Origin of the sequence: Planktothricoides raciborskii GIHE-MW2 (assembly GCF_040564635.1) — a bacterium.
GTDB lineage: Bacteria > Cyanobacteriota > Cyanobacteriia > Cyanobacteriales > Laspinemataceae > Planktothricoides > Planktothricoides raciborskii.
In genome coordinates, this window is the sequence record NZ_CP159837.1 from 1 (window position 1) to 57671 (window position 57671).

The 57671-nt window shown below is 43.8% G+C and carries 30 protein-coding genes and 1 tRNA gene; 15 read left to right on the plus strand and 16 right to left on the minus strand.

The window, feature by feature from the left end; all coding sequences use genetic code 11:
* From dnaA to dnaN, 3 genes are all read left to right on the plus strand, one after another.
* Positions 1–1407, plus strand: coding sequence for a chromosomal replication initiator protein DnaA (gene dnaA / locus ABWT76_RS00005; RefSeq protein WP_054467085.1), 1407 nt, complete (start codon positions 1–3; stop codon positions 1405–1407).
* Positions 1408–1535: 128 nt separating this feature from the next.
* Positions 1536–1769 carry a hypothetical protein gene (locus tag ABWT76_RS00010; RefSeq protein WP_156331828.1) on the plus strand — a complete coding sequence of 78 codons (234 nt, stop codon included), beginning with the start codon at positions 1536–1538 and terminating at the stop codon, positions 1767–1769.
* 42 nt (positions 1770–1811) lie between these two features.
* Complete coding sequence (dnaN, locus tag ABWT76_RS00015) at positions 1812–2957, plus strand: DNA polymerase III subunit beta (RefSeq protein ID WP_054467086.1); 1146 nt, start codon at positions 1812–1814, stop codon at positions 2955–2957.
* A 413-nt stretch (positions 2958–3370) separates the two neighbouring features.
* Here the strand turns inward: dnaN and ilvN are convergent, their stop codons facing one another.
* The 3 genes from ilvN to ABWT76_RS00030 form a co-directional block, all read right to left on the minus strand.
* Complete coding sequence (gene ilvN / locus ABWT76_RS00020) at positions 3371–3889, minus strand: acetolactate synthase small subunit (RefSeq protein WP_054467087.1); 519 nt, start codon at positions 3887–3889, stop codon at positions 3371–3373.
* A 282-nt stretch (positions 3890–4171) separates the two neighbouring features.
* A complete protein-coding gene (locus tag ABWT76_RS00025) occupies positions 4172–5512 on the minus strand; it encodes a cation:proton antiporter (RefSeq protein WP_369817745.1) in 1341 nt (446 codons plus the stop codon).
* Positions 5513–5753: 241 nt separating this feature from the next.
* A complete protein-coding gene (locus ABWT76_RS00030) occupies positions 5754–6566 on the minus strand; it encodes a carbon-nitrogen hydrolase family protein (RefSeq protein WP_054467089.1) in 813 nt (270 codons plus the stop codon).
* 205 nt (positions 6567–6771) lie between these two features.
* Between ABWT76_RS00030 and ABWT76_RS00035 the strand changes: the two genes are divergently transcribed.
* From ABWT76_RS00035 to devC, 6 genes are all read left to right on the plus strand, one after another.
* Positions 6772–6845 (plus strand) — tRNA-Pro (locus ABWT76_RS00035).
* A gap of 313 nt (positions 6846–7158) precedes the next feature.
* On the plus strand, positions 7159–8211 hold the full coding sequence (locus ABWT76_RS00040; protein WP_082348907.1) for a DUF389 domain-containing protein: 1053 nt from the start codon (positions 7159–7161) through the stop codon (positions 8209–8211).
* 246 nt (positions 8212–8457) lie between these two features.
* A complete protein-coding gene (locus tag ABWT76_RS00045; RefSeq protein ID WP_190878154.1) occupies positions 8458–9885 on the plus strand; it encodes a B12-binding domain-containing radical SAM protein in 1428 nt (475 codons plus the stop codon).
* Positions 9886–9887: 2 nt separating this feature from the next.
* Entirely contained in the window at positions 9888–10478 is a 591-nt protein-coding gene (locus tag ABWT76_RS00050) for a 2'-5' RNA ligase family protein (protein ID WP_313890639.1), read from the plus strand.
* A 79-nt stretch (positions 10479–10557) separates the two neighbouring features.
* Positions 10558–11340 carry a 3-methyl-2-oxobutanoate hydroxymethyltransferase gene (gene panB / locus ABWT76_RS00055; RefSeq protein WP_054467092.1) on the plus strand — a complete coding sequence of 261 codons (783 nt, stop codon included), beginning with the start codon at positions 10558–10560 and terminating at the stop codon, positions 11338–11340.
* A gap of 2 nt (positions 11341–11342) precedes the next feature.
* Complete coding sequence (gene devC / locus ABWT76_RS00060) at positions 11343–12497, plus strand: ABC transporter permease DevC (RefSeq protein ID WP_054467093.1); 1155 nt, start codon at positions 11343–11345, stop codon at positions 12495–12497.
* Positions 12498–13099: 602 nt separating this feature from the next.
* Here devC and murQ read toward each other — a convergent pair.
* On the minus strand, positions 13100–14020 hold the full coding sequence (gene murQ, locus ABWT76_RS00065; protein WP_054467095.1) for an N-acetylmuramic acid 6-phosphate etherase: 921 nt from the start codon (positions 14018–14020) through the stop codon (positions 13100–13102).
* 336 nt (positions 14021–14356) lie between these two features.
* The gene (locus ABWT76_RS00070; RefSeq protein ID WP_054467096.1) at positions 14357–14746 is read right to left on the minus strand and encodes a DUF3110 domain-containing protein; all 390 of its coding nucleotides are present in this window, start codon (positions 14744–14746) and stop codon (positions 14357–14359) included.
* Between the two features lie 289 nt (positions 14747–15035).
* On the opposite strand from ABWT76_RS00070, the gene ABWT76_RS00075 reads away from it, so the two are divergent.
* Positions 15036–21539, plus strand: a complete 6504-nt coding sequence (locus ABWT76_RS00075) for a translocation/assembly module TamB domain-containing protein (protein WP_354635437.1) — start codon at positions 15036–15038, stop codon at positions 21537–21539.
* Positions 21540–21754: 215 nt separating this feature from the next.
* Here the strand turns inward: ABWT76_RS00075 and ABWT76_RS00080 are convergent, their stop codons facing one another.
* The 9 genes from ABWT76_RS00080 to ABWT76_RS00120 form a co-directional block, all read right to left on the minus strand.
* The gene (locus ABWT76_RS00080; RefSeq protein WP_354635438.1) at positions 21755–29878 is read right to left on the minus strand and encodes a CHAT domain-containing protein; all 8124 of its coding nucleotides are present in this window, start codon (positions 29876–29878) and stop codon (positions 21755–21757) included.
* Between the two features lie 669 nt (positions 29879–30547).
* Positions 30548–37477 (minus strand): CHAT domain-containing protein, encoded by a 6930-nt coding sequence (locus ABWT76_RS00085; protein WP_354635439.1) that lies wholly within the window; start codon positions 37475–37477, stop codon positions 30548–30550.
* Positions 37478–37982: 505 nt separating this feature from the next.
* Positions 37983–45320: a CHAT domain-containing protein gene (locus ABWT76_RS00090; protein WP_354635440.1), complete on the minus strand. Its 7338-nt coding sequence runs from the start codon at positions 45318–45320 to the stop codon at positions 37983–37985.
* Positions 45321–45972: 652 nt separating this feature from the next.
* Positions 45973–47700, minus strand: coding sequence for an ABC transporter ATP-binding protein (locus ABWT76_RS00095; protein ID WP_054467102.1), 1728 nt, complete (start codon positions 47698–47700; stop codon positions 45973–45975).
* The gene (locus ABWT76_RS00100) at positions 47684–47830 is read right to left on the minus strand and encodes a hypothetical protein (protein WP_190878165.1); all 147 of its coding nucleotides are present in this window, start codon (positions 47828–47830) and stop codon (positions 47684–47686) included. Before ABWT76_RS00100 ends, ABWT76_RS00095 begins: the two co-directional genes overlap by 17 nt.
* A 115-nt stretch (positions 47831–47945) precedes the next feature.
* Complete coding sequence (locus ABWT76_RS00105; RefSeq protein WP_054467103.1) at positions 47946–48329, minus strand: late competence development ComFB family protein; 384 nt, start codon at positions 48327–48329, stop codon at positions 47946–47948.
* On the minus strand, positions 48307–48570 hold the full coding sequence (locus ABWT76_RS00110; RefSeq protein WP_354635442.1) for a hypothetical protein: 264 nt from the start codon (positions 48568–48570) through the stop codon (positions 48307–48309). The genes ABWT76_RS00105 and ABWT76_RS00110 overlap by 23 nt, the downstream gene beginning before the upstream one ends.
* A gap of 476 nt (positions 48571–49046) precedes the next feature.
* Positions 49047–49529, minus strand: coding sequence for a hypothetical protein (locus ABWT76_RS00115; RefSeq protein WP_054467104.1), 483 nt, complete (start codon positions 49527–49529; stop codon positions 49047–49049).
* A 309-nt stretch (positions 49530–49838) separates the two neighbouring features.
* Positions 49839–50456: a cytochrome b/b6 domain-containing protein gene (locus ABWT76_RS00120; protein ID WP_156331832.1), complete on the minus strand. Its 618-nt coding sequence runs from the start codon at positions 50454–50456 to the stop codon at positions 49839–49841.
* A gap of 472 nt (positions 50457–50928) precedes the next feature.
* Between ABWT76_RS00120 and ABWT76_RS00125 the strand changes: the two genes are divergently transcribed.
* Positions 50929–51531: a DedA family protein gene (locus tag ABWT76_RS00125; RefSeq protein ID WP_054467135.1), complete on the plus strand. Its 603-nt coding sequence runs from the start codon at positions 50929–50931 to the stop codon at positions 51529–51531.
* 313 nt (positions 51532–51844) lie between these two features.
* Here the strand turns inward: ABWT76_RS00125 and ABWT76_RS00130 are convergent, their stop codons facing one another.
* Positions 51845–53158, minus strand: coding sequence for a pitrilysin family protein (locus tag ABWT76_RS00130; protein ID WP_054467105.1), 1314 nt, complete (start codon positions 53156–53158; stop codon positions 51845–51847).
* Positions 53159–53435: 277 nt separating this feature from the next.
* Between ABWT76_RS00130 and ABWT76_RS00135 the strand changes: the two genes are divergently transcribed.
* Positions 53436–54035, plus strand: coding sequence for an HD domain-containing protein (locus ABWT76_RS00135; RefSeq protein WP_054467106.1), 600 nt, complete (start codon positions 53436–53438; stop codon positions 54033–54035).
* Positions 54036–54282: 247 nt separating this feature from the next.
* Here the strand turns inward: ABWT76_RS00135 and ABWT76_RS00140 are convergent, their stop codons facing one another.
* Positions 54283–56277: a pentapeptide repeat-containing protein gene (locus tag ABWT76_RS00140; protein ID WP_354635443.1), complete on the minus strand. Its 1995-nt coding sequence runs from the start codon at positions 56275–56277 to the stop codon at positions 54283–54285.
* 355 nt (positions 56278–56632) lie between these two features.
* Between ABWT76_RS00140 and ABWT76_RS00145 the strand changes: the two genes are divergently transcribed.
* From ABWT76_RS00145 to ABWT76_RS00155, 3 genes are all read left to right on the plus strand, one after another.
* Entirely contained in the window at positions 56633–56860 is a 228-nt protein-coding gene (locus ABWT76_RS00145) for a hypothetical protein (protein WP_354635444.1), read from the plus strand.
* 136 nt (positions 56861–56996) lie between these two features.
* Entirely contained in the window at positions 56997–57281 is a 285-nt protein-coding gene (locus ABWT76_RS00150; protein ID WP_304437844.1) for a type II toxin-antitoxin system RelE/ParE family toxin, read from the plus strand.
* Complete coding sequence (locus tag ABWT76_RS00155; protein WP_054467111.1) at positions 57278–57559, plus strand: hypothetical protein; 282 nt, start codon at positions 57278–57280, stop codon at positions 57557–57559. Before ABWT76_RS00150 ends, ABWT76_RS00155 begins: the two co-directional genes overlap by 4 nt.
* The last annotated feature ends 112 nt before the right edge of the window (positions 57560–57671 follow it).

Consider the following 57671-nt stretch of genomic DNA (forward strand, 5'->3'; position numbering starts at 1 on the left):
GTGGCAACTCCCCTGGAACATCTTTGGAATCAAGTGCTCGAACGCTTACAACTACAATTGAGTCGTCCGACCTTTGAAACCTGGATTAAAACAGCAAAGGCGGAGCAATTAGAAAACTACTGTTTAGTGATTAGAACCCCGAACCCCTTTGCGCGAAATTGGTTGCAGAAATACTATGTCAAAACCATTGCTGAGGTAGTTCAGGAGATTTTGCAACATCCAGTGGAAATTTATATTACAACGGATCAAGCGGAAATTGTTTGTGGCACAGAAGCTGCCGAATATATTTGGCCTTCACCAACTCCCGGAGGAGGGATAGAAACCAGTCTTGGGCCTCGACCCCGCCCATCAGAACTGAATCTTAAATATAATTTTTCTAGTTTTGTGGTCGGTTCTAATAATCGTATGGCTCATGCGGCATCTTTGGCCGTGGCTGAGTCTCCGGGACGGGAGTTTAATCCCCTATTTCTCTGTGGGGGAGTGGGTTTGGGCAAAACTCATTTAATGCAGGCGATCGGGCATTATCGCTTAGAAATTGCTCCCAACACCCGCATATTTTATGTTTCCACAGAACAATTTACCAATGATTTAATTGTGGCTATCCGCAAAGATAGTATGCAAAGTTTCCGCGAACATTATCGGGCAGCGGATGTGTTATTAGTCGATGATATTCAGTTTATTGAAGGAAAAGAATATACCCAAGAAGAATTTTTTCACACCTTTAATACCTTACATGAAGCGGGTAAGCAAGTGGTGTTAGCTGCCGATCGCCCTCCCAATCAAATTCCCCGATTACAAGAACGTTTATGCTCCCGATTTTCTATGGGATTAATTGCGGATATTCAGCCCCCGGATTTAGAAACTCGCATGGCAATTTTGCAAAAAAAAGCCGAATATGAAAATATGCGATTGCCCCGGGATGTGATTGAATATATTGCCAGACAGTTCACTTCCAATATTCGGGAATTAGAAGGAGCATTAATTCGCACCGTGGCTTATATTTCCATTTCTGGATTACCTATGACCGTGCAGAATATTGCTCCGATTTTAAATCCCCAAACCGAAAAGCTAGAAGCGACTCCAGAAGCGGTAATGAATGCGGTGATTTCTATATTTGGGGTTTCTATGGAAGAGTTAAAAGGAAATTCCCGCCGTCGAGAAATTAGTCAAGCTCGTCAAATTGCCATGTATTTGATGCGGCAACATACCGACTTAAGCTTGCCGAAAATTGGCGAAGAATTTGGCGGCAAAGACCATACTACGGTACTGTATAGTTGTGAAAAAATTGCCCAGCGAATCCAGCAAGACCCGGATTTAGCCAATATTTTACGCCAGTTAAACGATCGCATTCATTTAGCCAATCGTCAAGGGAGCGAAAGTGCTCCGCACCGCTATCGCGATCGCTAACCATCCTTTATAGAAATTTTCTGTGGAAAACTTCCGGAAATTCTGTGGAAAACTTGCAAGCCAAACCGATGGGTTTTCCTCAAATCTCCTCCGAGCGTCACCACAGAGAACCATTATTTGTATTATAGATGACAAATTCCCGTCCATTAACCTGGCAAATTTTCCCCAAATTTTCCCCAAAATTTCCCCAGGTTTTCCACAGGTTTTCCACAGGTTTGTCCCCAGCCAACCCAAAAGATAAGGGAATCACCTGGAAAGTTTTCCACAGTTTCCACAGGTTTCTGGCGGCGGCAACAGGCGCGATCGCTCCCTGGTTAAATGGAATTGTGAAAACTTCCAGCCAGAAAAAGCCAAAATTTTGACTCAGGCTATCTTATGATTGATATCTCGACTATTTAACTGCTATGAAATTTACTTGTAACCAAAGCGACCTCCACAGCAACCTATCATTAGTCAGTCGTGCAGTCCCCTCGCGGCCTAGTCATCCAATCCTCGCCAATGTGCTACTCACTGCCGATCAAGAACATCAGCGAGTTCAACTGACTGGTTTTGACCTCAGTCTGGGACTTTGTACCAGTTTTGCCGCTGACATCGAAGTGGGTGGTCAACTCACCCTGCCCGCGAAATTACTCAATGATATTGTTTCCCGTCTACCAAATGGGGAGATTACCATTGACGATCAAACCGCACAGGCAATGGTGACATTAACCAGTCAAACCGGAAAGTATCAAGTCCGGGGTATGGGGGCAGAAGAATTTCCTTCTCTGCCAGAAATTGCCAATCGCGAAGCGGTTTATCTTTCGGCGGAAGCTTTAATCGAAGGGTTGCGGGGGTCTTTGTTTGCCACCAGCAATGATGAAACCAAGCAAGTGCTCACGGGGTTACATATTATTGTGCAACCAGAAACCCTGGAATTTGCCGCTACCGACGGTCATCGCTTGGCGTTGGTCGAAACCGAAAACCCGAATCAATCAGAGGAAGAACCCTTTGAAGTCACCGTTCCTGCTAGAGCCCTGCGGGAATTGGAACGGATGATTACTATGCGTCAGTCACAATCTCAAGACGAAGCTTTATCTCTAGTGGTTTATTTAGATCCCGGTCAAGTGGTGTTTGAGTTGGCGGATCAACGGCTGACCAGCCGGACTTTAGAAGGCAAATATCCCGCTTATCGACAACTGATTCCCACCCAGTTTGAACGTCAGGTTAACGTGGAACGGAAACAGTTACTCGCGGCATTGGAGCGGATTGCAATTTTAGCATCCCAGAAAAATGATATCGTTAAATTTACGATTGATAGTGGCAATCAGCAGCTTTCTTTATCCGTAGAAGCTCAAGATGTGGGCAGTGGCCAAGAGTCGATTGCTGCCCAAGTTTCTGGGGGAAATATGGAGATTGCATTTAATGTGAAATATGCGATGGAGTCATTGAAAAATCTGGGATCGAATGAAATTCAAATTCAGCTTAATTCGGCGACTTCTCCAGTGGTTTTGAATCCTTTAAGTGGGGCGAAAATGACTCATTTACTGATGCCGGTGCAGTTGCGTAATTAAGCCGCGATATTAAGATAAGATAATCATTAATCTCTGGTTGGCTAATTTCTGTTTGGCTATCTTTGGTGGGCTGATTACACACCGAATCAATCAATGATTTAAGTCCCACCAAAATAGCCAAATTGCTGAAATTGCTGAAATTGCTAAAATTGCTAAAATTGCTGAAATTGCTGAAATTGCTAAAATTATGCTATGCCTTGAAAGTCTGACCAATTAGTCCAAAAAAGTAAACAGATTCAAACGGGTTATTATGGGCGATCGCGCTCTATTTTAAACTTATTTAAACTTAGAATAAAGCTAAAATAAAGCTAGAATAAAGCGCGATATCTGGCCGTTTGTGCGTCAGAAAAAGTCACTGATAGCAACCACCTGTGGGCAGATTTATCGATAGCGAGATTTGAACCGGATTCTTATTAAATCTTCGCTTCCAAAGACTTAAGATACTCAGTATTGACCCCTGATTCACGAGTCAAAGCAATCTTGCCGGTTCTAGCAATTTCTCTAATGCCAAACTTATTTAGTACCTGAACGATCGCCACCATTTTGCCTGGGTCGCCCACCACTTCAATGGTGACAGAATCTTCACCGACATCCACAACTCGCGCCCGGAAAATTTGGGTTAATTCAATAATTTCCGATCGCGTACTCGATGTCGCATTAACTTTCATCAGCATCAACTCCCGCTCAACACAAGGCACGTCAGTGATATCGTTCACCTTCAGCACATTGATCAACTTATAGAGTTGTTTGGTCAATTGTTCAATCACTCGGTCATCCCCAGGAACTACCATCGTAATTCGGGAAATCCCCAATTTTTCCGCCGGTCCAACCGCCAGACTTTCAATATTGAAACCGCGCCGCGCAAACAAACCGGCAATACGGGTCAAGACTCCCGCTTCATCTTCGACTAAAACTGATAATGTGTGTTTCATGGTTTAAAACGGTTCATATTTTAAGACAAGGGCTCCAGGCCAAGCATCAAGACATCGGCATTCAGCCTGAACGTTGAGAAAGCGCTGTTGTCAAAGCTTGCCTCAATTGTGCGCCTCCTCCGCTGCCTAAATTTTCGGGCGAACGTCCCTCCCCTCTTCTGGGTGTATTTTAGCTTGATGAGACTGACTGAGTGGAGTTTTTTCAGGATCTTATTAGAAAGTTGCGTTTCAGTGTAACGAGTCCATTGAAGGTTAGCTTTAGCTTCAATTGATCGCCCTAAATCAGCCTTCGACTTTTTCTGGTTCAGAGACAACTTCGCGAAATACCACTCGGAGTAATGGTGGAGAGATAAAGGTGGTTAAAATCACCATCATAATAATCGCCGCTTGCAAAGAGTCTGACAAAGCGCCACTGGCAGCACCCACTCCCGCAAAGACCAGCCCCACTTCCCCTCGCGGAATCATCCCCACACCAATACCCAAGCGATTGGTCTGTTCTTGCAAGACCGTAAATCCCGCCACCACTTTGCCGATAATGGCCACCGTAATCAGAAACGTGGCAATAATCAACCCTTCTCGATTACTCGGCACTGAAGGATTGAGGACTCCCAGGTTAGTTCTCGCCCCAACCACCACAAAGAAAATGGGGACGAAGAAGTCCGCCACGGGAACCACCTGCTCTTCAAGTTCTTTTTGCAGTTCCGTTTCCCCTAGCACCAAGCCTGCGGTAAACGCTCCTAAAATCGCTTCTAGCTGAATCGCTGCGCCCACATAAGAGAGGAAAAAGGCAATAATCAAAGCAGAAATCAACAGCGGCCCGCGAGTTTTCAGGTTTTTTACTAAGTTCACATAATACGGAGCCAAAAAGCGACCTAATAAAATCGCACCGACGAGAAAGACTCCGGAACTGACGATCAAATAGATGATATTGGTCACTTCCACTTCACCAGTTTTGACCAAACTAGCAACCACAGCCAAGACGATAATCCCCAAAATATCGTCAAGTACCGCCGCCCCAATAATAATCTGACCTTCTTTGGCACTTAAAAGTCCGAGTTCTGCCAAAACTTTTGCGGTAATCCCAATACTGGTGGCGGTGAGGGCAGCCCCAGCAAAAATTGCCGGAATTAAGGGAGTATGAAAAATGTAAACCAATCCCAATGTCCCGGCACTAAAAGGTGCGATCACTCCTACAACGGCGACGATCGCTGCTTGCGGCCCGTATTTAATCAGTTCTTTTAATTCTGATTCCAAGCCAATTTCAAACAGCAAAATAATTACACCTAGTTCGGAGAAAATCGTAATCACTTCACTTTGGGCCTGAAAGGTAGCGGCGATCGCTTCAGGCTCCAAACGGGTGGTTTTTTCCAACAGATTCATAATTAAAGAGGTGGCACTCTCATCTCCTGGCTCATAAAATGCCAAGAGTTTTAGCGCCGAGACACCCACAATCACACCGCCAACTAAATCTCCTAACACAGGAGGTAAGTTGATTTTTACGCAAATTTCTCCGCCAATTTTGCTGGCGAGGTAAATCACTATCAGACTCAGAAGTACCCCAGCAACCACAATCGCTTCATCGGCTTCCACTTCAGTTGTTGTTGCCAGTATGGGCATATCCATTAAAAATTTTGAACCGCCTAGGGCTGCTGAGTATAAGTTTGAGGTGAGTCCACTCACCCCTGTCAAGAAGTTAGTCATTGATTGTCCAGGAACTCATTCTGTCTAATTTACCTGGCTTATCGATTTTCTTAACAGCATTTTGCCCCATCACTAACCGATCAATTTCTTATCATTGCGATGATTATTTTTTAACCTAAGTAGATCGGCGCCTACTTAGGTTTACCTTTAAGTCAAACTAGGCTTAGAAAAAAGCCCGGTGTTGTAAGCTGGGCATTTGCTGCCGCACTTGTTTGAGTCGAGCGGGATTAATTTCTGCGATCGCCACTCCGGGCTTATCCAGGGCATCCGCCAACACCATGCCCCAAGGATCGACGATTATGGCATGACCGTGAGTTTGGCGGCGGCCATAATGACAACCCGTTTGCGCTGGGGCAATCACATAACAAGTATTTTCAATCGCTCGCGCTTGTAACAATATTTGCCAGTGGTCTTTGCCGGTATAAGCGGTGAAAGCCGCAGGCACAAACAAGATTTCCGCCCCGTTCTGAGACAGATGACGATAGAGTTCAGGAAATCTCACGTCATAGCAGACCGAAAGACCCAAATTCCCTAAGTCTTCATCCGCATATACTGGCGGCAACTGCTCACCCCGTTCAATGGTGGCGGACTCCCGATAAGTATTGCCGTCTGGGACATTCACATCAAATAAATGAACTTTCTGATAACGTGCAACTTCATTCCCCGTCGGATCCACCAATAAAGCGGTGTTATAAACTTTGCCGTTATTCACTGGCACCGGGAAGCCTCCCCCAAGCAGGGTGATTTGAAATCGCTGGGCCATTGTTTTCAGGAATTTTTCGCTTTCGGCAGCGATTTGTTCCGCTTTGGCCAATTTTTCCTCTTCTTCCCCTAGGAATGAGAAGTTCTCTGGCAAGCCGACCAACTCGGCGCCCTGACGCACGGCCAAGTCAATCAGTTCTTCCGCTTCTTTTAAGTTTTTTTCCAGGTCAGGGACACTGGTCATTTGCACTGCGGCAGCTAAATAGGATTTCATCAATGTGGCTAAATCGGATAAACTTTCAAAACATGCATTCTATTTTTCCCTGGAATGCCGCCAGAGTGCTAAACTTTCTCTTTGGATGTGGCGATCGCCTATATGTTGTATAATTCCTTGCCCAGATCGTTGTCTGGATCTAAAAAAAATTTGGCGATCGCTTGCCAATTCTCGAACACCTATGATAATATAGATAAGTTGACTACGGGATGTAGCGCAGCTTGGTAGCGCGCCTGCTTTGGGAGCAGGATGTCGCAGGTTCAAATCCTGTCATCCCGATTTGATTTAAATCCTCATAATCTGTAGGTCATAGAAGCTTATAGGCTTCTACTTAACCTATTTCTGATATCCCGTGACTCAGTTTTGACTCATTTGCACTCTACCATCTGCATAAACTGAGTCCCTATCCCTGGTTTTGCTACCACCATACCTTTCTCGTCAACGGCTGAAATATAGACTTGCCTAATTAAATCCTTTAAATATATAATCTAAAATTATAAATATATTATATATACTATATATATTTATTTATGGGCGACTCGTTGATCCGGGGAGCAACCTGAACTGGTGATTTGAAGCGAAAGAGATTTTTATGCAGGTAATCGTTAACCAAATTACTATTTTAATCAGAAGGTTTAAAATATCCTTTAAACGTTTTCTTAAAAACAAGCCAGATCCAATCAAACTCGAAGCCATCAGAAGCGAGTTAATTGAAGAATCGGCACTCGACTCAACCTATATTATTTTAATTATTAGCTCCTGTATTATTGCCACATTAGGGTTACTGGCAAACAGTACCGCTGTGATTATTGGGGCGATGATTGTAGCCCCTTTAATGTTGCCCATTAGAAGTTTAGCTTTTGGGGCTTTGGAAGGGGATTTAGTGCTTTTTCGTCGAGGCTTAATTGCCGTAACGGTGGGAACTTGTTTAGCCGTAGCCCTGGCTTGGTTTTTGGGTTCTGTGGTGGGACTTTCTACCTTTGGCAGCGAAATTTTAGCTCGTTCTAAACCAAATTTATTAGATTTGGGAATTGCGATCGCTGCTGGCAGTATCAGTGGCTATGGGAAAGTACAACCAAAAATATCAAGTAGTTTAGCCGGAACCGCGATCGCTGTTGCTTTAATGCCTCCAGTCTGCGTGATTGGTTTGGGATTAGCTAATGGAAATTTGGTGCTGAGTTTCGGGGCTTTATTACTGTATTTGACTAACTTGTTGGGGATTACCTTATCTTGTATGATGGCTTTTTTCATCTCTGGTTATACTCCATTTAATCAAGCCCATCGTGCCTTAACTTTAGCCACTATTTTTACCAGTATTCTGCTCATTCCTTTAAGTATAAGTTTTATTGATTTAGTCCGGCAAAATCGCTTAGAAAGTAATTTAAAGCAAGCTTTGGTGAATCGAACAATCACCTTTCAACGAGTAGATTTAGTCAATGCCGAAACTAATTGGTTTGTCGATCCCCCAGAAGTTCGCTTAACCGTGCGGAGTCGGGACAAAATTACTCCCTACCAGGTAGAACTGATTGAAGATTTTTTATTTGAGGCAATGGGTCAGCGGTTTACTTTAGTTTTTGATATTAGTCAAGTTTCAGAAGTCCGCCGAGAGGGAATGAAACCCGCGATCCAAAACCAAGATAAATAACTAGGTTTTGCTCATAGATTCCTAGATAATATCTCTATAGCACAATCTCTATAGCACAACATTAAAAAAAAGTAAAAAATACCAAAATTATAAGTTTTTAGGTTATGATAAAAATAGATCGCTATTTTCAGGATGCTATCTGGGATTGCCAATGGTTGCCAATTTTTAACCCGTCTTTGCTATGGTTTTTAGTAGTAAAATAAACCGATAATTATAGCGATCGCCCTCTTACCTAGGACAAAGAATATGAAAGTCAAAATGATTTTGCCTGCCTTGACTGAAGCCTTGAGTCCATTTTGGCGATCGATTAAATATCACCTATTTCCGCCCTTGGGATTAGCCACAATTGCCGCTTTTTTTGATGACAATGACGAGATTGATTTACAAGATGAGCACGTGGAAGTCTTGAAATTGGATGACGAACCGGATTTAGTGGTAATTCAGGTCTATATTACCTCCGCTTATCGGGCGTATGAATTAGCAGATCATTATAGAAAAAAAGGATGTTATGTGGTCTTGGGAGGGCTTCATGTCACCTCATTACCCCAAGAAGCTACCCCACACGCTGACACGATTTTTATCGGGCCAGGAGAAGATACTTGGCCGCATTTTTTGCACGATTTTCGGGCAGGTCATCCAGAGAAAATTTATCAATCAAAAATTCGTAGCTTAGTCGGAGTTCCCCCAGTTCGTCGGGATTTAATTAAGCGATATCATTATCTAATTCCTAACTCCATTGTGGTGTCTCGCGGTTGTCCCCATCATTGCGATTTTTGTTATAAAGAAAATTTCTATCAGGGCGGAAAATCTTTTTATACTCAACCTGTGGATGATGCTTTGGCGGAAATTGACCGATTACCCGGAAAACATCTCTATTTTTTAGACGATCATCTGTTTGCTAATCAAGCATTTGCTGCTGAGTTGTTTACCGGAATGCAGGGCATGGGACGGGTTTGGCAAGGGGCAGCAACGGTGGAATCAATTTTAAAACCGGGATTGTTAGAAAAAGCGGTAGATGCCGGTTTAAAAAGTGTGTTTATTGGCTTTGAAACGATTAATGTTGCTAATTTGCGATCGCAGCATAAATATCATAATTTAAATCGAGATTATCATCGGGCAATTCAACGGCTGCGGGATTATGGGGTGATGGTGAATGCCAGTTTTGTTTATGGCATGGATAACGACGATGCTACGGTATTTTCCCGCACGGTTGAATGGGCAATTCAAGAAGGAGTAGAAACCGCCACTTTTCATATTCTCACTCCCTATCCGGGAACGGCTCTTTATGCCAGAATGGTGGCAGAAAATCGCCTAACTGTTGACAATTGGGATTTGTATGATACCCGTCATGTGGTCTACCGTCCAGCCCTGATGAACCCAGAAATTTTAGCCCAAGGTTATTGGCAATCTTACCGAGATTTTTATCGTTGGGATGCTATTTGGCAAGGGGCACAGAGTAAGGATAATTGGCGCGATCGCTTCCGGCATCTTTTATACAGTGGGGCTTGGAAAAAAGCCGAACCGATTTGGGATATTCTAATTAGACTTAAACAAGTAAATCGTTTACTGCCAATGTTAGAAAATGTCCTCAACGGTTTTAACTCAAATCATAATTCGCCACCAGGGAAGGCTAATTTACCCTGGAAACCAGATTTTAAAGGGGAAAACTACTGATCGTGTCTAACAATTCTAACAATTTTGCTAAAAAGCCATCGGATCCGAGGAAACTTTTCTTTGTTGCCCTGTTGCCTCCCACGGATCTGCAAGCAGAAATCACGGAAATTAAACAATATTTTGCTAGAGAATATCAAAGTTCTCATGCCCTAAAATCACCACCCCATATTACCCTATATCCCCCGTTTAAATGGTTGCCGGAAAATTTACCCCAGTTAAACCAATGTCTCTGTGAATTTGCCGCTAACTATGCACCAATTACGGTGACGTTAGATGGGTTTGGGGCGTTTGCCCCCAGGGTGATTTTTATCCATCCTTTGAAAACTCCAGAATTAATGACATTGCAAGGGGATTTGATGGGCTATTTAGCAAGTAATTTGGGGCTGGTAGATGAACGGTCAAAAAACCAGTCGTTTGCTCCCCATATTACCGTGGCTTTTAAAGATTTAACGCCGTCAGCTTTTAAAGCCGCATGGCCAAAATTTAGAGATCGCCCATTTTCGACTCAGTTTACCGCCCATAATTTGACTTTATTAATTCACGATCGCCAACGGTGGAATATTTGCAGTCAGTTTCCGTTTTTGCAATCTTAACTGGAATTATCGGTGACAAGCGCTATTATAGAAACCGGGTTTCTGAAAAGTTACCCGGTTTCTATCAAATCGTAAAACTATGCCAATCACCATCCAACAATTAACTCAATGGAAAGAACAAGGGCGTCCTATTGTGGCATTGACCGCCACGGACTATGCGATCGCCCAACTCCTCGATCAAGGAGGAGTCGATTTAATCTTAGTCGGTGATTCTTTGGGAATGGTAGTTTTGGGCTATGACACCACCCTTCCGGTCACTTTAGAGGAAATGATTCACCATGCCAAAGCCGTCCGCCGAGGGGTGAAAAATGCCCTGATGGTGGTGGATTTACCCTTTCTCACCTATCAAGAAAGTCCCACTCAAGCCCTGAAATCCGCCGGTAAAATAATTAAAGAAACTGGGGCGCAAGCGGTAAAAATCGAAGGCGGTTATCCCATCATGGCGGAAACCGTTGCCCGTCTCGTGACTGCCGGAATTCCCGTGCTCGGTCATGTGGGACTCACGCCGCAATCCGTACATCAATTAGGATTCAAAAAACAAGGCAAGACCCCAGAAGCTGCCGAACGGATTTTATCGGAAGCAATGGCTTTAGAACACGCTGGGGCTTTTGGAGTTGTTTTAGAACATATTCCCCCAGAGTTAGCCCAAAATATCACCCAAACTTTGAGCATTCCTACAATTGGGATTGGGGCTGGGCTGCACTGTGATGGACAGATTCTAGTCACCCATGATTTATTAGGAATTTCTGATAAACAACCTCCCTTTGTCAAGGTCTATGCAAATTTACGCCAGCAGATCGTTTCTGCCGTTGAAAAATATGGCACTGATGTCAGAGAAAGGGATTTCCCCGAAGAGGCATAAAAATGTTCCGTAAAATTCCCTTAGCTTGGTTACAACTTACCAGAGAAAAAAGCAGATTAGGCGCCGCTTTAGCGGGGATTGTTTTTGCGGATATTTTAATGTTTATGCAGTTAGGATTCCGCGAAGCTTTGTTTAATTCTAACACCCGGATGCATCGAAATTTAAACGCCGATTTAGTGATGATTAGTCGGAAGTCAGAATCTTTGATTTCTATCCAAAAATTTTCTCATCGGCGTTTATACCAAACTCTGGGTTTTTCCGAAGTGGAATCAGTAGCCCCTTTATATGTGGGTCAACTCAAATGGAAAAATCCCTTTAATCGCAAAGATCGGATAATTTTAATTTTTGGCACGAAACCGAGTAAACCGGCTTTTTTAATGCCAGAAGTGGCCGATAACTCTCATTTAATTCAACTCCCATATGTGGTGTTGTTTGACCGGATGTCTCGGCGGGAATTTGGGGAAGTAGCCCAAGCAATTGACCAGGGAAAATCTGTCACTACCGAAGTAGGAGTTAGGCGAATTGAAGTTAAAGGTTTATTTAGTTTGGGGGCATCTTTTGCCGCTGATGGTAATTTAATCACCAGTGATTTAAATTTTATTCGCTTATTTCCTAACCGTCGCTTAGGAGAAATTGACATCGGTTTAATTAGACTAAAACCGAATAGTAACCCCACCGTATCCTTGGAGAAAATTCGCCAATATTTACCCAGTGATGTGCAAGTTTTTACCAAACAAGGCTATCTCGATTATGAAAAATCTTATTGGGAAAAACGCACCGCCATTGGCTTTGTGTTTCGTTTTGGGGTGATTATGGGTTTTATTGTGGGCTTGGTGATTGTTTATCAAATTATTTATACTGATGTGGCGGATCATTTGGCGGAGTATGCCACCCTCAAAGCAATGGGATATCAAGAGATTTATTTTTATAGTTTAGTGATTCAAGAAGCTTTGTTATTGGCAATTTTAGGCTATATTCCCGGAATTGTTTGTAGTTTATTTTTGTATAAAATGGCAAGGTCAGCCACTATGTTACCGATTTTAATGACCCTGCCTAGGGTGGTGACTGTTCTGGGATTAACGATTTTTATGTGTGCGGTTTCCGGCGCGATCGCCATGCGGAAATTACAAGAAGCTGACCCAGCGGATATTTTTTAGTTATTGGTTGTTTGTTGGTTGTTATTGGTTGGGGAACGGGGAAAGTGAAAAGTGAAAAGTGAAAAGTGAAAAGTGAAAGGGGAAAGGGGAAAAGTGAAAGGGGAAAGAGGAAAAGTGAAAGGGGAAAGGGGGAAAAGTGAAAGGGGGAAAGAGGAAAAGTGAAAGGGGAAAGGGGAAAAGTGAAAGGGGAAAGGTGAAAAGTGACAGGGGAAAGGGGAAAAGTGACAGGGGAAAGGTGAAAAGTGAAAGGGGAAAGGGGAAAAGTGAAAAGGTGAAAGGGGAAAAGTGAAAGGGGAAAGGGGAAAAGTGACAGGGGAAAGAGGAAAAGTGAAAGGTGAAAGGGGAAAAGTGACAGGGGAAAGGTGAAAACTTAAACGAAATATCACTATTCACTATTCACTATTCACTCTCTCCCCTGCACCCCTGCACGATTGGCGGCTCCCCTGCACCCCTGCACCACTGTTCCCTGTTCCCTGTTCCCTGTTGCCTGTTGGTTGTTCTTTGTTGGTGGCGTAAATCCAACAATCAACCACCAACCAACAACAACCAACAATCAACCACCAACCAACAACAACCAACAACCAACCACCAACAAATAACAATTATTTTTGACTGTTAAAAGCGTCTACGGCATTTCTAAGATGTCCTTGATGTTTGGCTAGAAATTGTTTGCCAGTTTCGGCATCTAGTCCAGTCCAATGCATTAATAAGGCCAATTTCACCGATCGCCCGCTTTTTTCCAGGAGATAGCCGCATTCCGTCCGGTTGAGATGGGTCAAATCTTCGAGAATGCGTAATGAGCGATCGTGCAGTTTGCGATTAGTTACGGCCACATCAATCATCCGGTTGCCATAAACTTTGCCCAACTTGACCATCACCCCAGTAGAAATAATATTTAAGGCCATTTTGGTGACAGTGCCCGCTTTCAGACGAGTGGAACCAGCGAGAATTTCTGGCCCCACCACGAGACGTAGTTCAATATCCGCGTTGCTGCTGACTTGATCCGTGGGCACGCAACTCATAAAGGCAGTGGTGGCGCCCCTACTCCGAGCCGCGTCTAGGGCTCCCAACACATAAGGGGTCGTCCCTCCGGCACTAATGCCGATCACGACATCCAATTCGGTGACTCGACGATGAGCGATCGCCTCTTCCCCGTCCTCATATTTATCCTCTAAGTTTTCCGAAGACCGCACCAAAGCCCCCGCCCCCCCAGCAATAATTCCTTGGATTAATTCTGGGGGAGTGCAAAAAGTGGGGGGACATTCCGCCGCATCTAAGACCCCCAGACGCCCGCTGGTTCCTGCCCCCACATAAAATAGTCTGCCTCCTTTCCTTAAAGCCGTGGCAGTGCGATCGATGACTTCTGCCAAAGGTTCTTGGGCATTCGCGATCGCCTCCAGGGTCTTGGCATCTTCCTGATTAAATAACTGCACCAACTCCAGAGAAGTCAGTTGATCTAAATTTTGACTTTTTGGATTAATTTGTTCTGTGAGCAAAAATCCTCGGTCTTCCAAGCGATTCATAGAAAATTTCCTTGATAGTTATTCGTTATTCGTGATTGGTTTATGGGGAAGGGGTGGGGTGTGTGGGAGGTGTGGGGAGTGTGGGGAGCGGGGGTGCAGGGGAGAAAAGAGGAAAGAGAAAAGAGAAAAGAGGAAAGAGGAAAGAGAAAAGAGAAAAGAGAAAAGAGGAAAGAGGAAAGAGATGAATTATGAGAATTCTCTCCTCTGCTCCAGAAGCCCCCCTGCTCCAGAAGCCCCCCTGCTCCAGAAGCCCCCCTGCTCCTCTGCTCCAGAAGCCCCCCTGCTCCAGAAGCCCCCCTGCCCCTCCGCCCCTACACCCCACATACCGCCGCCAACCTACAGAAGTCCTTCCAACTGACGGCGAATGCGATCGAGTTCGCTTTCGGACATAGTGCGTTCCTCCGACTCCGCACTCCCCGCACTGCCTGGGGTGCGATCGGGACTCCAGTCTGGGCTGTCCACATTGGTTTGCGGGGGGAGTTCCAACTGACCTTCAGAAATCAGTTTCGACTCATAACCCGCACTAAGACAGAATTCTTCAATTTCTTCCGAGTCAAACGCTTCGGCGGTAGGCGCACCAAAATCTTGCGCTTCCAGCATTAACGCATAGCGGGTCGCATCATCTTCTGATTCAAACATTAATACGACATTGCGATCGCCCACCTGAAGTGTATGGATCCCTTCATTATCAGTTCGGGCATTAAACAGCAAAACATAGATTCGCATGGATCGAGCACGATTTTCCTTACCTGAATTATTGCCTTTATCTTACAAGGGTGTGGGGTGTAGGGTGTAGGGTGTAGGGTGTAGGGTGTAGGGTGTAGGGTGTAGGGTGTAGGGTGTAGGGGAAGAGGATGCATAGGATGCATAGGATGCATAGGATGCATAGGATGCATAGGAAAATTCTCTATTCTCTTTTCTCTATTCTCTTTTCTCTCTTCCCCCCACACCCCACACCCCACACCCCACACCCCACACCCTTTCTTTCCCCCACACCTCCCACACCCCATCCCCTATGACTGATTCGCCAAAATCTGAAAATTCATCCTTAGATCCATTATCCAGCGCCCAAGTAAGCCCTCTTTTATCCCCTAAATTGTGGCGCCGTGGGGCCATTGGTTTGGGCTTCGTCCTAGTGGTTGGAACTGCGGGCGCAATATCATGGTTATGGTTTTTTGTCAACAATGACTTAGGGCCATTAGTGGAAAAAGAACTGGGTAAACTCATCGATCGCCCGGTAAAAATTGGCCCAATTGAAGAGTTTTATCTCACGGGTTTACGGGTGGGGGCTTCAGCAATTCCCACCACGGAAACTGACCCGGATTTTGTAGAAATTCCGACGGTAAAAGTGGGATTTGACCCTTTAATGTTGCTGTTTAGACGCACTCTGAATTTAAAAATTTCTTTACTACAACCCACGATTTATATAGAACAAGATATCAAAAATACTTGGTTAGATTTAAACCTGAAAAAATCATCGGCTTCTCAAAAGACGGTTAATATTAATATCAAGACCGTTGAAATCACCAATGGTCAGGTGATTTTAGCCCCAAATGGCACCCGTCGCGCCCAGTTATTTGACCTGGAAGAACCAATGGTGTTGCCTCCTGTGCTGTTGGAAAATGTCCAAGCCAAAGCCCGCTTTTTTAATCAGCAAAAAGAAACCCGCTATCATGTCACAGCCCAACCCAAAAGCGGCGGGAATTTAACCATTAATGGTCATTCTAATTTATCCAGTTTAGCTACCAAACTCGATGTTGAAGGCAAAAATTTAGACGGTGCTAATATTATCCCATTAATTGCTAATTTACCCGTCAGAGTTGACCAAGGTAAATTAAATTGTGATTTGAAATTAAACTTAGCGGAAACCACTGTCACTGCTTGGCGGGGTAATGCTAATTTTGAAAAGGTCAACGGTCAATTAGGAACCTTAGATCAGCCCATTTCCCAGGCATCCGGTCAGGTAAAATTTTCAGATTTACGGATAGCTTTACAAAAAACTGAGGCAATTTATGGGGAATTACCCCTAAAAGTGACTGGGACAATTGACACCAAATCTGATTATGATTTAGCAATTAGTATCCCCTCTTTAAGTTTAGCTAATTATATTAATACTCTGGAGTTAAATCTGCCGGTTCCGGTGACTGGGGCAGCGAGTACGGAGTTACAAGTTACTGGCCCTTTGTTGAATCCTATTTTATCGGGAATGGTGGTAGCAACGGAACCGGGAAAAGTGGATTTAATTGAGGTCGGGGCAGCTAGTGCTAGATTTAGAATGGAGGGAGAAGAGTTAGCTATTACGGATATTCAACTTAAACCAATTCTGGGCGGTTTTATTTATGGTCGAGGCAATATTCAGTTAACCGAAATTCCCCAGTTAGGCTTTTATTTGCTAGGGGAAAATTTACCCGGTGATGCTATCGCCCAACTGTATCGGGGGGAAAAACCACCGTTTGCTATTGGTCGAATTCATGGCAATACTAGAATATTAGGACAAGCGGATCAACCTACGGCACTGGTGAAGTGGCGATCGCCGGAAATGAAATATCCGGGCAGTGGAGAATTGACTATTACTCAAGACACAATTTTATTGAATAATAGCGTCTTTCAAGTAGGGGGAGGAACCGTAAACGCGATCGGCGCTATCATGCCAACCAAAGACCGCTGGCAAGCATTCTTAAGAGCGCAAAATATCGAACTAAATCAACTCACATCTTCTACTACAAATCCCGGAGAAAATAATAGCCCAGAAAATAATAGCCCAGAAAATCCTAACCCAGAAAATAATAGCCCAGAAAATCCTAACCCAGAAAATAATATTCCAGAAAATCCTAACCCAGAAAATCCTAACCCAGAAAATCCTAACCCAGAGAATACCGCCCCAGCATATCCGGCAATTTTAGCCGGTGGGCTAAGACTTTCTGGTAAATTAACATCCTTAACTCCGGCAAATATTCAAGGGTCAGGAGAAGTAGAACTGACCACCCTTGATGCGAAAGTCACGGGTAGAGGCACCTTGGATAAAGGAAAATGGCTGGCATCATTGGGAGTGCAAACTTTACCCGGAAAAGCCCTGCGATTGAATCAATTAATTCCCGACTTACCCATACCAATGGAATTAGGTAGTGGCACTTTGGAATTATCGGGAACCGTAGACTCATTTGATTCAAAAAAGATTGACCCAAAAAAGATTGATGCCAAGGGTACTTTAAAGGTGAATTTACCAGAAACTGGCATAGTGACAGCTTCCGCTAATTTACAACAAGGTCAAGTCACGGCAAGGGCAACTCTGACTAATGCAGAGGGGCGATCGCTTTCTTTAAACCCTCGGACATCGTTTTGGACACCATTACGCAGTGCTTCTGTTAGTTTAACTGAGGGAAATTTAGAACTTTCTGGGGCGATCGATCCGTTATTTGACCATTTTTTTTCTGCAAAAGTCAGCCCTGCAAAGTTATCCGATAGAATCTTGAATACTTGGTCATTTCATAGCACTATTCAGCTATTAATTGCTGGGGCAGCAGTCACAGGAAAGGGACGATTAGAACAAGGTGAAATAGAACTTAGCGCTATTTTAAATTCTGATAACCTTTTATCGTTAAACCCCTGGAAACCGGATTTGCCTGTTCCCCTGGAATTAACAGCGGGTAGTCTGGAACTTTCCGGGTCAATTGCGCCAATTTTATCTGGGGATAAACCCGTCTCTGACATATTGAATAGTTGGTCTGGTCATAGCACTATTCAGCTATTAATTGCTGGGGCAGCAGTGACCGGAAAGGGACGGTTAAAACAAGGGCAACTAGAACTCAGCGCTATTTTAAATTATGATAACTTTTTATCGTTAAATGCCTGGAAACCGGATTTGCCTGTTCCCCTGGGTGTCACCGCAGGGAATGTGGAACTTTCCGGTAAAATAGATAGTTTATTAGCTCAATTTTATGCCGGAAATGGTGACATTAATTTTAGGGGTTTAAATACTTGGTCTGGTCGGGGCAATGTCCAATTAAATCTGGCCGGAAATGCGATCGCCAGTCAAGGGAGTTTTATGGGCGATCGCTGGCAAGTTTCTCTGAATGCAGAAAACTTAAATCTTAATTCATTAGCCCCAAAAACCCGGAGTTTGCCCGAACCTGTAACGGCCACAGGTTCAGTAAATTTATCGGGGTTTCTCACTTCTTTTTCTCCCCAGGATATTCAAGCAGAGGGCGAATTTACTCTGGTTAATCAACTTAGTTTAAATTATAGCCAAAGTTCGGGGTTATCTCAACTCTTTCCTTTATATAGTGAGTGGGGTTGGAATGGAGAAGTTTTACAAATTAAACAAGCAAAAGCCCCTGGTTTAAGTCTAGATGGAGAATTATTTGTCCAGTGGCAAAACCAACGCCCCACGGTGAGTAAATTTGACCTGAATCTTCAGGTAAACCAATTTAATTTAGCGGCTTTACCCTTGCCCCTAAATGTGGGCAAAACACCGGAACATTTAACCCTGGAAAGTTCAGGCAATCTAGAAAATAAAATATCCCCGATTTTGCCATTCATGCCATTGGCGATCGCGGGTTTATTAGACTTTAACGGTCGGTTGCGAGGTCAGATCAACCCCAGTTTTTTTAACCATGAAAGCCAAACTATTCCCGAACTGCTGTTAAATTCTCAGATTTGGATCGCTGGGGATTTACAGGTGCAAAATTTAGCGGTTAATGATTGGCAATTTGCCTCCTCTTTATCGGGAAAAGTTAATCTGGATACTCATCAGAGTTTGCAGGTTAACCTAGAAGGAGATAACACTCAAATTGCTTTAGCAATTAATAATCCAATATATCAAAATATCTCCACCTGGTCAGCCAACGGATTGGTCAATAATGCGGAAACGATTCTATCCGCAAATTTAGCCCAGCAACAACTATCGATTGCTGTGGAAAATTTCCCGTTAAGTCGGTTAAATATTGCCCCTGCCCCTGCCTATTATTATAATTCCGTTGGGGGCATATTGAACGGTAATTTTAATTTAAACTTAGCCACGTTTTTGGGCAATGGCAAAATTGCGATCGCCCATCCAGCAGTTGGCAATTTTTTCATGGATCAAATTACAGCGGAAATTTATAGCGATCGCGGCAAAATAGCGATTTCCAACGCTATTTTAAAAATGAACCAGAGTGAGTATCGCCTCGATGCCCAATTTAGCGCCAATCCGAAATCGGAAATTCACGGTCAACTGACCATAAACCAAGGAAATATCTCAGATGCTTTGGCGGCAATGCGCTGGTTTACCACTGATGACCTCAAAAGAGGTTTACTACCTCCCAATTATGGGAATCAAGACAGTCTAAAAACGGCATCTGCTGGCTTGCCTGAAGCGACATTATATCAGCAATTAAGCCGATTCGCAGAAATAAAAGCCAAACTCTTGCAAATTGCGATGGAACGGCAACAGGCAGCCTTCCCTAAATTGGTAGATATTCGCGGATTGGTGAATGGTGAAATTAGATTTAAAGGGTCTTTAGCTGCGGGAATTAATGCCAGCTTAAATCTCGTCGCCAATAATTTAGAATGGCGATCGCAACCCAGTTATGCCATGCCTACCCCAGAGGGGTTAGAACGGTTAGATAATCGGGTGATTAATATTGACCGGGTAATTTTTCAAGGCAGTTTTCAGGATGGCCATTTAATTGCCCAACCTTTGCGGGTAGAACAAGAAGCAACCTTGATTTCTTATGTGGGGACAATTTTTGGTGAAAACCAGTCAGGACAGTTACAAATCAGAAATTTATCCGGTGAGGATATTCGCAATTTTATTGATGTCCCTGGATACCGGGTTGATGGTCTATTAGATTTAACCGCTAACCTGGCGGGAAATTGGCAAAATCTCCAAGCCAGAGGAGAAATCAGTTTTTCTGATGTGCGATTAAATGGGGAAAAATTGGCGAATATTAAAGGAGGATTTAACTATGGTAATTCTCGGTTAGCAATTAGCACCATTGAACCCAATAATTTGCAAATTTTTACCAACTTGCCGGTCCCTCCTTTTCCCGGAAATGAGCAATTTAGCCTGAATGTAAATATTAAAAATGAAGGGCTGACTTTGGCGAATATTTTAACCGGGCAACAAGTGACCTGGGTTGATGGCAATGGAGAACTAAAACTTCAGGTAGAAGGAAAGTTAAATTCCGACCAAGGAACCCTGACAGATATCACTGCCAATGGTAGCGCGATCGCCTCTAATGCCACCATTAATGCCCAAGCCTTACCGGAACCTTTAACCAATCTGAATGGACGAGTATTTTTTAACGAAAATCTGATTTTTGTGGAAGGAATTGACGGACAATTTAGTCAAGGAAACATTTTAGCCCAAGGGTTTTTGCCGATTTTTCGCCCCTTATCGAGAAACGAGATTAATTTATTTAGGACGGGTAAATTTGCCGCCATGTTGCGTCAAGCACAAGGGGAAAATAGCGATGAAACATTAAGGGCTAACCAGCCAGAAATACTTGATTATTTAAGACTTGAATTAGAGGGAGTTGAAATTAACTTCAAAGATTTATATCGAGGGGGAGTGGTGGGTCAATTACAAATTACAGGCACGGGATTTTCTCCGCAAATTGGGGGTAAAATTACTTTGTCTGATGGCATAGTATTACTACCGGATTCCTCAGAAATTGCCCCGAATCGTCCGTTATTAGAAGAAATCCAAGTCTTTACCCCACAATATAAAAATTTACAACTCACTTTAGGGGAAAATATTCGCATTGCTAATCCCCCATTATTAGAATTTATCGGCAGCGGAGATTTGTTGGTGAATGGATTTTTTGAAGATTTAAAACCTGCCGGAATTATTCGCTTAAAAGAAGGAGAAGTGAATTTATTTGCTACTCAATTTAGATTAATCGATGGCTATGAGCATTTTGCGGAATTTACCGGAGATTTAGACCCAAATATTGAAGTGCGATTAGTGACTTCTGTCCCCGAAGTGACTCGGCGAGAATTTTCCGCAACTTCGGCTTCAGAAATTCGGGAAGCGGTGAATACTGGCATCGGAGAATTGCGGACAGTTCGGGTAGAAGCGGTGGTTAGTGGACGGTCTTCTCAAATTTATAATACGGCAGTGGAATTAAAAAGTAATCCCGCGAGAGATGAAGCGGAAATTGTGGCGTTAATTGGCGGCGGTTTTGCGAATACTTTGGGCCGGGGGGATAGTCCATTGGCGATCGCCAATTTAGCCGGTTCTACGGTGCTAAAAAATGTCCAAACTGAAATTGGTGATGCCTTTGGTTTAAGTGAATTTAGGTTATTGCCGGTGATGGTGCAGTCCGGGGGAAATACTCGTCTGGCTTTAGAAGTTGAAGCGGGAGTTGATTTAGGTCGTCAATTTTCTTTTTCCGTGCTCTGGCCGAAGCTTTTTCTAGATAATGAAAATACGCGATATAATATTCGTTATCGATTTAACGATCGCCTTCTATTGCGAGGCTCTACGGATTTTCAAGGAGATACTCGCGCTAGAATTGACTATGAATTTAGGTTTTGATTTTTTGATCAGAAACCGGGTTTCTTAATTTAATCTCTGCTTGAGGGCAAAAAGTTAACCAGAAACCCGGTTTCTTGTCCCTGGGGGGTGAGAAACCGGGAGAGGTTAGAAACCGGGTTTCTTGAGACAACCTTTGCCACCAACCAACAACTCTCATAGAAACCCGGTTTCTGGGAAAGCCCGGTTTCTTGTCCCTGGGGTTTCTTGTTCCTGGTCTACCAAGGGCTACCAATTAGGGTAAATGCTGACCAATAATAAGGATGAGTTAACTTTTGGTTTTCTGCATTTTGCAAAGCCTCTGGTAACGGATAAGTGTCGCGAGAACCGCGTAATTGACCATCTACTACTTCGACGTTACCGTTAATCATTGATAACTGGGCTTGTCGCATGGCTTCCGCTTTAATTGGGGCTGAACTTAGCTGGTTATAAAATTCAGTCATTAGGCCAAAAGTTCCCTCATCACTCACATACCAAAGAGACGCGATCGCAGTTTTCACTCCTGCTTGTAGGGCTAAACCAGCAAATCCTAATTCTGCTTCTGGGGAACCGACTGCGGTGCGGCAAGCGGACAGCACTAATAACTCCACTGGAGGATTAGTAAATCCTAACTGACGAATATCATCCAGATGCAACTTTTGATCCCATAGCTGAATATATGAATTGCTAATCTCTCCCGGTTCAAATTCTCCATGAGTCGCCATGTGAACAATCGGATATTGTTTATCCGCATATTGTGCTTGAATATTATTTAAGGTAAATTCCTGATTCATAAAAGAATCTCCATGACGAATTTGTTGGGTAATAGTTTGCAATTCTGCGGGAACTGCCGGTAAGGAATTTAAATCAGAAAATTCACTAGAACCCATGCCTAAAACCGAGGCATTTTGAATATTTTGATACCGGGTATCTGTGAGGCTAAGAGATGGCATCAGACCCAGGCTATATTTTTCTACCAGGAAATGTTCCCCGTCATGGATCGCTGCCACTGGCAAAGCCCGCAAACCCTGATCCATAATAAATGCGATGTTTTCAATTTGTTGAAGGTCTAATTCTTCTTTTAAGGGAGCAATTAACCATTGATAAAGCTGTTGGCCTGCTGGCAAATATTTTTTCTGGCGGCGATATCTCGGCGACGTGATATAATCGATAAAATTATTCGCCGTTGCGATCACTTCACCGCGAGTCGCTGACAGAGATTTTTTAATCGGATGTCCATTTGCGGTGACTAAGATTAACTCCAGAGGATCATTGTCAGAAATACCCGATCGAGAAGTGAAACCAAAACAGACATAAACTAAAGCCGGTTTTACCCCTGTTTCTGACTCAATTTGTTGAATAATATTTTGGGCTTCTGCTAAAGTCGTGGTTGCCGGAGAATTCACTTCACCAATATAGTCATTAAATCTTTGACTAAAAGCTTGTTCGATCGCCCCCATACCCGGATCCAAAATCGCCACTTTATCTGGTTGAGATATTTTTTCTGGGTCTAGGAGATCCTCCTCTTCTTCTGAATTGTTTGGTATATCAATAGCGATCGCCGCTTCCTCTGGGTCAACGATTTTCGGATCCAAAATCGCCACCTTTGGTGGTGGAGGTGGTGTAGTGACCACCGTTGCTGGTGGAGTGACCACCGTTGCTGGTGGAGTGACCACCGTTGCTGGTGGAGTGACCACCGTTGCTGGTGGAGTGACCACCGTTGCTGGTGGAGTGACCACCGTTGCTGGAGTGACCACAGATGATGATGAATTCACCGGAGGTGCTGGTGGACTGGGCGGAGGTTCCGAGTCTAGCTGGGGCGATACTGGAGTATCATCCACTGGGGCTGGTGCCACTGGAATCGGTTTTGCCTGCGGTTCTGGCTCTAGCTGGGGCGATACTGGAGTATCATCCACTGGGGCTGGTGCCACTGGAACCGTTGGGGTTTGTATATGAATATCGCCCTGTTCCACTGGACCAGGCAAAATAGACCCCAAGGGAATGGTATTATCGGCACTCGTGGTAATCACCCCTGCGGTGCCATTGGTGCTGGGATCTCCCACCACAAACGGGATATTTTGACTACCACCATCGTGACGGATAGTGATACTACCACCGCCATTTCCTCCCGCAGTAGAAATACTGGCAATTTGGCCATTTTGGTCAGTAAAACTATTTGTTGATCGGAAAAAGCGCCCAGTGGAAATATCAACATTGCCACCACTACCACTTGATCCACCTTGGGCATTAATAAATCCTACTTGAATATCGTTTTCTGGGTCGAGCAAAACATTCCCCGCATTGCCTACAATACCACTGCTATTTATATCCCCAGTCGTGATAGTGGTTTTGGCGATCGCGGTAATATCTCCCCCGGTTGTGCCAGTAGAAATTAAATTTCCGGTGGTGACAATTCCCGTGGGACTATTAACTGTAATTGCCCCGCCTACAGCTTCCGGGTTAGAACTATCAAGATTTCCGGCGGTAATATCACCCTGACGATTGCTTAAACTAATTTTACCGCCATTAGTTGTAATGTTATTTGTGGTTAGCTGATTCTGGGCATTCAAGATTACATTTGCACCCGTTGTGGTGATATCACGATTAAGCTGAATAGTGTTGGCGGTTGCCTGCAATCCACTGTTAATGATACTATTAGTAATCAGGCTATTTAAAGTCGTGTTATTCCCAATGGCACCTGTAAAAGCAATCGTGCCATTGCCTGCATTTAAAGTTAGTTTTTGGTTGCCATCAATTGTTCCGGTGAATAAGATATTTCCCAGCCCCGTACCACTGTCTAAAGTAATATCGTTACCGAGAATGGTATTGCCATTAATAAGGATGTTTTGGTTATTGGTAATAATCCCAGAATTGAGAGTTATATGATTACTGCTCAAATTCACTGAGGCATTATCGGTGCCAGTAATGATGCCATTGACGGCGATCGCACCATTCGGCGATCGTATTGTCACCGGATCGCTAAAGCTAATATTCCCTAAATTTACCATCCCAGTGCCATCACTTCGTCCAATGGTAATACTACTAAATCCATCAGATAAATTAGCGATTTCTGCGGCAGAAAGGTTAAAGGTTCCTGTTTCTCCTCCAATGTCAATGGTGGTGTTTGGATTAAATGGTTGTAAGATGAGATTACCTGGGCTAGTGAGGGAATTTTTCAGAGAAATTGTATCCCCGGTCAAAGTAATATCATTCCCAGCATTAATTTCTCCACTATTAGAAATTTCGCCATTATTAGCAGTAGCATTTAAACTGCCGCCACTGGTCATAGAATTATTGAGGGTAATATTATTTCCGCTTAAGTTAATATCTGACTCAGCATTAATTTCTCCACTATTAGAAATATTCCCACTAGCAGTAGCAGTTAAATTGCCGCCACTGGTGATAGAATTATTTAGCGCGATCGCCTGACCTGTTAAATTAATATCAGACTCAGCATTAATATTTCCACTGGTAATAATATTACCACTATTAGCAGTAGCAGTTAAATTGCCGCCACTGGTGATAGAATTATCGAGGGTAATATTATTTCCGATTAAGTTAATATCCGAATCCGCATTAATTACTCCATCAGCAGAAATATCGCCACTAGCAGTAGCAGTTAAATTGCCGCCACTGGTGACATCATTATCGAGAGTAATATTATTTCCGCTTAAGTTAATATCCGAGTCCGCATTAATAATGCCACTATTAGAAATATCACCATTATTAGCAGTAGCAGTTAAATTGCCGCCACTGGTGACATCATTATCGAGAGTAATATTATTTCCGCTTAAGTTAATATCCGAATCGGCATTAATAATGCCAGTAGTAGAAATATCGCCATTATTTGCGGTAGCAGTTAAACTACCGCCACTGGTGACATCATTATCAAGGTTAATATTATTTCCGGTTAAGTTAATATCCGAATCCGCATTAATAATGCCAGTATTAGAAATATCGCCATTATTTGCGGTAGCAGTTAAACTACCGCCACTGGTGATAGAATTATTTAGCGCGATCGCCTGACCTGTTAAATTAATATCTGACTCAGCATTAATATTTCCAATGGTAACAATATCACTATTATTTGCCGTAGCATTTAGACTGCCGCCTATATTAGAATTTCCTAAATTTACGGCGGTATCATTCGTGATTATGACATCAGCACCAACCCCATTGGTATTAACAGTTATGGCTCCGGTTGCTGCTAATTGATCTAAATTAATTCCCGCACCATTTTCTAATGTAGTAAAATTGCTATTACCATTAACTATGACCGTGCCACTATCCGTAATATTCCCGGTTGTTGTGGCAATATTTAAATTTCCACCCACCTGAGAATCCGCCAAATTTAACCCGGTGGCATTGGTGATATTTACATGAGCATTGCTGCCAGTTGTATTCAGGCTTACTGGGCCAGTTATCGATAATTGATCTAAAGTAATTGTGGCATCATTGCCCGTAGTGGTAAAACTGCTATTACCGCTAATATTAATCGCGCCAATATCGATAATATTCCCATCATTAGTAATCGCAAAATCACCAGTAATGTTAGTTGTTCCTAAATTAAAATTTTGATCTGTAATATTATTCAGAAATACGTTGCCAGTTACATTGTCAATATCTAATTGACTAACTTTTGTCACCAAAGGATTAAGCAGTTCTCCCACATTACCAGATACATTTAAAACTAAGGTGCCATTTCCCCCAATCGCGATATCTGTCCCATCAAACGGACTCGTAATACTGCCAGTATTCAAGGTTAAAATGCCATTATTACGAATCGTGATGCGATTATTAAAACTTAACGAACCACCGCTGATAGTCAGATCAAAATTATCGTTACTGAAATTAACCAATCCAGCAATATTAATTATGCCGGTGTCACCAGTGCGACCAATGGTTAGGGAATCAAATCCGTCAATTAACTGTAGTTCAGTCGTGCTTAAATCTAAACTGGGTGACTCATTATTTCCCCCAATTTCAATGGATTGGGTATTTGTGGCGGGTTGAAGTAATAAAATGCCACCATTAGAAGTAAAAATTGCCTCTGTCCAATCGATTTCATCAGCAGTTAGAGCAATTGAACCGCCAATACCGTTTAAGGAAGCAGAAGTTAATGAACCTAAAATATCAATCAGTCCACTCGTGCTGGTTAGCTTGATATTTCCGGCGGTTCCGCTGCCATTAGAATAAGAATCAATATTATTTGTGCGAATATCTCCTTTAGCTGTAAGCTCGATGTTACCCCCATCACCTTCATTAGAAGATGATTCGATATTTCCCTCGATTATATTAATGGCACCGTTGCCACTGGTTAGGCTAATGTCACCCCCAGTTCCGCTGCCTGCGGAATCAGAATAAATGTTACTGGTAATCAGAATATCGTCATCAGCATTCAGGGTAATTGAATTCCCATTGCCCTGATTTGAAGAAGAATTTAGCTCCCCAGTTTCAATGGCAGCATTGTTACTGGTCACGTTGATAGTTCCTGCGGTTGCTTCTTGGGAATAAGAAGAAATATATCCTGTGTTAATATTTCCCTCAGCAGTAAGCGTAATATCGCCTCCATTTCCTTGGTTAGAAGAAGCATCAATCGATCCGAGATTTATCACACCACTATTACTGCGAAGACTTATGTCACCCCCAGTTCCGCTGCCTGCGGAATCAGAAGAAATGTTACCGTTACCAGGGATAAGATTTTCATTCTGATCTAATCCAGCTAAAACAATATTCCCTTCAGCATTTAGTGCGATCGCACCCCCATCAAACAAGCCAGAAGAATTTAGCTCCCCAGTTTCAATGGCACCGTTATTACTGGTTAGATGAATATTTCCTCCTCTGCCTTCTGCCCCAAAAGAATAGATAAAATTGGTCAGAATATTCCCTTCAGCATTCAGGGTAATTGAATTCCCATTACCTTGATTTGAAGCAGAATCTATATCCCCAGTTTCAATGGCAGCATTGTTACTGGTCAATTTGATAGTTCCTGCTGTTGCTTCTTGGGAATAAGACGAGATATATCCTGTGTTAATATTTCCCTGAGCAGTAAGCGTAATATCGCCCCCATTTTCTTGATTAGCAATCGAATTCAGATAACCGTCATTGGTATTAATAAAACCGCTGGCACTGTGTAGGTTGATGCTACCCCCAGTTCCGCTGTCGTAGGAACCAGAATAAATATTACCGGGGATAGGAATTCCATAGCTATCCACTCCACCGGCAACAATATTCCCTTCAGCATTTAGCGCGATCGCACCCCCATCAAACAAGCCAGAAGAATTTAGATCCCCAGTTTCAATAGCACCGTTATTACTGGTGAAATTAATATTTCCCCCTCTGCCTTCTTGTCCAAAAGAATTGATATTATTGGTCAGAATATTTTCTTCAGCATTTAGCGCGATCGCACCCCCATCAGACAAGCCAGAAGCATCTAGATCACCAGTTTCAATGGCACGGTTATTACTGATTAGATTAATATTTCCCCCTCTGCCTTCTTGCCCAACAGAATTGATATTATTAGTCAGAATATTCCCATCAGCAATTAAATTAATTAAACCACCGTTAGATCCAGAAGAAGAACTCATAGGCTCAGAAATCTCAATATCACCGCCGTAACCATTGTTGGTATTAGTAATATTGATATGCTTACCCTGCTGTGTACTTACAGTGGCAAGTGTGATATTTCCACTTTCCCCCAGAGTGCCTAAAGTAATATCAATGTTGCCACCATTTAAACCGGCAATAGCGCTAATATTTGCCGGACCAGGATCGCGGTTATTCACATCAGCGCGATTATCATTTCCGCTTAAAATAATATTGGCACCAGTAGTATATGTAGTGATATGTGCATTAATATTAATACTACCACCGGCTCTTAATTCTAAGTTCTCGATAAATGAAAATGAATTAAGAATAATCGGTTCATTAACCGTAATATCGTTGTTTGCTTCTAAAATTACATCACCACTCAACCCTGTGATATTATCCGCATCAAAAGTGACATCAGCGGTAGGATTTTCTTTAAAAGCATTATTTAAATCTACGTTATCTGTACCACCATTGTCAATGATAATATTTTTTGGGTCAAAAAGAATTGTCCCAGGAGTTCCCTGATTCGCCGTAACATCAACAAAACCTCGGAAAATTAAATTTTGTTTTCCTGATACTTCTACAAAGCCACCATTGCCACCAAAATTACCACCTGTGGCGCTAATGTTCCCATGAAAACGAGTGGTTTTATCGGCCCAAACGATCGCACTCCCGGCATTTCCATTTTCTAAGGCATTCACCGAAATAGAGGAATTATTATTCACAAAAGTATGAGCGGCATTAGGCAAAGTGCCTTGTCCCTGAAAATTGCCCCCAATAAATACATTTCCTCCGGTATTGTTGCCACTGGCGTTAATATTGGCATCAACTAAAGCCACCCTTTCTCCTAATACCGCCACGGTTCCTGCTGCATTATTTGAAACATCAATATTGCCGGAAACAATTGTTACTCCCGTATCAGTGGGGACAGAAACTCCCGAACCTGTTAACTTAATGGTGCCATCATCATGGACAACCACTTGAGTCGCATCATGGACTTGTCCTCCTGTGAGTAATTCTGGCAAATTAGAAGGAGTAATGGTGTCTAAAGAATTCGGGCTAATTTCTAAACTCAGCAAATGTCCCGGTTGCGACAACTTCACCAAACTTTCTCCCGGAACGGCAGTAATAATAATATTTCCTCCCGGTGCCGAAAGACTGCCAAGATTTAAAACGCTGCTGCCCAATAATCCAAGCTGATGGCTGTGGGAAATACTCAAGTTGCCAAAATTTACTATAGCCCCATTGCCATCAAAGCGAAATACCGAAGGACTGCCGATTAACTCAGCCCAGTTATTGTTGCCAAAAGCATCAAACCAACCCTGATTAAATCCTATCCCGCTGGCAGTGGTAGCGATAAAATCAGCGGGAATATTCAGGGTAGCATTTGGCCCAAATACAATCCCCGCAGGGTTCATTAAAAATAAGTTAGCATTTCCCCCCGTGACTTGAATTAAGCCATTAATCATCGAAGCGTTGCCACCTGTGACTCGACTTAAAATATTAATAATCTCTGGATTAGATTGAAAAGTGGCGATTTGCCCAGAATTTAGGCCAAATTCCTGGAAAGAGTGGAATAAATTAGCCGGATCGCCACTAACTTGTCCCCCAGTAATGTTAAATTCATTGCCGTTAATTTCTACTTGGGTGCCGGTGCCGTCCGTTGCGGGGACAATGGGTTCTGCTAGGGTGATTGTCTGAGAAACAATGAAGGACAAAGACCCCAGGAGAAGGCTTTTCATGTAGAGATGATTTCCTGTTAGTCGCTTCATCACAGGTTGCTCCTGGCGAATTATGCTACTATTATGCGTAATTTCCCTGAATTTGTCCGCTAGAAAATTGCCTTTTTTGACAACCTTAATTATTTTTTCAGTTTCTTGAAAAAACTTTTTAAATTTTCTGCCAAAATGGCAACATGAACTGATAAAAATTACATAAAATGAGGGGGGGGTTTTTGTCAAATTGGGCGAAGCATTCGCGTAGATAACTTTTTGGTTTGTAGTAGAGATCGATCCGCGAATGCTTCGCCCTTGCAGGAATATTTTTGCCTGGGGTTCAGAAACCGGGTTTCTTAACTAAATCTCTGCTAACAGCAAAAAGTTTACGCAGAAACCCGGTTTCTTGTGGGTCGAAGTCGGGGGCGCAGAGATTTAGTTAAGAAACCGGGTTTCTTAACTAAATCTTGGCTAACAGCAAAAAGTTTATGCAGAAACCCGGTTTCTTCTGGGTCGAAGTTGAGGGCTAAGAAACCGGGCGCAGAAACCGGGTTTCTTAACTAAATCTCTGCTAAAAGTAAAAAGTTTACGCAGAAACCCGGTTTTTCCTGGGCCGAAGTTGAGGGTTAAGAAACCGGGCGCAGAAACCGGGTTTCTTAACTAAATCTCTGCTAACAGCAAAAAGTTTACGCAGAAACCAGGCTTTTTCTGGGCAGAATTGGGACACTACCAAGGGCTACCAATTAAGGTAAATGCTGACCAATAATAAGGATGAGTTAACTTTTGGTTTTCTACATTTTGCAAAGCTTCTGGCAACGGATAAGACCCACGAGAACCGCGTAATTGACCATCTACCACTTCGACATTACCGTTAATCATTGATAACTGGGCTTGTCGGATTGCTTCGGCTTTAATTGGGGCTGTTTCTAACGCTTTATAAAATTCAGTCATTAGGCCAAAAGTACCCTCATCACTGACATACCAAAGAGAGGCTAATGCCGTTTTTACTCCTGCTTTTACGGCCATCCCCGCAAACCCTAATTCCGCTTGTTCGTTGCCCACCGCTGTTTGACAAGCGGAAAGTACCAACAATTCCACCGCTGGATCTTGAAATCCTAACTGACGAATATCATTTAGGCGCAACTTTTGATCCCATAGCTGAATATATGAATGGCTAATATCGCCTGGTTCAAATTCTCCATGAGTGGCTAAATGAACAATGGGAGGTTGTTTTTCGGCATATTGTTGTTGAATATTATTGAGGGTAAACTCTTCATTCAAAAAGAATGATCCTTGGCGAAGTTGAGTAATGGTTTGCACTTCTGCGGGCACCGCAGGCAAGGGATTCAGATCGGAAAATTGGCTGGCTCCCATTGCTAACACTGAAGTATTTTGAATACTGCGATAACGCGGATCGGTTAAGCTCAACGAAGGCATCATTCCCAGGCTATATTTTTCCACCAGAAAATGTTCCCCATCGTGCAGCGCTGCCACGGGCAAACTGCGTAAACCCGAATCCATAATCAAGACAAGATTTTGGATTGCGTGATTGTCTAATTCTTTTTGGACTGGGGCAATTAACCACTGATGAAGCTGTTGGGCTGGTTCTAAATAGCTGGTACGGCGGCGATATCTTGGCGCGGTAATATAGGTGTTAAGATTCTCGGCGGTTGCTATCACTTCACCGCGAGTCACCGATAGAACTTTTCGACTGGGACGACCATCAGGGGCGACAAAGAGTAATTCTAAGGGGTCATTGTCCGTAGTTCCCTCTATAGAAGTGGGGGAAAAGCGGACATATAACAAAGCTGGTTTGACTCCAGTTTCGGCGTCAATGCGACGGATAATTGTCTGGGCTTCCCGGATCCCAAGGCTGCGAATGACTTCCGAAAGTTCAAGATGGATTTGGAATGCTTGGGTAAAGATCGCTTCAATTTCTGCTACCCCGAAATCAAACATGGCTGAGTCTTCGGTTTGATCGCCCAGTATTGCTTCTAGTTGTCGATCGCGAATATTTTCTGGTTTCAGTTCTGTTGCTGAGGCTGTTTCTAAGTTGGTGGCGATCGCCGTTGTTTCCTGGGGCAGCAAAACCTGCGACGTGCTAGACAACACGCGATCGCCTCCGTTCTCAGCCACCGATCCGGGGACTGCTACAGAGATACTGGAAGCCACTGGCACCTCTGGTGGAGGCGCTGGTGGGGTTGATGGCGTTGAAATTTCTGTCGATACAGGTGTCACCGATGAACTTTCAGAAATTACCGGGCTGGAAACTGCTGTTCCTGCTTGCGTTGCCGGTGTTGCGGATGCCGGTGTTGCGGATGGAACTGCGGCGGGTTCTGGTGCGATCGCCCCTGGTGCGACAGGAGTTTCTGGTGCGATCGCGGGTACTTGGATCGCCAACGGCCCAGTAACAGCCGGATTAGCAGGCGCCACCGGGATTCTTGCGTTGGTCGGTGTCGGTTCCGAGTCCAACTGCGGCGACACCATAGCATTGTCCGTTGGTGCGGCTGCCACTGGGAGCCCCGGTTGACCCGTTGATGTACCAGGGGTTGTTGGTGATGTACCAGGGGTTGTTGGTGATGTACCAGGGGTTGTTGGTGATGTACCAGGGGTTGTTGGCGTAGTTCCTGGTTCTGGTGTCACTGGTGGTTCAGCGGTAATCAACTGAATATTACCTTGTTGGGTTGGGCCAGGGAACGATGACCCCGAAGGCATGGTACTCGCGCCGGTATTAATCACCCCAGCAGTGCCATTAATGCTGGCATTTCCCACCACAAAAGGAGTATTTTGGTTGCCACCATCGTGAGTCAGAGTGATATTGCCACCACCTGTACCCCCGGCTGTGGAAATACTAGCAACTTGGCCATTTTGGTCAGTAAAAGTCTTGATTGCACGGAAAAATTTCCCGGTAATAATATTCACATTGCCACCAATGCCACTCGCCCCACCTTGGGCATTAATAAATCCTACTTGAATATCGTTTTCTGGGTCGAGCAAAACATTACCACCATTTCCCACCGTACCACTACTATTAATATCGCCGGTAGTGATACTGGTTAATGCTTGAACGGTAATATTTCCCCCGGTTGTGCCCGTAGAAGTTAAATTACCCGTTGTGGCAACTCCCGTCGAACTATTCACCGTAATCCCACCCCCAGCACCACTGGGATTAGAACTATTTAGATTTGCAGAAGTGACATCACCATTATTATTGGTTAAATTAATTGCTCCGCCACTGGTTGTTATATTATTTGTGGTTAACTGATTTTCAGCAGTTAAGGTGACATCAGCACCATTAGAAAGTACATCGCCTGCGATCGCAATATTATTAGCAGTTGCGGTAATTCCACTGCTAATTCCACTATTAACTGTGAGAGTATTTAAAGCCGTTGTCGCCCCAACAGCACCGGCAAAAGAAACGCTGCCAGTTCCCGCATTTAAAGTTAGGTCTTGGTTGCCATCAACTGTTCCGTTAAATGCGATATTTCCGGTTCCGGTTCCTGTATCTAAGGTGATATTGCTACCGATAATCGTATTCCCACCAATGGTAATATTTTGGCTATTAGTATTAATTCCAGCATTCAGGGCAATATTGCTGCTATTAAGCGTCACCGAGGCGTTATCGGTGCCAGTAATGTCGCCATTCACCGTTAATTCACCTGTTCCCGATTGGATTTTCACCGGATCGCTAAAGCTAATACTGCCGACATTTGCCGTCCCAGTCCCATCACTCCGACCAATAGTAATACTGCTAAATCCATCAGATAAATTAGCAATTTCGGCGGCAGAAAGGTTAAACGTTCCTGTTTCCCCACCTAAAGCAATTGTGGTGTTATTATTTAATGGTTTTAGAATGATATTACCGGGACTGCTTAAGGAATTGTTCAGGGCGATCGCATCCCCAGTCAAAGTAATATCAGTTGCCGCATTAATCACTCCACTGTTAGAAATTTCCCCATTATTTGCGGTGGCATTTAAACTGCCACCACTGGTGACTGAATTATTCAGGGCGATCTCCTTCCCAGTCAAAGTAATATCTGACCCAGCCGTAATATTTCCACTGGTAGAAATACCGCCAGTCGTTGCCGTCACATTTAACCCACCACCGACACTAGAAGCGGCTAAATTAACTGCGCTAGAATTGGCGATCGCTGCATCAGCCCCACTGCCATTCGTATTAACAGTAATTGTTCCCGGATTAGCCAGTTTGTCTAAAGTAATATCAGCCCCAATTGCTGAAGTAGTAAAACTGCTATTTCCCCCAACTGTAACCGTGCCACTACTCGTAATATTGCCCGTAGTTGCGGTGACATTTAAATTACCGCCTACGGTAGAAGTTGCTAAGTTTACCGCTGTAGGATTGGCGAGATTTGCATCACCACCTGCCCCCGTAGTATTCATACTAATGCTTCCGGTTCCTGACAACTGGTCAAGGGTAATATCCGCATCAGTTTGGGAAGTGGTAAAAGTTCGATTTCCGCCCACGGTTACAGTGCCACTATCGGTAATATTGCCAGTAGTTGCCGTCACATTTAACCCACCACCGACGCTAGAAGCGGCTAAATTAACTGCGGTAGAATTGGCGATCGTTGCATCAGCCCCACTGCCATTCGTATTAACAGTAATTGTTCCCGGATTAGCCAGTTTGTCTAAAGTAATATCAGCCCCACTTGCTGAAGTAGTAAAACTGCTATTTCCCCCAACTGTCACAGTGCCACTACTCGTAATATTGCCCGTAGTTGCGGTGACATTTAAATTACCGCCTACCTGAGAAGCGGCTAAATTAACTGCGGTAGAATTCGTGACAGTGGCATTGCCATTACTGCCCGTTGTATTGACACTAATTGAACCTGTTGAGGACAACTGATCTAAAGTAATAGTGGCATCAGGTTCCGTGGTAGTAAACGTGCTATTTCCTGCCACTGATACCACCCCACTATCCGTAATATTCCCACTGGCTGTAATGCCTAAGTTTCCGGGGATATTCACGGCACCTAAGTCAAGGGCTTGACCATTGTTAATAAACAGATTGCCTGAAATATTACTAATGGTGACATTGGGAACATTTGTCATTAAAGGATTTAGTGATTCACCTACATTCCCGGATATATTTAAAATTAAATTTCCCGTACCGCCAATTGTGACATCTGTCCCAGTTCCAGGACTGGTAATGCTACCATTATTCAGAGTTAAAATGCCATTGTTACGCAGAATCATGGGGTTATTAAAGGTTAACTGGCCGCCGTTTAAAGTCACGTCAAAAGTTTTGGGACTAAAATCCACTAGACCGGCAGTATTAATCGTTCCAGTACCATTACTGCGTCCAATAGTGAGACTGCTAAAACCATTAATTAACTCGAAATCTGTGCTGGTTAAATCTAAAGATCCAGCCCCAGCATCTGCCGTTCCTCCCAGGGCAATATTTTGACTGACGGTACTCGGTTGCAGAGTTAGAGAACCCGTGCCAGAAATGGTACTATTGACATCAATTTCATCGGCAATTAAAGTTAGAGGATTGCCTTGTGCATTTAATTGATCTGTAACCGTAATCGTGCCAGTTCCCGCTTGAATTGTTGTGGGACTGCCTATGGTGGCAACTGCCGAATGTCCCCCCATATTAATTTTGCCTGTGCCGTCAGAACGGCCAATTTTAATGGAGTTGAACCCAGCAGCTTGGATGGCGTTAAATGGGTCGAGTCCGAGACACAATGTAGTACCGGAACACATATAATCATCGGTAATTTCAATGGTGCGATCGCTCGTACCGGGTTCGACGATCAGACTATCGGTTCCTGGTTGACTGGCAGATATTGTTCCATCAATACTGAGTTGATCGGCGGTAAAAGTAACAGACCCTATAGTGATTCCACCAGAATAAAATAGGAACTCAATTGAGCCAGATCCGGCATTGATATTGCCCTTGACGGTGGCATTTGTCCCAGCCGCAAAGAAATCTCCCCCATTGGTAGAGATATTGCCGTTAAAGATAGCATTTGTCCCATCAACAGTAATATCTCCACCATTCGTAATAATATTTCCCAGAGTGACTTGATTTCTTGAAATATTGACTGCCCCACCCTGAGTCTGGATGGTATCAGAGGGATTCATGGAAAAATCACCAGTCCCGCTGTAATCAGAGTCGGAGCTAAAGGTGACTGACCCTCCTGTAGCAGTTTTTAGACTAAGAAGATTATCCGATAAATCATCAATTGTGATGTTATTGGTTGCCTCTAAAGAAATATCAGTATTGGTCAGTCCTTCTAAGGCCGTTTCCGAGATAGTGAAATCTCCAGTACCATCACTACCAAAAATTGATCCATCCCCTGTTACTTCGGCGTCATCAGCGCCACCACTGCCATTAGCGATCGTAATGTTGTCCGGATCTAATAATAAGCTGCCGGTGCTACCTTCTGGGGCGCTGGTGTCAACATCTCCTCGAAAGATTAAATTCTTTTTCCCGGAAACTTCGACCAAGCCACCATCGCCATTTTGATTGCCACCTTGGGCGCTAATTTCTCCATGAAACCGGGTAGTTTCATCAGCCCAAATAATCACTTGTCCGCCGTCTCCATTTTCTGTGGCATTGGCAGAAATTAGGCTATTTTTATTCACGAAAGTATTTGAAGCGTTGGGTACTTCCCCTTGACCTTGATATTCGCCTCCTACGAGAACTGTCCCACCGCCATTAGTCCCATTGGCATTTATATTAGTATCCACCAGGGCGACTTTATCCCCTAATACCGCGACAGTTCCCCCAGTAGCAGGGCTATTTGTACTGGTGTTCGAGACATCAATATTGCCAGAAGCTACGGCTACCCCTGGATCTGTAGGTATTCTTGACGTTGAACCCGTCAAACTAATGGTGCCGTCATTGTTAACAGTGACATGAGAAGCATGGGTAATTTGACCGCCTGTGAGTAAGCTGGGCAAGTCCAATGGTTGAAAGTTTTGGGGCGGTTGATTGCCGGAATTGTTGCAATTAGCGGTGGCACATAAGGGTAGTTCTAAACTTAATAAATGATTTTCTTGGTTGATGCGAACGAGGTTTTCTCCGGGCACTGCGGCAATAGTAATGTTGCCACCGGGAGAAGTGAGACTGCCTAGGTTGACGACTGTACCACCTAAGAGGGTTAAATTTTGCTCTGGGTTGAGGATTAAATTCCCGCTCTGGAGGATAGATCCTGGTTGAGAAATGGAAAAAGCAAAGGCTGAAGGTTCGCCGATTAAAGCGCTGTAGTTGTTGTTGCCAAAGGCATTAAACCAACCAGCATTAAAGCCAATACCCGTAGCGGTGGTGGCGGTGAAATCACCGGGAATATTTAGGGTGGCATTTGGGCCAAAAATTAATCCCGCAGGGTTGATTAAAAATAAATTAGAATTGCCGCCAGTTATTTGAATTAATCCATTAATAATCGAAGCGTTGCCCCCGGTGACTCTGCCGAGAATGTTGTTAATTTCTGGAGCGGAAATAAAATTAGCCGTTTGTCCGGCATTCAGCCCAAATTCTTGGAAGGAATGAAAGAGGTTCGCCCCATCCCCAGACCGTTGTCCCCCGGTAATGTTGTAGCTGTTGCCGGTTTGGTTGACTGCGGTGCCAGTGCCGTCAGTTGCAGGTGCGATCGCTTGTCCTAGGGTGATTGTCTGACAAAAAACCAAGGAAAAAGACCCCAATAAAATGCTTTTTATTATGTAGAGATGGTTTACTGTTGACAGCATCATCACCGATCGCTCCTCGCTAATTTTCTTAATATTATAGCTTACTTATACAAGACAGAGAAACCGGATTTCTTAATTAAATTTTTGCTAAAAGAAAAAAGTTAACGCAGAAACCCGGTTTCCTCTGGGTCTTGGGGGTTCAGAAACCGGGTTTCTTAACTAAATCTTGGCTAAAAGCAAAAAGTTGACGCCGAAACCCGGTTTCTTGTCCCTGGGGGTGAGAAACCTCTTTGCTCTGCCCAGAAACCGGGTTTCTTGAGACAACCTTTGCCACCAACCAACAACTTTCATAGAAACCCGGTTTCTTGTCCCTGGGGTTTCTTGTCCCTGGGGGGTGAGAAACAGGGAGAGGTGAGAAACCGGGTTTCTTTAAACAACCTTTGCCACCAACCAACAACTTTCATAGAAACCCGGTTTCTTGTCCCTGGGGTTTCTTGTCCCTGGTCTACCAAGGGCTACCAATTAGGGTAAATGCTGCCCAATAATAAGGATGAGTTAACTTTTGGTTTTCTGCACTTTGCAAGGATTCAGGTAAGGTATAAGTGCCGCGAGAACCGCGTAATTGACCCCCTTCAATTTCCACATTACCGTTAATCATTGATAACTGTGCTTGTCGCATGGCTTCCGCTTTAATTGGGGCAATTCCTAACTGTTTATAAAATTCAGTCATTAGGCCAAATGTACCCTCATCACTGACATACCAAAGAGAGGCGATCGCAGTTTTCACTCCTGCTTGTACGGCTAACCCAGCAAAGCCTAATTCTGCTTCTTCATTGCCCACCGCAGTCTGGCAAGCGGACAACACTAACAAATCCACTGCTGGATCGTGTAAGCCTAACTGACGAATATCATTTAGACCCAACTTTTGATCCCAAAGTTGAATATATGAATTGCTCAAATCTCCGGGGTTAAATTCTCCGTGAGTGGCCAAATGAACAATAGGATATTGTTTCTCGGCGTGTTGTTTTTGAATATTTTGCAGGGTAAAGTCCTGATTCAAGAAAGATGCTCCCTGGCGAATTTCTTGGGTAATAATTTTCATTTCGGCGGGCACCGCAGGCAAGGGATTGAGATTGGTAAATTCACTGGCTCCCATTGCTAAAACTGATGCATTTTGAATATTTTGATAGCGGGTATCCGTCAAGCTGAGAGAAGGCATCATGCCCACACTATATTTTTGCACCAAAAAACTCTCGCCATCATGGAGGGCGGCGATCGGTAAGGTTCGCAAACCCACATCCATAATAAAGGCAATATTTTGGATTTCTTTGGCGTCTAATTCCTCGGTTAATGGGGCAATTAACCATTGATAAAGATTTTGGGCTGGTTCTAAATATTTGGTTTGGCGGCGATATCTTGGCGCGGTGATATAAGTAATCAAATTATCGGCATTGTCCATGACTTCGCGACGAGTCACCGGCAAGACTTTTCTCACCGGACGACCATCAGCCGTCACTAAGATTAATTCCAAGGGGTCATTGTCTGTATTTCCGGCCAAAGAAGTGGGGGCAAAATAAACATATAACAAAGCAGGTTTGACCCCAGTTTCTCCTTCAATATTACGGATAATATTTTGCGCTTGTGGCAGGCTAACATTGACCTGCTTCGACTCGCCAATGTGGTCGCTAAATGCTTGAGTAAAGCTATTTTCAATTTCCGCTACCCCTGGATCGACAATGGCGACTTCTTGAGGACTCGCCAGATTTTCCGGTGTGATTTGCCGGACGTTTTCTTCTTCCTCTTCTTCGGTTTCTGAAGGTGAGTCTAATTCAGTGGCGATCGCCCCTACTTTTTCTGGTGGCAAAATCGATCGCGGTTCTGGTTGTACTCTTTCTGAAATTGGCACAGAAATCGGCGAATTTTTTTCCGGTTCCAGTTCTACGGATATGGGTTCTAAAGTGATTGGTGCCACTTCTGGAGTAGCCGCGATCGGCTCTGGTGCCACTTCTGGAGTAGCCGCGATCGGCTCTGGTGCCACTTCTGGAGTAGCCGCGATCGGCTCTGGTGCCACTTCTGGAGTAGCCGCGATCGCCTCTGGTGCCACTTCTGGAGTAGCCGCGATCGCCTCTGGTGCCACTTCTGGAGTAGCCGCGATCTCTTCTGCTCCCCCGCTCCCCGGCTCCTCTGCTCCCCCGTCCGGTTCTGGGTCTAACTCCAACGATAAGGGCATATCATCCCCTGACGCTGGTGCCACTGGGGTTTCATCCACGGCTGGTTCTTCCACCACAGGCGGTTCTTCCGCAGGCGGTTCTTCCACGGGCGGTTCTTCCACGGGGGTTTCTGGTTCAGCGGTAATCACCCGAATATTCCCTTGTTCCAGCGGGCCGGGGAACGAGGAACCTAGCGGGATCGTATTATTTGCCCCAGTGGTAATCACCCCAGCAGTGCCGTTGGTCGTGGGATCGCCCACCACAAAGGGAGTATTTTGACTGCCCCCGTTGTGACTGAGACTCACATTGCCACTTCCCCCAGCCCCGGCAGTAGAAATACTGGCAACTTGGCCATTTTGGTCGGTAAAAGTATTATTAGCGCGGAAAACGCCCCCAGTGACAATTTCAACATTGCCACCGCTGCCTCGTAAACCCCCTTGAGCATTAATAAAGCCAACATCAATAAAATCCTCTGGGTCGAGTAAGACATTCCCGCCATTTCCTACCGTACCGCTGCTATCAATATCCTCAGTGGTAATACTTGTTAATGCCTGAACGGTAATATCGCCCCCGGTTATCCCCGTAGAGGTTAAATTTCCGGTGGTGACAACTCCGTTGGGACTATTTACAGCGATCGCACCGCCAGTCCCATTAGGATTAGAACTATCCAAGTTGCCCACCGTCACATCACCAACCGGGTTGGTTAAACTGATTAAACCCCCACTGGTTGTAATGTTGACGTTATTAGTAATTAGCTGATTATTGCCGGTTAAAATTACACTAGCACCGGCAGAATTGATATCGCCATTTAATTCAATGGTATCCGCAGTGGCTTGTAATCCACTATTAATCAAGCCGGTAACAGTTAAACGATTTAAAGGGGTGAGATTACCCAGAATTCCCCCAAAAGAAACGCGACCAGTTCCGGCATTTAACGTCAGCGTCCGGTTGCCATTAATCGTTCCGGTAAATATGATATCCCCAGCCCCCGCGCCAGTATCCAAAGTAAGATCGTTGTTGAGAATCATATCTCCAGCGATCGCGATCGTTTGGTTGTTGGTACTAATCCCGGCATTTAAGAACAGATTACTGGTGTTAAAATTCACCGTAGCATTATCGATCGCAGTAATCGTTCCGTTGACCGTTACTTGCCCTGTTCCTGATTGAATTGTCACCGGATCGCTAAAGCTAATCGCCCCTAAATTTACCATCCCAGTTCCATCACTGCGACCAATAGTAATACTGCTAAATCCATTAGATAAATTCGCGATTTCTGCCAGAGAAATGTTAAAGGTTCCGGTTTCACCTCCAATTTCAATGGGAGTATTTTGATTAAATGGTTGTAAGATTAAATTGCCTGGACTGGTGAGAGTATTATTTAAGGCAATAGTATCGCCAGTAAAAGTGATATTACTGGCGGCATTAATCGCCCCGGTGGTAGAAATGCCGCCATTATTTGCCGTGACATTTAAAAGACCGCCACTGGTTAGGTTATTGTTGAGAGAGATAGAATTTCCCGTCAGGGTAATATCTGTCCCCGCTTCAACAATTTCCGTAGAAATATCGCCATTATTTGCCGTGACATTTAAAAGACCGCCACTGGTTAGGTTATTGTTGAGAGAGATAGAATTTCCCGTGAGGGTAATATCTGTCCCCGCTTCAACAATTTCCGTAGAAATATCGCCATTATTTGCCGTGACATTTAAAAGACCGCCACTGGTTAGGTTATTGTTGAGAGAGATAGAATTTCCCGTGAGGGTAATATCTGTCCCCGCTTCAACAATTTCCGTAGAAATATCGCCATTATTTGCCGTGACATTTAAAAGACCGCCACTGGTTAGGTTATTGTTGAGAGAGATAGAATTTCCCGTGAGGGTAATATCTGTCCCCGCTTCAACAATTTCCGTAGAAATATCGCCATTATTTGCCGTGACATTTAAACTACCGCCCACCGTAGAACTGCCTAAATTTACTGCATTAGCACTGGTAATATTAGCATCAGCCCCAGCGCCATTAGTATTGACCGTAATTATTCCCGGTGTTGCTAGTTGACTTAAAGTAATATCTGCCCCAATTGCAGTAGTCGTAAAAGTGCTATTTCCCCCAATGGCGATCGGGCTATTCCCAGTAATATTGCCATTTGCTGTAATTTCTAAATTACCGGAAATGTTAGCCGTTCCTAAACTAAGAGTTTGGCCGTTATTCACAAACAAATTTCCTGTAACATTATTAATATTTATTTGGCTAACATTTGTCTCCAAAGAATTCAACGAATCGCCCACACTTCCCGATGTATTTAAGACTACAGTACCATTAGCGGCGATCCTGATATCTGTCCCGGTAAAAGGGCTGGTAATGCTACCAGTATTTAAAGTTAAAGTCCGATTATTACCCAAGGTAATGCCGTCATTAAACGACACCGCCCCACCCTGTAAGGTCAGGTCAAAAGTCTGGTTACTTAAATTAACGGGACTGGCAATATTAAGCGCTCCCGTGCCACCCGTGCTACCAATTGTCACCCCATTAAATCCACTGATTGACTGAAGTTCTGCTTCGGTTAAATTCAAACCCGGTGACTGGTTAATCCCACCGATTTCAATTGGTGAGTTATCGATTATTGGTTGCACAAGTAAGCTGCCATTACCGGATATTGTCCCATTGATATTTAATTCCCCAGCAGTGATTTGTGGGTTGGAATTAACAAAGGTGACGTTACCGTTATATTCTTGAGTGCCAAGAGTGGTGACATTGCCATTAATACTTGTGTTTTGTCCTAATATGTTAAGACTATTCAGACGGGTATTATTACCAACGGCGCCACCAATATTAACATTGCCAGTCCCCGCATTTAGGGTTAAATTGTAACTCCCGTCTATAGTTCCCTGAAAATCAATAGTACCAGATCCACTATTCAAAGTAGCATCAGCCCCTAAAGTGGTGTTGCCGATAATGCCGATGTTTTGATTGTTAGTAGTAATATCGGCATTTAATGTTGTTGGGCCGATGAGAGTCACAGAAGCGTTATCATTTCCCAAAATTTGAAAATTGTTTGTAATCGAACCACCGGGAGACTGAATCGTCACTGGGTCTGAAAATCCTAGACCGGAAGTTGGCCCATCGATAGTAATGGCACCCGTACCGTCAGCCCGTCCAATAGTAATAGAATTAAAACCGTTTTGAATATTAGCTAATTCTGACTCGGTTAAATATAAAATCCCTACTCCAGTACCTCCAGACCCTCCCAGGGAAATATTTTGCCCCACGGTGGTAGGTTGCAGAGTTAGACTGCCCGTACCAGAGATACTACCTACATTGTTAATATTAATTTCGTCTGCTGTGAGAGTGAGGGCATTATTTCCAACAATTAAAGGAGCATTTATTTCAATTGACCCCGTTCCACCCTGAATAATTGTAGTTGTGCTTAAAGTGAGAGAAGGAGCGTTGCCGCTAATTTCAATAAAGTTTGTGGCATCAGTACGACCAATAGTAATCGAGTTAAATCCCGCATTTTGCAGTAAATTGAACTCGCTATTACCGCTAGAGTTGCTGTCCAGACATAAGAAGCCTGGACTACATCCGGTAGAATTGTTAATATAAATACCCTGATTGCTGTCCCCTTGCTGAATGACTAAATCTAGTCCGGTTTGAGTGGTGGATATAGTATTGGTATCTAAGTTAATATCATTGGCCGTAAGGGTGACATAATTGCCAAATTGAACTGTCGGCGGACTATTAGCCCTTCCTGCTCTGCGTAAGTCAATAAAACCAATTCCCGCATCAATATTTCCATTGACGGTAATGGTGCTGTTGCTGCCAGTTTCCGCGATGAAATTTCCCCCATTGGTGGTGATATTTCCCAGATTAATTTGATTTCCTGTGCGGGAAGAATTACCCGCTGAAATTGTGATATCTCCTCCCTGTGTCACGATCGCATCCGCAGGATTCATAGTAAAATCACCGACTCCATTAAAATCAGCATCGGCGATCAAACTCACTGATCCAGCAGCACCCATTTGCAGACTCAGGGTATTGTCTGATAAGTCTTCAATAGTGATATTGTCGGCGGCTTCTAAAATAATACTACTATTAGCCCCGATCGCTTCTAATGCCGTTTCAGAAATAGTGTAATTTGCGCCTGCGGTGAGCGTATCATCGAAAATGACTCCTTCGGGATCGCCAAAAGGTTCACCCGCATTCAATTGGTTATCATTAGGCGCACCACTGCCATCAACAATGGTAATATTATCTGGGTCTAATAATAAAGTGCCGGTGCTACCTTGGGGGGCGCTGGTGTCTACCTGACCTCGGAAAATTAAATCTTGTTTGCCGGAAACTTCAACAAAGCCACCATTGCCATTTTGACTGCCACCTTTGGCGCTAATTTCTCCATGAAACCGGGTAGTTTCATCAGCCCAAATAATGACTTGTCCCCCGTCGCCATTTTCTAAAGAATCCACAGAAATCAGCGTATCTTTACTGACGAAAGTTTCTGAAGCGTTGGGGACTTCTCCTTCGCCGCGATATTCTCCTCCGACTAAGACCACACCGCCATCATCAATCCCACTGGCGTTAATAAGGGCATCGACTAAGGCAACTTTGTCCCCTAATACAGCGATCGCGCCCCCAGTCCCATTGCCATTCGTGCTGGTATTTGAGACATCAATATTACCGGAAGCCACGGTGACACCGGGATCTGTGGGTATTCTTAGGGTTGAACCTGTGAGGCTGATGGTGCCGTCATTGTTAACCGTCACGTTGGAAGCATGGGTGATGTGACCCCCAGTGAGTAAGCTGGGCAAGTCTAAGGGCTGAAAGTTTTGCGGCGGTTGGTTAGGGGAATTGTTGCCCGTGGGTGAGGTGGGAATTTCTAAGCTGAGGAGATGGTTTTCCTGGTTGATGCGAACCAGGTTTTCTCCCGGTACGGCAGCAATGGTGATATTACCACCGGGAGAGGAAAGGGTGCCTAAGTTGACGACTGTTCCCCCCAAGAGGGTTAGCTTTTGTTCGGGGTTGAGGCTGAGGTTGCCTTCATTGAGAATAGCCCCCGGTTGGGAGAGGGAAAAGGCAAAGGTGGAGGGTTCGCCCACTAAGGCGCTGTAGTTGTTGCTGCCAAAGGCGTTGAAGGCTTCTGAGTTAAAGCCAATGTTGGTGGAGGTGGTGGCGGTGAAGTCCCCTAAAACGTTGAGACTGGCGTTGGGGCCAAAAATAATGCCCGCAGGGTTCATTAAGAATAGGTTGGAGTTGCCCCCGGTGACTTGAATTAAGCCGTTAATAATAGAGGCGTTGCCCCCGGTGACTCTGCCAAGGATGTTGTTGATTTCTGGAGAGGAGAGAAAGTTGGCGGTCTGTCCCGCGTTGAGGCCAAATTCTTGGAAGGAGTGGAAGAGGTTCGCCCCGTCCCCAGACCGTTGTCCCCCGGTAATGTTGTAGGTGTTGCCGGTTTGGTTGACTACGGTTCCAGTGTTGTCAGCAGCAGGAATAGGTGCGGTTTGCGCGATCGCATTTTCGCCCATAATGCCACAAATTACATTGATTGCCCCCAGGATTCCATAAAATATGACCAAATTTTTAGTCTTCCGAGTTATTAGTTGGGCTTCAGCCTTCCCAGTTTGTCGCTGTTGATGGTAGTTCATTGGTTACCCTCTTGTCATTATGAGTAATGCCATAAGCGATCGCCTACTTGTGTTCTGAAGAAATCATCATGGTATTGCTTTAAAACCTTTGTCCTTATGACCAATGAGTTTCATTAGCCATTTCCACAAAGATTTTATTAATTTTCCGTAAGAGATTTTACTTATGAATCTTAAAAATCCTGATTACATTCCATTATAGATCACGATTTTAAAAAATTATTAAAATAGACAAGAGTGCAAAATTATCAAAAGCCCCCGTTAAAAAGGGGGGTTGGGGGGATCGCTTCGGTATGAAAGCCAGAATTGTCTAATATGTCTATTAAGTGCCGATAAGGGCGAAGCATTCAGGTAATTATCTTTCTGGTTAAAACCGATAATTAACTGCCGATAAGGGCGAAGCATTCGGGTAATTATCTTTCTGGTTAAAACCGATAATTAACTGCCGGTAAAGGCGAAGCATTCAGGTAACAACTACTGTTAAAACAAGCAAGTTAACTGCCCGAATGCTTCGCCCCTACAGTTATACCAAGCCTGAAAAATTGTTGCTACAATTACGAAATTCATTTGGGCATTAGTAGGGGATTTTCCGTGGCGGTGGTTGCCCCGATACCCTACGGTTGCATGAATTTTTGTAAATGGTATTATACAGATTTTAGCTAAATTGTTGGGCATAAAATCGCGCATAACGCCGTCCTTTTTCCAGCAGTTCTTGATGGGTTCCAGATTCAATGATGCGCCCCTGTTCTATGACTAAAATGCGATCGCATCGTCGGACTGTGGCGAGACGGTGGGCAATAATAAATACGGTGCGCTCATGCATCAATCTTTCGATTGCTTCTTGTACCAAGGCTTCTGATTCTGAATCTAAGGCCGAAGTTGCTTCATCTAAAAGTAAAATTTGCGGATTTAATAAAACAGCGCGGGCGATCGCAATTCTTTGGCGCTGACCCCCGGATAAATTAACGCCTCTTTCCCCTACCTGAGTATAATATCCATCGGGTAATTGACAAATAAATTGATGAGCATTCGCTGTATGTGCCGCTGCTTCTACGGCATTTAGATCATAATTGTGTTGACCAAAAGCAATATTTTCGGCAATAGTGCCAGAAAAGAGCATAGTTTCCTGGGGAACAATGCCAATTTGACGGCGTAAACTAGGAATTTTTACATCGCGAATATCAATCCCATCAATTAAAATTTGTCCCCCTTGCACATCATAAAATCGGGGTAATAAATTCACCAAAGTAGATTTACCAGCCCCCGAAGCCCCCACCAGAGCGATCGCCTCTCCTGGTAATACCAATAAATTCAGATTTTCCAGCACTGGGTAACCGGGATGATAGGCAAAAGTCACATTTTTATATTCCACCTGACCCTTAACTGGAGGTAAAGCGATCGCAGTAAGGGATTTTTCCTTTACTACTGGTTGAATAGCTAACAGTTCAAACACGCGATCGACGGAAGCTTCTCCTTGTTTAAACTCATTATAATTACTGGTAGTAATAGAAATCGGATCAATTAATAACGCCACCGCTGTGGCATAACTAACAAATTCACTCCCGGTCAAATTGCCTTGAGAAATTTGCCAACCCCCCAACAAAAATAGCAACAAAACGCTGAGGGCTTCTAAAAAACCAATCACGGGAAATTGAATCGCTTTAAGACGTTCAGCGGCATATTTGGCTTGGCGGTTGCGAATAGCCACTTCCCGAAATTTACTTAAGCTATATTCTTCAGCGGCAAAAGCTTGGACAACCCGAATACCGCTAAAAACCTCTGTCACCAAAGCGGATAAGTCAGAAATCCGATTTTGACTGTGGTGCGAAAATACCCGCAGGCGATCGCCAAACCAACCAATCAACACCGCCATCACTGGGGCAATAATTAATGTGGCAATCGTTAGCTGCCAATTGAGATAAATCATATATCCCAACAACACCACCAACTGCAACACACAAGGAACAAACTGATGAAAAACTTTATTTACTACTTCGCCAGTGCGATCGATGTCCTCCGTGAGGCGATAGGACAAGTCGCCAGTTTTGGCCCTAGCAAAATAACCTGGACTTAAATTCAATAAATGAGCATAAACTCGTTGGCGCAGATCCAAGGTCAAATCGAGGGCAGCTTTGGCCATCAACGCATCTTGACCATATTGTGCAGCACCGCGCAGCAGAAAAATCACCGCCGCCAGTCCCGCAACTTGGGCGATCGCGCTGACTTTTCCCTGACCAATCAATCCGGCAATTTGCCCTGCTAATTGGGCTAAAATCGGCCAAAAACAAGTAAATGCCAGAGTACAAATCAATGCTTGAGTAATGGTTTGCCAATGGCGGCGTAAATAGGGCAACAATTGCCAGTAGCTAGATCGCAATTTCACAGGAATTATCAGTCATCATCATATCGGCATCTATGATTATCAATGATAATCGATCGATTCGATCCGGCAATTCATATTTCACCGGATATTTCACCGGATATTTCACCGGATATTTAATCGGATATTTCACCGAATATTCCACCGGATGCTAGAAAAATGCTAGAGAATTTTGACCACTGGCAATTTGTACCCTGTTGAGTGAGTCGGATTACTGTTGAATCAACACCAAATATTAACACTCTGACTTAGAGGCTCACGGGACGGTTCTCTGGAGCTTCAGGCAAAGAAATTACACAAGCATTCTCCGGGGCAAACATATTCCAAACCGGGATTAAGGGATCCAATTGAATGGCCGCCAATCCTTGACGAACCACTTCCATAATTTTTCGTCCATATTTTTCCTGGGCTTTATGCTGTTGAAACTCCCATCCCCGTTCGCTAGTGGCATACATCGCCGGTAAGCGATTCAAGGCGTAGGCGATCGCTTGAGCTTTAATTTTTTCAATTTCCACAAATTTCAGCAGCTTGGCTGGCAACCGATCCACTTGGCGATTAACTTCCTGAATGACCAATGGCTCTAAAGCGTTCCGGTACAAAGGAACGGGATTATAAAAAAATGACGTATTCATATTCACAAGTTCTCCAAATACTCACTCTGTAGGCTCCTAACAGGGCATCCCGGATGTCTTTCCGGTGATTTTCCTCACCACTCGACTCACTCCCACATCTGACTCCCACATCTGGCTCCCACATCTGGCTCCCACATCTGACTCCCACATCTGGCTCCCACATCTGGCTCCCACATCTGGCTCCCACATCTGGCTCCCACATCTGACTCCCACATCTGGCTCCCACATCTGGCTCCCACATCTGGCTCCCACATCTTAGAACTTTCCCCTAACTTCAGCGATCGCCATCACTTTTCCTTAAATTTTTCCTGAAATAATAGCGATCGAAAACCCTGATGGGGAATGGATCTGCGCCAATCCCATCTCAGGAATATGACTTCCTGGGACAGCAAATCATCAACGATCCCCTTGACACTTGAAAATTAATGTGGTAATCAGTTTAATTTTTCTGGCAGTAGCCAGTCAATATCGCCAGTCAATATCAAAGTCGATTAGTGGAGATCCACTGACTCAAAGCAATCAGACGATTTAATCTTAAATAATAATATTATGAACCTTTTTCTGGTAAATGCCTAGGGAAATGGTTAAATGTTAGAAATTTTAACGATTCCCTTGTAATTGGTTTGCTGATTGGTTTGCTGATTGGGCGATCGTCAGAAACCGGGTTGCGGTAATTTCTACCCAAGATAAGAAACCCGGTTTCTGTCACCCGCAGAATTACTCTAAAGAGCTTAATGCCCGATCTAAGATTTTTCGAGCTTCTTCAGCTTGGCTTCTGGCCAATAAATAACGCTGATTGGCTTGAGCAAAATTTTTCAGCACCTTAAATCCGTCTTTCAACTGGTTAATTTGTTCTTCCGTCACCGGATCATCATTAAATAAGATATCGATTTGTTGACGAATTTGCAGAGCTTCTTCCTTAGTCTGAGTCATTTTTAACTTTAAAGAAGCCAAACTATTGAGAATTTGCACCGCTTCGGTGACTGGATCGTCAATTTCTTCACCATCTAAATTGGTATTGGTATCTTTCACTTCCACAAACTGATCAGGGCCAAACCCATCAGCTAATTTCGTTTTCAACTTGCCCTCATCCATCAATTCCATTAGTTGATCCATCGCTTTATCGCGATTTTTCGGAGAATCTTTCCCGCGAACATCAATAACGATTTCTGGAGATTGGGGAATTGTGTACTTAACCATTGCTTTTTCCTGAACGTAAAACTATTAGTTAATTGAAATTATCGGCTGTATTACTTTGCTGGACGAGCGTGGTCAATCAAGCAATGAATGAGATAAATTAATTATAGAGGCTTTTCTGCTGGCAACCAAATACATCGGTAATTATCGGTGATTCTAGGTGATTCTCGGTAATTCTAGGTGATTCTCGGTAAATGATTGGCAGTTGCGATCGCTGGATTTACAGAAAAAGTGGAATAATCAATGCCATAAACCAGCCTAAAAATACCAGAATTTCAATTTTATTTAACAAAGTCTTGGTAAATTTGAACATTATTTTTGAGTCAACTTTGATTTTTGCTGTTTCAACCAATTGAGGGTATTTGCTTTCCAATCACGGGGACTGTCTTGGGGACGTACCTGCCAATTAAACATGGATAAAATCAGGGGTATTCCTCCTACTTTTGCCACCATGAGTAAATGTAATACTAAACATAGCACCATGACCAGCCAAGCGAATAAATGCAGATAATACCAAGGATGATTTAATTCGCCATTGGGCAGCCATTCTTCTTTCATGGTTCGTCCGGAAAAAGCGGCTAAGATGGCAGCTAAAAGCATTAAAGTATTGACTAAGCGATGCCAACTATACCAGCCAATCTTCTGATTGAGGTTGGTAAGATTTTTTAAAGAATCCGGTTGTAATAGGCGTTTTTCTCCTGGATGAAAACTATAAAGAGCAAATGCGGGGATAATCAGAAAAAAAGAGACAGCGATGGTGCCGTGAATGTCTTGAATGGATGATAGGTTAGGCAGGGGCAGTTTGCCCCAACGACCATCAAATGTATTGTAAACCCAAAATCCCGTGATGATTGACCCGATGATTAAGCATCCATTGATCCCGTGTAAAAGCCGGAGTAACAAAGGTTGATAAGGAAGATTTCTAAACATTAGCGGTTGATCGGTAAGCTGAGACAGTTATATTGTTTCGCTATTATAGCATTATCATAGCATGATCATAGCATTTTTTTACTTTTTTTACTTAAAGCTTCATGGAACAGGATTTTTTCGGCTGGTCAGCCAATAAGTATTGATCAAGCCTTTGCCTTTGAGAACCATTTTCCCCCGACCATGCAAAAATATACTAAGTTCTCCAGGGATAATCTAAGCAGCTTCACTCCTATTCAGGGGATTTTTTATCAATAAGATAAAATTTTTTCGTTGCTGTTTTCCTTGAAGAAATATAAAACAAGTCAATATTTGTTTATTTTTGTGCTTGAATATTTGCCAAAAATCAGCGGCTATGCTAAACTTCGCTACAGGGATAATCATTATCCCATATCGCTTTTAGATAAATCTTTTTACTAAAATAAAAATGTAAAGGTTTTTTATCTAACAATCACGCCAAATAAATGAGAAAAAAATGCATTTTAACTTAGAAGAAATTATCATCAAAATCGGATATTTAGGGATTTGGGCGGTCGTCTTTGCCGAATCGGGATTATTCATCGGATTTTGCTTGCCTGGAGATAGTTTACTGTTTACTGCTGGACTGCTCTCTTCTCAAGGGATTTTCAATATTTTTACGTTGGGTTTTGGCTGTTTTGTCTGTGCCGTATTAGGTGATAATGTTGGTTATGCAACCGGATATCGTTTTGGACGTAAACTCTTTGATAAAGAAGATGGTTGGTTTTTCAAGAAAAAACATTTGGTGAAAACCGAAAAATTTTATGGCAAACATGGGTCTAAAGCGATTATTCTCGCCCGCTTTGTCCCCATTGTCAGAACCTTTGCGCCGATTATTGCCGGGATCGCCGCGATGCGTTATCGCACTTTTATCAAATATAATTTGGTGGGGGGTTTTATTTGGGCGATCGGGATGACGATTTCAGGTTATTATTTAGGCACGAAAATCCCCGACCCTGATAAGTATATCCTGCCGATTGTTCTGGTAATTATTCTGGTTTCTTTTTTGCCGATTATCGTTCATTTTGTGCAAGCTAAACTAGAAGATGATTTAGAATAATTGCGATCGCACTGACCCCGTAGAGTCAGAGCGAATCTTGGGTATCTAATGCCCTCTCTAGCTGATGGCAATTTTTAGGCAGCAGAGGGGGCGATCGCCCCTAAAAATTTTGAGTTTAAACATTACCAAATGGTAGGGGTTGAATCGGTAATCGCTGCTGAGAAAAAAACCGCCAATAACTTGGCTTAACTTGGCTTAAATTGGCTTAAATTGGCTTAACTTGGCCGTCACCCAAGCAGATATTTTTTATCTATGAGAGACTGATGGAATTTTCCTCAAACAACTCACAACCAACCAGCCACTATCAATTTGATTAATTGGCTTTAGGGCGAACGACCAAAACCCCATAAGCATCAGGAGAAAGATATTTTTGGGTCGCTTCTAGGATATCCACTGGTTGCACCGATTGAATGTGTTGAGGATAATTTAATGCCGGGGCTAATTCGGCAATCATTGATTGATAATAGCCATATAAGTTGGCTCGATCGCTGGGGGTTTCATTGCCAAAAATAAACCGATTCGCCACTTGAGTCCGAATGCGAGTAATTTCCGCTTCGGTGACAAATTCCTGATGTAAGGTGCGAATATGTTGGGCGATCGCAGCTTCGACGATTGCTATATTTTCTGTGGGTAAATCCACGGAAATATAAAAAAGTCCTTGAACTCGGTGGTTGATATTGCTCACAGAAATACTAGAGATTAATCCCCGGTCTTCTCGTAAATCTTGAACCATGCGGGATGTCCGACCTGAGCCTAAAATAGAGGCTAGTATATCCAAGGGATAAGTTTGCTCCAAGTCCAGCAAACCGGGGACTCGCCACATCATTACCAGTCGCGCTTGTTGCAGGGCTTCATCGACAATTTCTTCCCGAATAATTTGCTCAAAATTTGCTTCTGGGGTGAGCATTTCCAGGTGGTGATACCTAGGGGAGCGATCGCTTTTTTCGCTCCACTGAGGCTTAATCTGTGTTAATCCTTCCGCAATAATTTCTATCATCTCCTCCACGGGCAAATTCCCCACCGCCACTGCGGTCAAGGACTCCGGTTGATACCATTGGGCGTGAAAATCCCGCATTTGCTGTGGGGTGAGGCTAGAAATCACCTCTACAGGACCGAGTACGGGACGGCGGTATGGTAAGTGGTTAAATGCCAGTTTCATTGCCCGGTAATAGGTGCGACGACGAGGATTATCTTGCGATCGACGAATTTCTTCAAGCACCACCAAACGCTCTTTTTCAAAAGCTTCATCGGGAATAGTCGGGTTGAGTACCACATCCATTTGTAACGGCGCGAGTTCCGCAAAATCTTTCGGCGCAGTGGTAATGTAGTAGTGAGTGTAATCTTGACTGGTGGCGGCATTGGTGACAGCACCGCGCTCTTCGATTTTACGCTCAAACTCTCCACTAACCAGTTGTTCCGTGCCTTTAAAAATCATGTGTTCCAGAAAATGCGCCATGCCATTGATTTCATTGGCTTCTATGGCTGAACCAATGGGGTTCCAGAGGTTAAGATTGACCGCTTCTACGGGCATTTGTTCGACCACAATTGTCAAACCATTGGGTAATCGATGAATGGTCGGTGAGTTAAGGCGATTGACGATAGGAGATTTGAGCAGCGTTGATATCATGGATTAAATAATCGGCGGATTGTACGTTCCTGGATCTATCTTAATCATCTTGGCCAAAAAAATCTGGCAAAAATAGAGAAAAGGAGACAATAACCCAGGTTAAGACAAAATTAATCCAGGCTTGCCTCTGGTGAGAACTACTGAGAACTGTCCCCAGGGTAAACTCCGAGCAAAAAACTTACCTGGATCGAAAATAAGGCTTTTTCGCTGTTTTCATTATGATTAGATGCTCGATTAATTTTATTTAGGTGATTTTCCAAGGATTTATTAAGTTATTATGGCTGAATTTTCCCCAGTTCCCCAATATTCTGAACGGTACGATCTCGCCGTGCAATTTGCCCTAGCCGCCCATCGCTATCAACAGCGCAAATATAGCGGCAAACCCTATATTCTCCACTTACAAGCGGTGTCTAGTTATGTATGGTTGGAGGGGGGCACCGAAGCGGAGGCGATCGCGGCTTGGTTACATGATTATGTGGAAGATGCCGCCCCAAAACAGGGGCTAACCGTTGACCAAGCTTTTGCCAAAATTACCGATAACTTTGGGTCTGAAGTGGCGGCTATTGTCCGGGGTTGTACGGAATGCGATCGCAGTCTTCCTTGGCAGGAAAGAAAGCAAGAATATATTGAGCAAGTTGCCTCTGGTTCTGATAGCATTGTCTTGGTAAGTTTGGCGGATAAATACGATAACTATACCAATGGTTATTTACGGGAAGGCTTCAGTAAGACACCTATGAAACGCAAAGCAGAATTAATTTGGTTTGGCGAATCTTTGGCAGCGATATATTCTGAACGCTTCCCAGAAAGTTTCTTAGCCCGTCAATTTCTGCGAAGTTTAGAGCAGCTTAAAGGTATTTATGAATTAACCAATAGCTAAATCACCATAGTTTGTTTCTGTCATTCCCGCGTATGCAGGAATCCATAGTAATGTAGGTTGGGTTGAAGCATGAAACCCAACATGGACATAAGTTTAAAAAAAGGCGATCGCCCTTTGGGTTAGTTGCGGTTAAAAAGATGCGATCGCTTCTATTAATCTTCTATATTGGGTCTATATTGGGTAGGGGCGAATGGCCATTCGCCCCTACATTATTATCTAATATTATCTAAATTATCTAATCTGTTTTTTATTTTTGCCAATCTTCTAAAGCCGCGATCGCAAAACTGGCGGCTGGATGACTTAACAATTGTTCTAATGCCGCAGTTCCCCCGGATTTTAAGGCGCTGAGAATTCGTTGCATTAAAGTGGGGTTATTTTCGATTGCTTCAATTGCCTTAGTTGCGATCGTCATTTTGCCCGTCGTGGTATCTGTTGGATAAGTTTTTTCCAACTGTTCTAGTAATTTTTGAATTTCGGGGGCGGCTGTCGCTAAATCTTGCTTTTGTTCCGGGGCGTATTGATTCACATCTCGGCCAACATTTTCAATGATAGTGCCTTGGTTGTCTGTGATATTTCGGTTATCTTCGTGATAGCTGTTAGTGGTGATATGACGATCGCCAGACATATTCTGATCTCCTTGGTTTTGATTATGAATATTGATCTCAGGAATTTGGTGCTTAGTTACTAAAATTTCCTTTAATAATTCAATTGTTGCTTTGTTTTCTTCAAGTCTAGCATCTTTATCTGCTAATAATTGTGATATTTGTTCCGGGGGTAATGACTGCACATATTCTAGGTTAGCAAAATAACCCTGATTCAAAGCAGCAACATCGCTTTGGGGTGAAGTTTCCGCTCGAATCAGCAACTTATCCTTATTTTTACCTTTTTTCTCCATCGAGACTACTTCGATTTCAGCCTCTGGGTTGTCGTCTTTCAATTTTTGTAGCGCAATGGCCACCAGTCGCATATCAACGGACTGGTTATGATACAAATCCAGCGTTTCCCGCATGGGGGCGATAAAGTCGATAAATTCCCCATCTTCAAAGTTTTTCTTCCTATCGTCAGGTTTGCGTCGCGAGTCGATGTCGCGGCTTTCTTCCGGTGGCAGGGCAATAAACCAGGGGCGGTCTTTGGGGGGTAAACGCATAAACACATAATCGCAGCGAATGCCCTTCAGTTTGGTGGTGGTGGTAATGTTCCACTCCTCAATATATGCACCAGTGAGAGTGGCTCCCGTGAGGTCGGCATCATCAAGCTGGGCATGAACTAATCGAGCATCCGTAAGGTCGGCATCTTGCAAGTTGGCATCGTTAAGGTTGGCTTCAATAAAGCTGGCATTTTTTAGGTTAGCGCCTTGGAGGTTAACACCCTGGAGGTTGAGACGATCGCATTTTTGATTTTCCCCGTTTGTTGTTCTCACCAGTTCTCTGGCTTGTGGTTGGCTGAGATAGGTTTCTCCTGGCCGAACTCGGTCTAATTTAATCGCATCTTTCCAGCGCGTCTGAGTTAAATTGGCTTTTCTCAAGTCGGTACTTTTGAGGGTGGCATTGATAAAATCGGCATCGGTCAGGTTTGCCCCTCGGAAACTGGTGCCGCCAATCGCCGCAAACGCCATCGCCGCCGAACGAATCCAAGCATCTCTGGGGTCTCCTTTCAGCGCCCGCCAACTTAGACAGATATTAAAAATAGTCAAGGCTCCGGCGAAGGCTCCGGCGACGGCGAAGGCGACGGCGACGGCGAAGGCGACGGCGAAGGCGACGGCGAAAGGTCCGGCTCCGGCGGCGGCTCCGGCGAGGGCTCCGGCGAAGGAGAAGGCGAAGGACAAGGCTCCGGCGACGGCGATAAATCCAAATCCCGCTAAAGTTCCTTTGCGAATCGTGATGAGGCAGAAAGTCACCCAGATCGCCAGTGATATCCAACCAGCCACAACGTATTCGCTTGAACTATCGAATATCAATGACACAAAATAGCCCAAGAATACTGACAAAAATCCAGAGAAAGCAGAAAGCAACCAAGATGCCAGTACCAAGTCCACTGCCCATCGTTTTTGGAGTCCTGCTTTCGCCCCGACAAACTTGGCTCCAGTTAAGGTCGCATTGGTGAAGTTAGCCCCTCGGATATCCGCCTCACTGAAATCTGCCCCAGAGAGGTCTTTGCCTTTGAAAGACTGACCTCGGAGGTTTTCCCCGCGAAAATCTCTCCGACCATCTGCATAGCGTCGTAATAGTTCCTTGGCTTTCATGGTGTTTTCTCAGTTTGTCGGAGGTGGAATCTCTATGGCGAATGTTGCCACTGGTATTTTAGCAACGAGAAATCAAAAATTATCCTTCGTCAGCCAAGGGATCTAAACCATTATGGTAGGGTTGACGTTTTGGTGGGGGCAGTCGTCACCTTTGACCTGTAAAAAATTTGCCATGATGGAATCTACTAATATAGTTTGGTTTCATTTATTGAGAAACTCGATTGGATGGATTACCACGCGGGAATGACGTTTTTTTACTCTGTACCTCATGGGTTTCTTGTTATAATCGCCTTCATCATATTAATCCCACCAATATCTGCCCTAGTATTCCAATCGTTAATCAGGAGAAACTCCAATGGCAAGCAACATTTCTTTAGAAGAACAGATCGCCGCAGTCAAGGCAGCAATTATTGAATTTCAGAAACAAATTGCGACCCCTGAACCAACCAATTGGCTAGAACAAATTACCGGATTTTTCAAGGATGAACCAGCCTTTGAGGAAGTCCTTGCTTATGGGCAAGCAATTCCCCAAGGGGATGAGATTGTAATGGAATCTGAAGACGAGCGATCGCCATATTTTTAAAGATTATTCAATGACTTGTAGCAAATCTTATGTCAAAAAATTACAAGGATAAATTACTACCGTGACTTGGGAAATAGAATATACTGATGAATTTCAAGGGTGGTGGTAAATTCTGCAATAAACACAGCAGGATGATATTATTGTGATTGTCCAATTACTAGAAGAAAAAGGGCCAAATTTACCTTTCCCGTATTCTTCTGGGGTGAATGGCTCAAAACATTCTCATTTAAGAGAATTACGCATTCAAAGTGGAGGCAAGCCTTTAAGAATTTTTTACGCTTTCGATCCGCGACGCACTGAAATCTTATTAATCGGAGGTGATAAAACTGGGGATAACCGATTTTATGAAAAGTATGTGCTAATCGCCGATAGGCTATACGATGAATACCTTAAAGAACTACAGCAAGAGGGATTATTATGAGCGGACATCATAAATTTAATCAATTAATCGAAAACATTTCACCAGAGAGAAAAGCGAGGATTGCCCAGAAAAACGCCCGGATTCAGCAAGAGATGGCGTTAAATGAATTACAGCAAGCCTTTTTACAAAAGCAAACAGATATTTATATAAATCATTTGCGAGAAGTTATTGCACTCATGGGCGGTGAATTAATTATTAAAGCGAAGTTTCCCGATCGCGAAGTCACCATTAATAGTTTTAGTGAATTGCTGTCTGATAAAAGTTCAGATCGGACATGAATTTAGAACAGGTGCATTCCATGTTTTTCTGAGTTGCCTGGGTTTGTAGGGGCGAAGCATGACCGCCGATATTTATGATTCAAATATAGATTTAACTGCGGTCATGCTTCGC

Excerpts from the sequence above, each read along its gene's own strand:
- ABWT76_RS00010 (WP_156331828.1), top strand. The coding sequence starts at position 1,536 with ATGACAAATTCCCGTCCATTAACCTGGCAAATTTTCCCCAAATTTTCC.
- dnaN (WP_054467086.1), top strand. The coding sequence starts at position 1,812 with ATGAAATTTACTTGTAACCAAAGCGACCTCCACAGCAACCTATCATTA.
- ilvN (WP_054467087.1), bottom strand. The coding sequence starts at position 3,889 with ATGAAACACACATTATCAGTTTTAGTCGAAGATGAAGCGGGAGTCTTG.
- ABWT76_RS00025 (WP_369817745.1), bottom strand. The coding sequence starts at position 5,512 with ATGGATATGCCCATACTGGCAACAACAACTGAAGTGGAAGCCGATGAA.
- ABWT76_RS00030 (WP_054467089.1), bottom strand. The coding sequence starts at position 6,566 with ATGAAATCCTATTTAGCTGCCGCAGTGCAAATGACCAGTGTCCCTGAC.
- ABWT76_RS00040 (WP_082348907.1), top strand. The coding sequence starts at position 7,159 with ATGCAGGTAATCGTTAACCAAATTACTATTTTAATCAGAAGGTTTAAA.
- ABWT76_RS00045 (WP_190878154.1), top strand. The coding sequence starts at position 8,458 with ATGAAAGTCAAAATGATTTTGCCTGCCTTGACTGAAGCCTTGAGTCCA.
- panB (WP_054467092.1), top strand. The coding sequence starts at position 10,558 with ATGCCAATCACCATCCAACAATTAACTCAATGGAAAGAACAAGGGCGT.
- devC (WP_054467093.1), top strand. The coding sequence starts at position 11,343 with ATGTTCCGTAAAATTCCCTTAGCTTGGTTACAACTTACCAGAGAAAAA.
- murQ (WP_054467095.1), bottom strand. The coding sequence starts at position 14,020 with ATGAATCGCTTGGAAGACCGAGGATTTTTGCTCACAGAACAAATTAAT.
- ABWT76_RS00070 (WP_054467096.1), bottom strand. The coding sequence starts at position 14,746 with ATGCGAATCTATGTTTTGCTGTTTAATGCCCGAACTGATAATGAAGGG.
- ABWT76_RS00075 (WP_354635437.1), top strand. The coding sequence starts at position 15,036 with ATGACTGATTCGCCAAAATCTGAAAATTCATCCTTAGATCCATTATCC.
- ABWT76_RS00080 (WP_354635438.1), bottom strand. The coding sequence starts at position 29,878 with ATGAAGCGACTAACAGGAAATCATCTCTACATGAAAAGCCTTCTCCTG.
- ABWT76_RS00090 (WP_354635440.1), bottom strand. The coding sequence starts at position 45,320 with ATGAACTACCATCAACAGCGACAAACTGGGAAGGCTGAAGCCCAACTA.
- ABWT76_RS00105 (WP_054467103.1), bottom strand. The coding sequence starts at position 48,329 with ATGAATACGTCATTTTTTTATAATCCCGTTCCTTTGTACCGGAACGCT.
- ABWT76_RS00110 (WP_354635442.1), bottom strand. The coding sequence starts at position 48,570 with ATGTGGGAGCCAGATGTGGGAGCCAGATGTGGGAGTCAGATGTGGGAG.
- ABWT76_RS00115 (WP_054467104.1), bottom strand. The coding sequence starts at position 49,529 with ATGGTTAAGTACACAATTCCCCAATCTCCAGAAATCGTTATTGATGTT.
- ABWT76_RS00120 (WP_156331832.1), bottom strand. The coding sequence starts at position 50,456 with ATGTTTAGAAATCTTCCTTATCAACCTTTGTTACTCCGGCTTTTACAC.
- ABWT76_RS00125 (WP_054467135.1), top strand. The coding sequence starts at position 50,929 with ATGCATTTTAACTTAGAAGAAATTATCATCAAAATCGGATATTTAGGG.
- ABWT76_RS00130 (WP_054467105.1), bottom strand. The coding sequence starts at position 53,158 with ATGATATCAACGCTGCTCAAATCTCCTATCGTCAATCGCCTTAACTCA.
- ABWT76_RS00135 (WP_054467106.1), top strand. The coding sequence starts at position 53,436 with ATGGCTGAATTTTCCCCAGTTCCCCAATATTCTGAACGGTACGATCTC.
- ABWT76_RS00140 (WP_354635443.1), bottom strand. The coding sequence starts at position 56,277 with ATGAAAGCCAAGGAACTATTACGACGCTATGCAGATGGTCGGAGAGAT.
- ABWT76_RS00145 (WP_354635444.1), top strand. The coding sequence starts at position 56,633 with ATGGCAAGCAACATTTCTTTAGAAGAACAGATCGCCGCAGTCAAGGCA.
- ABWT76_RS00155 (WP_054467111.1), top strand. The coding sequence starts at position 57,278 with ATGAGCGGACATCATAAATTTAATCAATTAATCGAAAACATTTCACCA.